The sequence below is a fragment of the Methylobacterium indicum genome, from assembly GCF_017347565.1.
Lineage (GTDB): Bacteria > Pseudomonadota > Alphaproteobacteria > Rhizobiales > Beijerinckiaceae > Methylobacterium > Methylobacterium indicum.
This window is the reverse complement of the sequence record NZ_AP024145.1, coordinates 3,229,883-3,285,120: the sequence shown is the minus strand read 5'-3', so window position 1 is coordinate 3,285,120 and position 55,238 is coordinate 3,229,883. Positions and strand designations below refer to the sequence as shown.

At 71.5% G+C, this 55,238-nt stretch carries 55 protein-coding genes and 1 pseudogene (2 of these 56 running past the window's edge); 21 read left to right on the top strand and 35 right to left on the bottom strand.

The window, feature by feature from the left end; translation table 11 throughout:
* Positions 1-212, top strand: the final stretch of a protein-coding gene (locus miv_RS15355; RefSeq protein ID WP_207177729.1) for a phytoene/squalene synthase family protein. Its footprint begins 655 nt before the window's first position; 212 of the gene's 867 nt are visible here — the last part of the coding sequence; the start codon falls outside the window, past its left edge; its stop codon occupies positions 210-212.
* Between the two features lie 218 nt (positions 213-430).
* Here miv_RS15355 and trmFO read toward each other — a convergent pair whose 3' ends face one another.
* The 6 genes from trmFO to miv_RS15325 all read right to left on the bottom strand — a co-directional run bounded on the left by trmFO (position 431) and on the right by miv_RS15325 (position 8,955).
* Positions 431-1,876 carry a methylenetetrahydrofolate--tRNA-(uracil(54)-C(5))-methyltransferase (FADH(2)-oxidizing) TrmFO gene (gene trmFO, locus miv_RS15350; RefSeq protein ID WP_207177728.1) on the bottom strand — a complete coding sequence of 482 codons (1,446 nt, stop codon included), beginning with the start codon at positions 1,874-1,876 and terminating at the stop codon, positions 431-433.
* Positions 1,877-2,070: 194 nt separating this feature from the next.
* Positions 2,071-2,220 (bottom strand): DUF1127 domain-containing protein, encoded by a 150-nt coding sequence (locus miv_RS15345; RefSeq protein ID WP_082172100.1) that lies wholly within the window; start codon positions 2,218-2,220, stop codon positions 2,071-2,073.
* Positions 2,221-2,703: 483 nt separating this feature from the next.
* On the bottom strand, positions 2,704-3,675 hold the full coding sequence (locus miv_RS15340) for a S1C family serine protease (protein ID WP_048425530.1): 972 nt from the start codon (positions 3,673-3,675) through the stop codon (positions 2,704-2,706).
* 210 nt (positions 3,676-3,885) lie between these two features.
* Positions 3,886-4,890: a transporter family protein gene (locus miv_RS15335; RefSeq protein WP_058617865.1), complete on the bottom strand. Its 1,005-nt coding sequence runs from the start codon at positions 4,888-4,890 to the stop codon at positions 3,886-3,888.
* A 356-nt stretch (positions 4,891-5,246) separates the two neighbouring features.
* Positions 5,247-8,273: an excinuclease ABC subunit UvrA gene (uvrA, locus tag miv_RS15330; protein ID WP_207183338.1), complete on the bottom strand. Its 3,027-nt coding sequence runs from the start codon at positions 8,271-8,273 to the stop codon at positions 5,247-5,249.
* Positions 8,274-8,490: 217 nt separating this feature from the next.
* A complete protein-coding gene (locus tag miv_RS15325; protein ID WP_207183337.1) occupies positions 8,491-8,955 on the bottom strand; it encodes an Lrp/AsnC family transcriptional regulator in 465 nt (154 codons plus the stop codon).
* Positions 8,956-9,122: 167 nt separating this feature from the next.
* On the opposite strand from miv_RS15325, the gene miv_RS15320 reads away from it, so the two are divergent.
* Positions 9,123-10,133 (top strand): 1-aminocyclopropane-1-carboxylate deaminase, encoded by a 1,011-nt coding sequence (locus tag miv_RS15320; protein WP_207183507.1) that lies wholly within the window; start codon positions 9,123-9,125, stop codon positions 10,131-10,133.
* 345 nt (positions 10,134-10,478) lie between these two features.
* Here the strand turns inward: miv_RS15320 and miv_RS15315 are convergent, their stop codons facing one another.
* Both miv_RS15315 and miv_RS15310 read right to left on the bottom strand, forming a co-directional pair.
* Positions 10,479-11,414 carry a LysR family transcriptional regulator gene (locus miv_RS15315; protein ID WP_207183336.1) on the bottom strand — a complete coding sequence of 312 codons (936 nt, stop codon included), beginning with the start codon at positions 11,412-11,414 and terminating at the stop codon, positions 10,479-10,481.
* 119 nt (positions 11,415-11,533) lie between these two features.
* Entirely contained in the window at positions 11,534-11,791 is a 258-nt protein-coding gene (locus miv_RS15310; RefSeq protein WP_207183335.1) for a hypothetical protein, read from the bottom strand.
* A 188-nt stretch (positions 11,792-11,979) separates the two neighbouring features.
* Here miv_RS15310 and aroQ point away from each other — a divergent pair, with 188 nt between their 5' ends.
* A complete protein-coding gene (gene aroQ / locus miv_RS15305; RefSeq protein WP_058617869.1) occupies positions 11,980-12,450 on the top strand; it encodes a type II 3-dehydroquinate dehydratase in 471 nt (156 codons plus the stop codon).
* A gap of 134 nt (positions 12,451-12,584) precedes the next feature.
* A complete protein-coding gene (locus miv_RS33820) occupies positions 12,585-12,968 on the top strand; it encodes a CsbD family protein (RefSeq protein WP_048425537.1) in 384 nt (127 codons plus the stop codon).
* Between the two features lie 89 nt (positions 12,969-13,057).
* On the opposite strand, the gene miv_RS15295 is transcribed toward miv_RS33820, so the two are convergent.
* The 3 genes from miv_RS15295 to miv_RS15285 all read right to left on the bottom strand — a co-directional run bounded on the left by miv_RS15295 (position 13,058) and on the right by miv_RS15285 (position 14,406).
* Positions 13,058-13,849, bottom strand: a complete 792-nt coding sequence (locus miv_RS15295; protein ID WP_207183334.1) for an outer membrane protein — start codon at positions 13,847-13,849, stop codon at positions 13,058-13,060.
* 115 nt (positions 13,850-13,964) lie between these two features.
* Positions 13,965-14,180: a hypothetical protein gene (locus miv_RS15290; RefSeq protein WP_207183333.1), complete on the bottom strand. Its 216-nt coding sequence runs from the start codon at positions 14,178-14,180 to the stop codon at positions 13,965-13,967.
* Positions 14,181-14,196: 16 nt separating this feature from the next.
* A complete protein-coding gene (locus miv_RS15285) occupies positions 14,197-14,406 on the bottom strand; it encodes a hypothetical protein (RefSeq protein ID WP_207183332.1) in 210 nt (69 codons plus the stop codon).
* A gap of 158 nt (positions 14,407-14,564) precedes the next feature.
* Here miv_RS15285 and miv_RS15280 point away from each other — a divergent pair, with 158 nt between their 5' ends.
* The 3 genes from miv_RS15280 (at position 14,565) to miv_RS15270 (ending at position 18,086) form a co-directional block, all read left to right on the top strand.
* Positions 14,565-15,422: a DUF6502 family protein gene (locus tag miv_RS15280; protein WP_048461554.1), complete on the top strand. Its 858-nt coding sequence runs from the start codon at positions 14,565-14,567 to the stop codon at positions 15,420-15,422.
* 11 nt (positions 15,423-15,433) lie between these two features.
* On the top strand, positions 15,434-16,771 hold the full coding sequence (locus miv_RS15275; protein WP_207183331.1) for a DUF5666 domain-containing protein: 1,338 nt from the start codon (positions 15,434-15,436) through the stop codon (positions 16,769-16,771).
* A gap of 235 nt (positions 16,772-17,006) precedes the next feature.
* Positions 17,007-18,086 (top strand): lytic transglycosylase domain-containing protein, encoded by a 1,080-nt coding sequence (locus miv_RS15270; RefSeq protein ID WP_207183330.1) that lies wholly within the window; start codon positions 17,007-17,009, stop codon positions 18,084-18,086.
* A gap of 42 nt (positions 18,087-18,128) precedes the next feature.
* Here the strand turns inward: miv_RS15270 and miv_RS15265 are convergent, their stop codons facing one another.
* Complete coding sequence (locus tag miv_RS15265; protein WP_207183329.1) at positions 18,129-18,962, bottom strand: beta-keto acid cleavage family enzyme; 834 nt, start codon at positions 18,960-18,962, stop codon at positions 18,129-18,131.
* 128 nt (positions 18,963-19,090) lie between these two features.
* Positions 19,091-19,909, bottom strand: a complete 819-nt coding sequence (locus miv_RS15260; protein WP_244749017.1) for a thioredoxin domain-containing protein — start codon at positions 19,907-19,909, stop codon at positions 19,091-19,093.
* Between the two features lie 260 nt (positions 19,910-20,169).
* Between miv_RS15260 and miv_RS15255 the strand changes: the two genes are divergently transcribed.
* The 5 genes from miv_RS15255 (at position 20,170) to miv_RS15235 (ending at position 27,248) form a co-directional block, all read left to right on the top strand.
* Complete coding sequence (locus miv_RS15255; RefSeq protein ID WP_207183328.1) at positions 20,170-20,799, top strand: pyridoxamine 5'-phosphate oxidase family protein; 630 nt, start codon at positions 20,170-20,172, stop codon at positions 20,797-20,799.
* A gap of 225 nt (positions 20,800-21,024) precedes the next feature.
* Positions 21,025-21,765, top strand: coding sequence for a YoaK family protein (locus miv_RS15250; RefSeq protein WP_048427277.1), 741 nt, complete (start codon positions 21,025-21,027; stop codon positions 21,763-21,765).
* A 400-nt stretch (positions 21,766-22,165) separates the two neighbouring features.
* Complete coding sequence (locus miv_RS15245; protein ID WP_048427280.1) at positions 22,166-22,855, top strand: response regulator transcription factor; 690 nt, start codon at positions 22,166-22,168, stop codon at positions 22,853-22,855.
* Between the two features lie 8 nt (positions 22,856-22,863).
* Complete coding sequence (locus miv_RS15240; protein ID WP_207183505.1) at positions 22,864-24,348, top strand: HAMP domain-containing sensor histidine kinase; 1,485 nt, start codon at positions 22,864-22,866, stop codon at positions 24,346-24,348.
* Positions 24,345-27,248 carry a bifunctional [glutamine synthetase] adenylyltransferase/[glutamine synthetase]-adenylyl-L-tyrosine phosphorylase gene (locus tag miv_RS15235; protein ID WP_207183327.1) on the top strand — a complete coding sequence of 968 codons (2,904 nt, stop codon included), beginning with the start codon at positions 24,345-24,347 and terminating at the stop codon, positions 27,246-27,248. The genes miv_RS15240 and miv_RS15235 overlap by 4 nt, the downstream gene beginning before the upstream one ends.
* A 30-nt stretch (positions 27,249-27,278) precedes the next feature.
* Here the strand turns inward: miv_RS15235 and obgE are convergent, their stop codons facing one another.
* From obgE to rplU, 4 genes are all read right to left on the bottom strand, one after another.
* Entirely contained in the window at positions 27,279-28,307 is a 1,029-nt protein-coding gene (obgE, locus tag miv_RS15230; protein WP_207183326.1) for a GTPase ObgE, read from the bottom strand.
* Positions 28,308-28,375: 68 nt separating this feature from the next.
* Entirely contained in the window at positions 28,376-29,011 is a 636-nt protein-coding gene (locus tag miv_RS15225) for a GNAT family N-acetyltransferase (RefSeq protein WP_091750843.1), read from the bottom strand.
* 193 nt (positions 29,012-29,204) lie between these two features.
* Positions 29,205-29,486, bottom strand: a complete 282-nt coding sequence (rpmA, locus tag miv_RS15220) for a 50S ribosomal protein L27 (protein WP_060846406.1) — start codon at positions 29,484-29,486, stop codon at positions 29,205-29,207.
* A 43-nt stretch (positions 29,487-29,529) separates the two neighbouring features.
* Positions 29,530-29,847, bottom strand: a complete 318-nt coding sequence (gene rplU / locus miv_RS15215) for a 50S ribosomal protein L21 (RefSeq protein WP_048436258.1) — start codon at positions 29,845-29,847, stop codon at positions 29,530-29,532.
* 289 nt (positions 29,848-30,136) lie between these two features.
* On the opposite strand from rplU, the gene miv_RS15210 reads away from it, so the two are divergent.
* Positions 30,137-30,523, top strand: a complete 387-nt coding sequence (locus tag miv_RS15210) for a DUF2267 domain-containing protein (RefSeq protein ID WP_048428415.1) — start codon at positions 30,137-30,139, stop codon at positions 30,521-30,523.
* Positions 30,524-30,691: 168 nt separating this feature from the next.
* Positions 30,692-31,693: a l-ornithine N(alpha)-acyltransferase gene (gene olsB / locus miv_RS15205; protein WP_207183325.1), complete on the top strand. Its 1,002-nt coding sequence runs from the start codon at positions 30,692-30,694 to the stop codon at positions 31,691-31,693.
* Positions 31,694-31,750: 57 nt separating this feature from the next.
* On the opposite strand, the gene miv_RS15200 is transcribed toward olsB, so the two are convergent.
* The 5 genes and pseudogenes from miv_RS15200 to miv_RS15180 form a co-directional block, all read right to left on the bottom strand.
* Positions 31,751-32,050, bottom strand: a complete 300-nt coding sequence (locus tag miv_RS15200) for a HigA family addiction module antitoxin (protein ID WP_207183504.1) — start codon at positions 32,048-32,050, stop codon at positions 31,751-31,753.
* Positions 32,051-32,071: 21 nt separating this feature from the next.
* Positions 32,072-32,350: pseudogene (locus miv_RS15195) on the bottom strand (type II toxin-antitoxin system RelE/ParE family toxin); the annotation flags it as partial.
* 108 nt (positions 32,351-32,458) lie between these two features.
* Positions 32,459-33,295, bottom strand: a complete 837-nt coding sequence (locus miv_RS15190) for an SDR family oxidoreductase (RefSeq protein WP_207183324.1) — start codon at positions 33,293-33,295, stop codon at positions 32,459-32,461.
* 31 nt (positions 33,296-33,326) lie between these two features.
* Positions 33,327-34,496 (bottom strand): tRNA epoxyqueuosine(34) reductase QueG, encoded by a 1,170-nt coding sequence (queG, locus tag miv_RS15185; protein ID WP_425312984.1) that lies wholly within the window; start codon positions 34,494-34,496, stop codon positions 33,327-33,329.
* Positions 34,493-35,185, bottom strand: coding sequence for a glutathione S-transferase family protein (locus tag miv_RS15180; protein WP_048428419.1), 693 nt, complete (start codon positions 35,183-35,185; stop codon positions 34,493-34,495). The genes queG and miv_RS15180 overlap by 4 nt, the downstream gene beginning before the upstream one ends.
* A 512-nt stretch (positions 35,186-35,697) precedes the next feature.
* On the opposite strand from miv_RS15180, the gene miv_RS15175 reads away from it, so the two are divergent.
* The 7 genes from miv_RS15175 (at position 35,698) to miv_RS15145 (ending at position 43,073) form a co-directional block, all read left to right on the top strand.
* Positions 35,698-36,501 carry an undecaprenyl-diphosphate phosphatase gene (locus tag miv_RS15175; protein WP_048428420.1) on the top strand — a complete coding sequence of 268 codons (804 nt, stop codon included), beginning with the start codon at positions 35,698-35,700 and terminating at the stop codon, positions 36,499-36,501.
* 114 nt (positions 36,502-36,615) lie between these two features.
* Positions 36,616-38,439, top strand: coding sequence for a methylmalonyl-CoA mutase family protein (locus tag miv_RS15170; RefSeq protein WP_207183323.1), 1,824 nt, complete (start codon positions 36,616-36,618; stop codon positions 38,437-38,439).
* A 54-nt stretch (positions 38,440-38,493) separates the two neighbouring features.
* Positions 38,494-38,946 (top strand): DNA polymerase III subunit chi, encoded by a 453-nt coding sequence (locus miv_RS15165; RefSeq protein WP_048428422.1) that lies wholly within the window; start codon positions 38,494-38,496, stop codon positions 38,944-38,946.
* Positions 38,947-39,085: 139 nt separating this feature from the next.
* A complete protein-coding gene (locus tag miv_RS15160; protein WP_207183322.1) occupies positions 39,086-40,636 on the top strand; it encodes a S10 family peptidase in 1,551 nt (516 codons plus the stop codon).
* Entirely contained in the window at positions 40,633-41,019 is a 387-nt protein-coding gene (locus miv_RS15155; protein ID WP_244749015.1) for a hypothetical protein, read from the top strand. Before miv_RS15160 ends, miv_RS15155 begins: the two co-directional genes overlap by 4 nt.
* A gap of 90 nt (positions 41,020-41,109) precedes the next feature.
* On the top strand, positions 41,110-42,207 hold the full coding sequence (locus miv_RS15150; protein WP_048428425.1) for an OpgC family protein: 1,098 nt from the start codon (positions 41,110-41,112) through the stop codon (positions 42,205-42,207).
* Positions 42,168-43,073: an SGNH/GDSL hydrolase family protein gene (locus miv_RS15145; protein ID WP_082171908.1), complete on the top strand. Its 906-nt coding sequence runs from the start codon at positions 42,168-42,170 to the stop codon at positions 43,071-43,073. Before miv_RS15150 ends, miv_RS15145 begins: the two co-directional genes overlap by 40 nt.
* A 16-nt stretch (positions 43,074-43,089) precedes the next feature.
* Here miv_RS15145 and miv_RS15140 read toward each other — a convergent pair whose 3' ends face one another.
* The 13 genes from miv_RS15140 to miv_RS15080 all read right to left on the bottom strand — a co-directional run.
* Positions 43,090-43,344, bottom strand: coding sequence for a hypothetical protein (locus miv_RS15140; protein ID WP_207183321.1), 255 nt, complete (start codon positions 43,342-43,344; stop codon positions 43,090-43,092).
* Between the two features lie 239 nt (positions 43,345-43,583).
* Positions 43,584-43,991, bottom strand: a complete 408-nt coding sequence (locus tag miv_RS15135) for a DUF1236 domain-containing protein (protein WP_048428427.1) — start codon at positions 43,989-43,991, stop codon at positions 43,584-43,586.
* A 172-nt stretch (positions 43,992-44,163) separates the two neighbouring features.
* Positions 44,164-44,901: a sigma-70 family RNA polymerase sigma factor gene (locus miv_RS15130; protein ID WP_048428428.1), complete on the bottom strand. Its 738-nt coding sequence runs from the start codon at positions 44,899-44,901 to the stop codon at positions 44,164-44,166.
* A 123-nt stretch (positions 44,902-45,024) separates the two neighbouring features.
* A complete protein-coding gene (locus miv_RS15125) occupies positions 45,025-45,816 on the bottom strand; it encodes a class II glutamine amidotransferase (RefSeq protein ID WP_058617140.1) in 792 nt (263 codons plus the stop codon).
* Positions 45,817-45,860: 44 nt separating this feature from the next.
* Entirely contained in the window at positions 45,861-46,160 is a 300-nt protein-coding gene (locus miv_RS15120; protein WP_244276482.1) for an oxidase, read from the bottom strand.
* 11 nt (positions 46,161-46,171) lie between these two features.
* Positions 46,172-46,834, bottom strand: coding sequence for a cytochrome c oxidase subunit 3 (locus tag miv_RS15115; protein ID WP_048428430.1), 663 nt, complete (start codon positions 46,832-46,834; stop codon positions 46,172-46,174).
* Positions 46,831-48,507, bottom strand: coding sequence for a cytochrome c oxidase subunit I (locus tag miv_RS15110; protein ID WP_048428431.1), 1,677 nt, complete (start codon positions 48,505-48,507; stop codon positions 46,831-46,833). Before miv_RS15110 ends, miv_RS15115 begins: the two co-directional genes overlap by 4 nt.
* Positions 48,504-49,472, bottom strand: coding sequence for a cytochrome c oxidase subunit II (gene coxB / locus miv_RS15105; RefSeq protein WP_207183320.1), 969 nt, complete (start codon positions 49,470-49,472; stop codon positions 48,504-48,506). Before coxB ends, miv_RS15110 begins: the two co-directional genes overlap by 4 nt.
* On the bottom strand, positions 49,469-49,969 hold the full coding sequence (locus tag miv_RS15100) for a hypothetical protein (protein ID WP_207183319.1): 501 nt from the start codon (positions 49,967-49,969) through the stop codon (positions 49,469-49,471). The genes coxB and miv_RS15100 overlap by 4 nt, the downstream gene beginning before the upstream one ends.
* A complete protein-coding gene (locus miv_RS15095) occupies positions 49,966-51,024 on the bottom strand; it encodes a hypothetical protein (protein WP_207183318.1) in 1,059 nt (352 codons plus the stop codon). The genes miv_RS15100 and miv_RS15095 overlap by 4 nt, the downstream gene beginning before the upstream one ends.
* A complete protein-coding gene (locus miv_RS15090) occupies positions 51,021-51,578 on the bottom strand; it encodes a c-type cytochrome (protein WP_058617144.1) in 558 nt (185 codons plus the stop codon). Before miv_RS15090 ends, miv_RS15095 begins: the two co-directional genes overlap by 4 nt.
* Complete coding sequence (locus tag miv_RS15085; RefSeq protein ID WP_207183317.1) at positions 51,578-53,572, bottom strand: quinol:electron acceptor oxidoreductase subunit ActD; 1,995 nt, start codon at positions 53,570-53,572, stop codon at positions 51,578-51,580. Before miv_RS15085 ends, miv_RS15090 begins: the two co-directional genes overlap by 1 nt.
* On the bottom strand, positions 53,569-55,238 hold the 3' portion of the coding sequence (locus miv_RS15080; RefSeq protein ID WP_207183316.1) for a TAT-variant-translocated molybdopterin oxidoreductase. It continues 1,318 nt past the right edge of the window; only the last 1,670 of its 2,988 coding nucleotides appear in the window; the start codon falls outside the window, past its right edge; the stop codon is at positions 53,569-53,571. Before miv_RS15080 ends, miv_RS15085 begins: the two co-directional genes overlap by 4 nt.

Here is a 55,238-nt window from a genome sequence, read left to right as displayed (position 1 = left end):
GGGCGCTGGCCCGCCGGCACCTCGCCGCCTACGCGGCCGAGCGGGCGACGATCGCCGCCGTCGCGGCTCCCGCCTTCCTGCCGGTCGCGATGGTCGAGACCTACCTCAAGGCGATGGAGCGGCCGGGCTACGACCCGCTCTCGACCGTGATCGAGATGCCGAACTGGCGCCGGATCTGGCGGCTGTGGCGGGCGGCGCGATCCGTGCGATAACGCCCGCGGCAGTGTCTGTCCCTCGTCATGGATTGTCCCACCCCCGACCTCGTCCTGAGGTGCGCGTGAAACGAGCCTCGAAGGAGAGCTCCAGAACTCTCTGCGTTGTCTGGAGCCCTCCTTCGAGGCCTCCGCTTCGCTCCGGCACCTCGGGATGAGGTTGCGAGTGGGACGGGAGACGCGAAGGACATCTTTCGAATTCCTCCGCGGCTCATTGCCTACTCCGCCGCCTCGGCCGGCAACGGGGCCGGCGCCTCGCCGAGCCATTCGCCGAGGGCGGCCCGGGCCCGGTCGGTCATCGCCCGCTTCTTGGCCTGGGCCTTCTCGGAGCCGCGCAGGCGCTTGCCGTCCGGCGCCTTCGGGGCCCGGTCGAGGGGCGGGAAGAGGCCGAAATTCACGTTCATCGGCTGGAACGACCGCGGCTTGCCGGGCTCCTCGACGGAGAGGCCGTCATCGGAGACATGCCCGCCGGTGATGTGGCCGATGAGCGCCCCGAGCGCCGTCGTGACGGGCAGGGGCTCCAGCGCCCGGCCCTGGCGCTCGGCGGCGGCGAAGCGGCCGGCCATCAGGCCGATCGCCGCGCTCTCGACGTAGCCCTCGCAGCCGGTGATCTGGCCGGCGAAACGCAGGCGCGGCTCGGCCTTGAGCCGCAAGGTCGCGTCGAGGAGGCGCGGGCTGTCGAGATAGGTGTTGCGGTGCAGGCCGCCGAGCCGGGCGAACTCGGCATTCTCCAGGCCGGGAATCGTGCGGAAGACCCGCACCTGCTCGGCGTGCCGCAGCTTCGTCTGGAAGCCGACCATGTTGTAGAGCGTGCCGAGCGCGTTGTCCTGGCGCAGCTGCACGATGGCGTAGGCCTTCACCGTCGGGTTGTGCGGGTTGGTCAGGCCGAAAGGCTTCATCGGCCCGTGGCGCAGGGTCTCGGGACCGCGCTCGGCCATCACCTCGATCGGCAGGCAGCCGTCGAAATACGGGGTCGAGGCCTCCCATTCCTTGAACGAGGTCTTCTCGCCCTCGACCAGCGCCTGGATGAAGGCGGCGTATTGCTCGCGGTCGAGGGGGCAGTTGATGTAGTCGGCGCCGGTGCCGCCCGGCCCGACCTTGTCGTAGCGGGACTGGAACCAGGCCTTGCCCATGTCGATCGAGTCGCGGTGCACGATCGGCGCGATGGCGTCGAAGAAGGCGAGCGACTCGGCGCCGGTCAGCCCGCGGATGCCCTCGGCGAGGCCGGCGCCGGTGAGCGGGCCGGTCGCCACGATCACGCTGTCCCAGGAGGCCGGCGGCAACCCGTCGATCTCCTCGCGGGCGATGGCGACGTTCGGGTGCGCCTCCAACGCCGCGGTGACCGCGCGGCTGAAGCCCTCGCGGTCGACGGCGAGCGCGCCGCCGGCCGGTACCTGGTGGGCGTCGCCGCAGCGCATGATCAGCGAGCCGAGGCGGCGCATCTCCTGGTGCAGCAGCCCGACGGCGTTGAGCGCCGCGTCGTCGGAGCGGAAGGAGTTGGAGCAGACGAGCTCGGCGAGGCCGTCGGTCTGGTGGGCCTCGGTGCCGCGCAGGGGCCGCATCTCGTGCAGCACCACGGACAGGCCGGCCTCGGCGATCTGCCAGGCGGCTTCCGAGCCGGCGAGGCCGCCGCCGACGACGTGAATGGGATGGGATCCGGACATGACGCGGCATATCGGATCGGGTGCCGGGGATGCAACACCGCCGGAGCGCGGCGGATGGCGGGGCCCGGACAAGCGAACGCCCGCCGGAGAGGGCGGGCGCGCGAGACGATGGGTGGCCGATTGGCCTTCGATCGACTTGGGGTACTCGGTACGCGACTTGGATACGCTACGCGACTGGTACGCTCGGCGGGCGCTTACGCGACCGAGCGGGCGATGCCCTGGATCTCGAAGCGGCTGATGCCGAGATCGTCGAGCTCGCGGTCGGACAGACGCGACAGCTCGTGAACGGTCTCGCGGTAGCGGAGGTAAGCGCGGATCTTGCTGAGGATGAGGGAGACGAACATCGGTTTTGACCTCTGAGCAGGCACCCGGTGCGAACCGTTTCGGCACTAGCCGCCTGCTTCTGTTGCAACGCACCATATGGGAGTTGGCTGCCGTGGTGTGAGACGGGACTGCGTAAGCCAGCCATGCACGATTCACATGCAGCGCGCAGGGAATCGTCAAGAAACCGCGCTGCCCTCCGATTTGGCAGCACTCTGGCGCATGAATCGCAGTCTTTGCCGGAGTTTAGGCACTATGCTGCACGCGCGAAGAATGGGGCCCGTCGAGCGGTCGGACGGGTGCCTGCCCGTGCGGCATGCTCACCGGGACGGCATGCCGTGCCGCCTGAGTGTGCAGTGCCACAGACGCCCATCGCGAGCGCTGGCGGAGGGGAGGGGGACGGGACGGCCCGATGTCGGAAGGTCGGCCCCCGGCCGACGCATGGCTCTCGGCGGCGCGCGCCCGACTTCCGGGGACGATCGGCGGCCGTTCGCGCCGATCGGAACTCAGTGCAGCCGCGGCGTGACCAGGAAGGTCGAGCGATCGGCCGAGACCACCGGGATGCTGAGGGTCCGGCCGTCGCGATGCACGGTCAGGGGCACGGTGATGCCGGCCGGCCCCAGCGCCCAGACCGCGCGCAGGAAGCTCGCGAGGTCGGTGACGTCCGACTGCCCCACCGCCATCAGGATGTCGCCGGCCCGCAGGTCGGCGATCTCGGCCGGGGCGCGGGGGGAGAGGCCCATCACCACGACCTGATCGTCGATCTCGGTGGCGTAGAGGCCGAGCCAGGGCCGGGGCGGGCCCGAGACCCGACCCAGCGTCGTCAGGTCGGCCAGGATCGGCTTCAGCAGGTCGATCGGCACCGACATGTTGATCGGCCGGCCGTCGCGCCCGCTCTGTTGCAGCTGGAGCGAGCCGATGCCGGTGAGTTCGCCCGCCGGGCCGATCAGCGCCGCGCCGCCCCAATGCGGATGGGCGGGCGAGGTGAAGATCGCGTCGTCGAGGAGATATTCCCAGTAGCCGGCGAATTCCTGGACGGCGACCACCTCGGCGGCCACGGACCGGGAGCGGCCGCCCGCCCCGGCCATCACCAGCTTGTCGCCGATGCGCAGCGAGGCGGCGCTGCCGATCGGCAGGTGCGGCAGGTCGAGGGAACCCAGGGCCTGCACCAGGCCGAGCCCGGTGGCGGCGTCGTAGCCGACGACGTGGCCGGGCAGGGTGCGGCCGTCATGGGCGGTGAGCCAGATGGTCTCGGCTTCGGTGATGAGGTAGCCGATGGTCAGCACCAAACCGTCCTCGCCGATGACGACGCCGTTGCCGGCCCGCTCGGTCCCGAGAATCTCGGCCGTGTAGGCGCCGTCCGGCACCCGCGAGGACAGGGCGACGATCGCCGTCAGGGTCTGGTCGAGGTCGTACGAATAGGCCGCCGGGCGGGGCTGCACCGCGGAGGGGATCTTCCAGTCGCCGGGCGCCGCCATCATGGTCTCCTGCCGGGGCTCGGCGCCCCGCGCGTCGTGTCGTAGTGCGTCTTGGACCGGACGGTCCCGCCCGCACGGTTCCGTTATAGGTCGCAGGGCCCGGCCCGACAGGCGCCCGCAACGCAGAACGCCCGGCTCGGGAAGAGCCGGGCGCCGGACGGGCCTCGCACCGGCGAGGCGGATCGATCGTCCCGATCGGTCGGTTTTCGATCAGTACTTGCGGATGAGCGGGACCGGAGCCGGCTCGGGCGCCGCCGCCACGGTGTAGAGCGGGGCGACGACGCGGAACCAGCCCTCGGTCGAGTAGGCTTCGCGGTTGGTCGCGAGACCGGTGACCGGCGAGATCTGGCGGGCCGAGGTGGCGACGTCGCGGGCGACCCAGGCCTGGACCGAGAACTTGCCGAAATCGTAGCCGACGAGGCCGCCCAGCGCGAAGCGCCCGCCGCCGCCGCCCACCACCGTGCCGCAGCTGGCGAAGTTGCCGGCGCAGGGCGCGCCGAAGGCCAGCGGGCCGCGGTTCGGCAGGTTGGCGGTGCCGTAGCCGATGGCGCCGATCTCGAACTTGCCGAACTTCTTGGTCGCGGTGAGGTCGAGGTTGAGGGCGTCGGTCGGGAACTGGCTGCCGTAGAAGCCCGGGATCCCGTTGCGGCCGCTGAAGCGGGCCGGCGTGTCGTAGAAGTTGTAGGTCAGGTTGGCGGTGACGTTCCAGCCGTCGCCGGTGTAGCTGATGGCGAAGCCCTGGCGATAGGTGTTCGAGGCCAGGATCGGCAGGCCGCCGCCGCGGCCGGCATTCAGCTCGTTGAGGTACACGCCGGCGAGGTAGCTGACGCCGATGTTGTTCCCGAGATCCCAGGCGAAGATGCCGCCGACGAAGGTGCCGACGTTGATGCTGGTGTCGCGGCCGCCCGGCGCGCGGGAAAAGGTGAACACGGTCGGCGGCGCGACGGCCAGCTCGACGCGGGCGCCCAGAACCTTCCACGGGGTCGACCAGACCAGGACCGGGATGTTGACCGCGGTGTCGGTCGAGGTGAGGTTCGGGCCGTCCGGGCTGCGATAGGTGAACGTGTTGATCGCGTAGACGCCCTCGGGCAGCGGCGCGCCGATCGCCAGGCCGACCTGCTCGCCGGGCACCGTCGTCGTCTGCGCGTAGGATGCCGTCGCCGACATGCTGAGGGACAGGGCAGCCGCCCCCGCGGCGAGCCAATGCTTGACCATGAGATTTCCTTCCCAACCGCTCGCGAAGCAGGGCCCGCCGCTCATGCGTCGACATCGTGCGCTATACTTTGCGCACTTGGATCGACACCTCGCTTCGTACGGCCCCCGCCGGGTTGCGCAGTCTGAACGGGATAATCTTCCAACAGCCACGCTCGGAGCGCCAGCCCTTTGCTCATCCGCGACGCAGCGGCTGCGCAGGCGTTGCGCAAATGACGCATTTCCGTCACATGCCGGGACGGCTGCATTGCGCCGTTACAGAGACGCTTTTCGGAACGAAAACACCCGCTTGGTGCAGTGCACAGGCCGTTTCGCGACCTCCGAAGCATCGCTTCGCGGGTGTTTTTCGTCTCGTTGCCTTACTCGGCGGCCTGCTTGCCGGGGGTCTTCTTGCCGGAAGTCGTCTTGCCGGGCGGGCGCTTGCCGGCCGCAGCCTTCTCGGCCGTCGGCTTCCGTGCGGGCAAGGCCGGGCGCCGGGCCAGGACCTCGCGCAAGAAGCGCCCGGTATGGCTCGCCGCCGATTCGGCGATCTCTTCCGGCGTACCCTGCGCGACGATGACCCCGCCGCCGTCGCCACCCTCGGGGCCCATGTCGATCACCCAGTCGGCGGTCTTGATGACCTCGAGGTTGTGCTCGATCACCACGACGCTGTTGCCCTGGTCGACGAGTTCGTGGAGCACCTCCATCAGCTTGGCGACGTCGTGGAAATGCAGGCCGGTGGTCGGCTCGTCGAGGATGTAGAGGGTGCGGCCGGTGGCGCGCTTCGACAGCTCCTTCGACAGCTTCACCCGTTGCGCCTCGCCGCCCGAGAGCGTGGTCGCCTGCTGGCCGACCCGGACATAGCCGAGGCCGACCCGGGCCAGGGTCTCGAGCTTTTCGCGGATCACCGGCACGGCTTTGAACAGCTCGGCCGCCTCCTCCACCGTCATGTCGAGCACGTCGGCGATCGAGCGCTCGCGGTACTTCACCTCCAGGGTCTCGCGGTCGTAGCGCTTGCCCTTGCAGACGTCGCAGGTGACGTAGACGTCGGGCAGGAAGTGCATCTCGATCTTGATGACGCCGTCGCCCGAGCAGGCCTCGCAGCGGCCGCCCTTGACGTTGAACGAGAACCGGCCGGGCTGGTAGCCGCGGGCCTTGGCCTCGGGCAGGCCGGCGAACCAGTCGCGGATCGGCGTGAAGGCGCCGATATAGGTGGCGGGGTTCGAGCGCGGGGTCCGGCCGATCGGCGACTGGTCGATGTCGATGACCTTGTCGAGATGCTCCAGCCCCTCGATCCGGTCGTGCGGCGCCGGATGCTCCAGGGCGCCGTTGAGCTTGCGCGCCACCGCCTTGTAGAGCGTGTCGACGACGAGCGTCGACTTGCCGCCGCCGGACACCCCGGTGATGCAGGTGAAGGTGCCGAGGGGGATCTCGGCGGTCACGTTCTTCAGGTTGTTGCCGCGTGCGCCGACGAGGCGCAGCATCTGCGGCGTGGGCGCCCCGCCCTTGGTCGCGGCGGGAACCGTCTTCGCCGTCCGGCGCGTCCTGGGCACCCGCACCGACAGGGCGCCGGTGAGGTACTTGGCGGTCAGCGAGTTCGGGTCGGCCAGCAGCTCGGGCGGCGTCCCCTGCGCCACGATCCGCCCGCCATGGATGCCGGCGCCGGGGCCGACATCGACGACGTAATCGGCCTGGAGGATCGCGTCCTCGTCGTGCTCGACCACGATGACCGAGTTGCCGAGATCGCGCAGGCGCTTGAGCGTGCCGAGCAGCCGCTCGTTGTCGCGCTGGTGCAGGCCGATCGAGGGTTCGTCGAGGACGTAGAGGACGCCGGTCAGACCCGAGCCGATCTGCGAGGCGAGCCGGATGCGCTGGCTCTCGCCGCCCGACAGCGAGCCCGAGCCGCGGGCGAGCGTGAGGTATTCGAGACCGACATCGACCAGGAAGGTCAGCCGGTCGCGGATCTCCTTCAGGATCCGGGCCGCGATCTCGTTCTGCTTCGCGCTCAGGTGCCCGGGCAATTCGCCGAACCACCGGTGGGCGTCCCGCACCGACAGCACCGTGGCGTCGCCGATGTCGAAGCCGGCGATCTTGACGGCCAGGGCCTCGGGCTTCAGGCGCTTGCCGCCGCAGGCCGAGCACGGCGTCTCGGACATGAACCGGCCGATCTCTTCCCGGGCGGTGTCGCTGTCGGTCTCCTTGTAGCGCCGCTCCAGGTTCGGGATCACGCCCTCGAACGGCTTCGAGACCTCGTAGGCGCGCAAGCCGTCATTGTAGGCGAAGCGGATCTCGTCGCCGTCCGAACCGTAGAGCACCACCTGTCGGGCGGCCTCGGTCAGCTTCGACCACGCCACGTCGGTGCGGAAGCGGTAGTGCCGCGCCAGGGCTTCCAGGGTCTGGCCGTAATAGGGCGAGGTCGACTTCGCCCAGGGTGCGACGGCGCCGCGCGACAGGCTCAGGGCCTCGTCGGAGATGACGAGCGTCGGGTCGATCCGCATCTCGTGGCCGATGCCGCCGCAGGTCGGGCAGGCGCCGAAGGGGTTGTTGAAGGAAAAGAGCCGGGGCTCGATCTCGGGAATCGTGAAGCCGGAGACCGGGCAGGCGAAGCGCGACGAGAAGGTGATCGGCTCGGGGGACGCGCCGTCCTCGGGCGCATCCGCGAACGACACGACCGCGATGCCGTCGGCGAGCTCCAGCGCGGTCTCGAACGAATCGGCGAGCCGCGAGGCCATGTCGGCCCTCACCACGATCCGGTCGACCACCACGTCGATGTCGTGCTTGAGCTTCTTGTCGAGCTTCGGCACGTCGTCGATGGCGTAGTACTCGCCGTCGATGCGCAGGCGCTGAAAGCCCTTCTTCTGGAACTCGGCGATCTCCTTGCGGTACTCGCCCTTGCGGCCGCGCACCACCGGGGCCAGCAGGTAGAGCCGGGTTTTTTCGGGGAGCGCCAGCACCCGGTCGACCATCTGGCTGACGGTCTGGCTCTCGATCGGCAGGCCGGTGGCCGGGGAGTACGGGATGCCGACCCGCGCCCAGAGCAGGCGCATGTAGTCGTAGATCTCCGTGACGGTGCCGACCGTCGAGCGCGGGTTCTTCGAGGTGGTCTTCTGCTCGATCGAGATCGCCGGCGACAGCCCGTCGATCTGGTCGACGTCGGGCTTCGACATCATCTCGAGGAACTGGCGCGCATAGGCCGAGAGCGATTCGACGTAGCGGCGCTGCCCCTCGGCATAGATGGTGTCGAAGGCGAGCGACGACTTGCCCGAGCCCGACAGGCCGGTGAACACCACCAGCTTGTCGCGGGGGATCGTCAGGTCGACGTTCTTGAGGTTGTGCTCGCGGGCGCCCCTCACCGAGATCACGCGGGTCTCCGCGGAACGGTCGAAGAGCTTGTCGAGAGAGGCCATGCGGGAGGGCTCCGGGCCGCCAGCGACGGAGCGCGGCCAGGCTTGATGGGACCGGGGACCGGCCGGGAGCCCGCGGGGACGAGAACCCTGACGACCGTGATGGTGACCAGATGGGGCCGCCCAGACGGATGACCAGATGGGGCTCCCGGGGCGGGGCTCCGGGCAAGTCTTCGTTGACGAATAGAACAAACTGCGTACAGCGGCAACCGCCGCGATCTCACAGGCTGAGCGGCGCGTTGTCGACCACCTCCTTCATGACGAAGAAGGTCCGGGTCTGGCGCACGCCCGGCAGGGCGATCAGGGTCTCGCTGTGCAGCCGGTTGAAGTCGGCCATGTCGGAGACGCGGATCTTGAGGAAGTAGTCGAAGTCGCCGGCGACGAGGTGGCAGTCGAGCACCGTCGGCATGGCGAGCGCCGCCGCCTCGAAGGCGGAAAAGCTCTCGGGCGTCGAGCGGTCGAGCACCACCCCGACGAGGACCAGGGAGCCGCGCCCGACCTTCTCGGGCGCCACCACGGCGCGGACACCCCGGAGATACCCTTCGTCGAACAGGCGCTGGGTGCGGCGGTGGCAGGTCGCCGGACTGGTGTTCACGCGCTTGGCGAGCTCGGCATTGCCGATGCGGCCATCCTCTTGCAGCAGACGGAGAATTTTCAGATCGATGCGGTCGAGGCCACCGGCCATGAAAGATCCTTCCGTCTCACGGCTCCTGCGTGATCGGCTCTAGCACAGGATGTCGGCTCTTGCCTCGTTTCGTTGCATCGACATGGGCAAGTTCGAGAGCACCTTTCACCGGATCACGGTTATGATTGGAGCGGCTTCCACACAGGACCCCGGCGATGATTCCTTCGATGCTGTCGCAGTTCGAGCGCTACCCCCTGACGTTCGGGCCGACCCCGATCGAGCACCTGCCGCGCCTGACCGCGCATCTGGGCGGCGACGTGCAGATCTACGCCAAGCGCGACGACTGCAATTCGGGTCTCGCCTATGGCGGCAACAAGCTGCGCAAGCTCGAATACATCGTGCCGGACGCGATCGCCTCGGGCGCCGACACCCTGGTGTCGATCGGCGGCGTGCAGTCGAACCACACCCGCATGGTGGCGGCGGTGGCGGCCAAGATCGGCATGAAGTGCCGGGTGATCCAGGAAGCCTGGGTTCCGCACGAGGATGCGGTCTACGACCGGGTCGGCAACATCATGCTGACGCGGATCATGGGCGCCGAATCGCAGCTCGTCGACGAGGGCTTCGACATCGGCATCCGCGACAGCTGGAAGCAGGCGATCGAGGACGTGAAGGCCAAGGGCGGCAAGCCCTACGCGATTCCCGCCGGCGCCTCGGTGCACAAGTTCGGCGGCCTCGGCTATGTCGGCTTCGCCGAGGAGGTGCGCCGCCAGGAGGCCGAGATGGGCCTCCACTTCGACTATATCGTCGTCTGCACCGTCACCGGCTCGACCCATGCCGGCATGCTGGTCGGCTTCTCGGCCGATGGCCGGGCCCGCAACGTCATCGGCATCGACGCCTCCTGCACCCCGGCCCAGACCAAGGCGCAGGTGCTGGAGATCGCCCGCAACACCGCGGCCCTCATCGGGGCCGGAGAGATCGTCGCCGACGACGTGGTGTTGAAGGAAGACTACGCCTACCCGGTCTACGGCGTGCCCTCGAAGGAGACCGTCGAGGCGATCCGCCTCGCCGCCCGGCTCGAGGCGATGATCACCGACCCGGTCTACGAGGGCAAGTCGATGCAGGGCATGATCGACCTCGTGCAGAAGGGCTTCTTCCCGAAGGGCTCGAAGGTGCTCTACGCCCATCTCGGCGGTGCGCCGGCACTCAACGGCTACAGCTACACGTTCCGCAACGGGTGAGGGGGTCGGGGTTCGTTCGACACGTCACCGGTCGTTTCGCGGACCCCGGATCGTCCCTCCTCGATATCATCCCGGGCTCGACGGCGAGAGCCCGGGATTCGGACCGGCGGATGCCTCAGGAGGGAGCGGACGGCCTGCCGCATCGTTCTCCCCGATCGGAGTCTTCGCGATTCCGCCTCCGCCGGGCAGCCTGGGATAGGCCCGGAGAACGACGTCTCGTCGTGGAACGCAGCGCGACCATCGCGAGATCATTCTCCGCTGGGGCAGGCACCGAGCCGCTCGAGAAAACTCAAAACACTCGGAGATCCAGCGCAGAATCCGGCTGCAACGCGATCGGGCGCTGTCCTACCGGTCGTCCGCCCAATCATCTCGCGCTCGCTCCGTCGCCAGCGCCGGCGCGCCGAACCACTGCGCCCGCATCGCCTCGCGCAGGAGCGCGCCGACCGCCGGGGCGTGCGGCCGGCCGCGGACGGTGACGAGGGCGACCTCGCGCCAGAAGTCCGGCTCGACCAGCGGCCGGGCGACCACGCCGGGATGCGTGACGCAGGAGCGCGGCATGAAGCCGAAGCCGAGCCCGGACGCGATCATCGCCAGGATCCAGTCGTCGCGCTCGCTCCGGTAGATCGTCTCGCAATCGGTGCACCCCTGCGCCTCCCAGACCGGGCCGACGGTGCCGCGGAACTCGCAGTTGAGGCGGTGGACGTAGTGCTGGCCGTTGAGGTCGCGGGGGCGGACCGCGTCGAGGGCGGCGAGCGGGTGGGCGGCTGCCACCGCGATCACCATCGGCTCGCGAAACAGGGGGAGGTGGTGCAGGCGGGCATCGGGCTCGCGGCCCGGCAGGCAGTAGAGCGCTACCTCCAGGCTGCCCGCCAGCAGGCGCTCCTCCAGTGCGCTCGCGCTCGCATCGACGATGTCGAGTTCGAGGTCCGGGTGCCGCGCCCGCAGGCCCCCGATCAGCCCGATCAGGGCATCGGGCTGGATCGTGCACATCACCCCCAGCGTCAGGCGGGTGCGGCGCTGGCGGCCGAAGGCGCGGGCCTCGGCCTGCGCCGCCTGCGCCTTGGCGTAGACCTCCTCGAGGTAGGGCCGCACGGTGCGGCCGAGCTCGGAGAGCCGCGTGCCGGTGCGCTCGCGGTGAAACAGCGCCCCGCCCAGCTCCTCTTCCAGGAAGTGGATCGCCCGGGTGAGGGAGGGCTGGGTGACGTGGCAGGCCTGGGCCGCGCGGGTGAAGTTATGCTCCTCGCACAGGGCCAGGAAGTAGCGGATCTGGTGCATTTCCATGGTCGCCCTCCGCAGCGAGCCTCCAGTCCGGGAGCCCCGGCACCGCGGGGACGGATGAAGCTAACACCGCGGGGGCGGAGCGGAAACGCGACCGTGACGGGCCGGTGCGGGCGCGCACGTCAGCACCACGGACACGAGCGCCAGGCCGGGGGATCGGAGGGCCGGGACGGCTCGAACGGACGGGCCGTCGCGCGGGGAGCCCGGATCGGCGCCGCGCGCAGGCCGAGGTCGTCGTAGCCGGTGTAGCGCGGCGGTGCGGGCATCGTGGTGACGATGGCGGCCCCACGGCTTTCCGGGTGCAGAAGCGACTGCGTCCAGGCCTGGGCGGAGGTCGAGAGGGCGGCGAGCACGGCGCCGGCGAGGAGAAGGTGGCGCATCGGAGGATGTCCCTTCGCGGGAGGGGGCGGGATGCCCCCGGTCGAAGAGGATCATCGTCCCGGCGGTCCCCCGCGGGCCAATGCCGTTCGCCTATCGTGGCGATGCCGTCCGGCTCTCGCGGCGGTTGACGCGGGGCGGCGGACCGGCGCCTAACGCCGTGTCCTCATGCCCCGCGAAGGAGCCCGCCATGAGCCTCGAATCGCGTCTTGAATCGAGCCGCCTCGTCTACGTGCTGAACGGCCCGAACCTGAACCTGCTCGGCAAGCGCCAGCCGCACATCTACGGCAGCGAGACGCTGGCCGACGTCGAGGCGTCGTGCCGGGCGCTCGCGACCGAGCTCGGCCTCGAGATCCGCTTCCACCAGTCGAACCGCGAATACGAGATCATCGACTGGATCCACGAGGCGCGCGAGACCGCCGGCGGCCTCGTCATCAACCCGGCCGCCTTCACCCACACCTCGGTGGCGATCCTCGACGCGCTGAACGCCTTCGACGCCCCGGTGATCGAGGTCCACATCTCGAACGTGCACAAGCGCGAGGCCTTCCGCCACCATTCCTACGTCTCGCTGCGGGCCGACGGGGTGATCGCGGGTCTCGGCACGCAGGGCTACGGGCTGGCCCTGCGCCGGCTCGCCCAGCTCATCGCCGCGAAGGCGTGAGCGATGGGCCGGGCCGGAACGGAGGTCGGGCCGCATACCGGTATCCGGCGGCCCGATCTGGTACCGGGGCACCATTGCCCGAACCGCGGCGGCCGGTATGACCGCGCTCCCCTGAAACAGACGGGATTTCCCGCATGAGCAGCATCCGCAAACCGACCCTCCTAAGCAGATTTCGCCGAAGTGGACACCGGTTCGGCGGCAAAAATCTGCGACAAGACAAGAGCCTAAGCGGGCGAAGCGTTGGCCTGCCAACGCAAGTCTGCTTAGGCGCCGTCCTGGGTCTTGCCCTCGCCGCTGCGGGCCCGGCCCTCGCCGACGACACGCCGACGACGGCGGGTGCCGTCGACCGACTGAAGGGGTTGGCGAACGAGGCGGTCGGCAGCGCCAAGCGCGGCGTCGGCAACCTGACCGAGGACGAGGCGCTGAAGGCCGAGGGGCGCGAGCAGAAGCTCCGGGGCCAGGCGCAGCAGGAGCGCGGCAAGGCCAAGGACACCATCGAGAACGCGCTCGACAAGTAGGGTCCGCACATACCCGGAGAGCTCCGGACGGCATCGGGGACGATGCTCCCGCATCGCCCCCGAGACTCCTCGACCGCTGCCTGCTGGGGTCAGTTGGTCGAGAACCGGTAGTTCAGGCCGGCCCGCACCACACCGAAATCCATCTTGGGCCGGCCCAGCCCGTAATAGGCCGTGGTGGCGGTGTCGTAGACGAGGCCGCCGCTGCCACCATTGCGGTCGAGGCTGACGTAGAGCGCCTCGATCCGGGCGCTCAGCCGCTCGGTGATGGCGTATTCGACGCCGCCGCCGGCGGTCCAGCCGGTGCGGAAGGTGCTCGGCAGCGTACCGGTATAATATGAGGCGGTGGACGGCGTGCTGCCCCCACCATAGGCGAAGCCGCCGGTGCCGTAGACGAGGAAGCGGTCGAAGGCGTAGCCGATCCGGCCGCGCACCGTGCCGAACCAGTCGAGGCTCGGACCGATATCGGTGAAGGTCGTCGTGCCGACGAGTCCGCTGCGGGGCCGCCCGAAGGTGGTGCCCTGGATGTCGGCCTCGGCGCCGATCACGAAGCCGGAGCCCGGCGTGAACTGGTAATTGTAGCCGATCTGGCCGCCGCCGACGAAGGCGGCGTCGCGGCTGCCGGGCGTCACCGTGCCGTAGGTCGCGTCCGTGAAGGTGCCGCCCTCTCCGCCGAAGCCGGCGCCGGCATTCACACCGGCATAGAACCCGGTCCAGGTGAAGACCGGGACGGGGGTGAAGGCCGGCGGCGGGGCCGCCCGGCGCGGCAGGTCCGCCGCGAGGGCCGGCGCGGCGAGTGCCAGGGGGCCTGCAACGGCGGCCGCGAGCCCGGCCGCGAGGGCGAGCGCGCCGGGAAGGCCGAGCGCTTCGGTCGATCTGATCATGGAGTGAGCCGTCTGTGAATCGTCGGCGGGATGCCGGGGAGTCGAGCCGGGGCGACGGGGCCGTCCGGGCTTGCTGGTCGTCGGCCGGCGAGAAGGCCGGCGGGTCCGAACCCGATCAGAGGTTCTGGACGATGCAGATCGCCTGGAGGGCGACCATCAGGATCGCGCCGCCGATGACGAGGCAGAGGGCGGCGAGGATCACGGCGTCGCCGCCATCGGCCGGCTCGCGCCGGGAGCGGAGGGCGGGGGACACCTCCTCGATCTCCGGGGCCGGAAAGGCGCGACCGAGGGGAGGGGAGCGACTCTGGTCGCCGCGCAGGGCTTCGAGCATGGGAGGCGGTCCTTCGTCAGCGGGGCCGGGAGAGGGCGGGCGCCGGGTGGGCGAGGTCGGCGAGCGTCGCGGCGGCGACCGGCAGGCCGAGGCCGGCGATGAGCACGAGGCTGCGCACCAGCATCGCCACCGGCAACCGCGGCGCGGGCCGGCGGCGCCGGGCGACGTCGATCCGGATCGCCTCGGGAGCGGCGGCGCGGCACAGGAGAGGGAGGGGGTGGGCCATCGGGGTTCCCTGCAGCTGATCCTGTGGCCGCTCCCGGCGTGGGAAATCCGACCACGACGGCTTTTTATGTGGGCAAATTTCCCACGTCAACGGCGAATCGCGAGTTGCCGGAGTCTCGTGGGATTGTGTCCCACGACAGCTTCGCTACAACGACCGTGATGTCAGAGCCGATTCAGAGAGTGCCGCCGGATGCCGGCGCGTTGCAGGCCCCGCTCGCCCGCCTGCTGCGCCCGCTGGTGCGGCTGTTCGTGCGCAGCGGGATCACCTTCCCGGCGCTGACGGACCTGTTGCGCGAGCTCTACGTGAACGTCGCCGAGTACGATTTCGCGCTGCCCGGCAAGGACCAGACCGACAGCCGGGTGAGCCTGCTCACCGGCATCCACCGCAAGGAGGTGCGCCGCCTGCGCGGGGCCGGCGCGCCGGTGAGCGCGGTGCCGGCCGCGGTCTCGCGCACCAGCCGCATCATCGCCCGCTGGATCGCCGCCCCCGAATTCACCGAGGCCGACGGCCGCCCGCGCCCGCTGCCGCGGGCGGCCGAGACCGGGCCGTCCTTCGAGAGCCTGGTCGCCTCGGTGACCCGGGACCTGCGCCCCCGCGCGGTGCTCGACGAGTGGCTCGACCGCGGCCTCGTCACCCTGGATGCCGAGGAGCGCATCGTGCTCGCCGAGGCCGCCTTCGTGCCGAGCGGCGGCGGCAGCCAGCAGCTCTACTATTTCGGCCGCAACCTGCACGACCACATCGCCGCGTCGGTCGCCAACATCCTGGACGAGAAGCCGCGCTTCCTCGAGCGTGCCGTGCACTACGACGGGCTCTCGCCGGCCCTGGCGCGGCGGCTCGAGCTGCGGGCGCGGGAGATCGCCATGGAGGCGCTGCAGCAGGCCAACCGCGAGGCGCATGCGGCCTGCGAGACCGATCCGGGCGGCGAGGCGCGCTGGAACTTCGGCATCTACATCTACGCCGAGGATGCGCCACGGCCCGTCCCGGCGGCCGTTCCGCCGGAGAAGGGCGCGCCGTGAGGACCCGGCCCGTGCGACACCCGTCCCGCTCCGCGTCCCTGTCCCGGCGCGGCCTGCTGCGTCTGCTCTCGGGAATCGGCTGGCTCGCCGCCGCCGGGCCGGCGGGGGCGGCGGGCGACAAGATCCTCGACCAGGGCATCGGCGGCACCGGCATCCGTCCGGGCCCCGACGACGAGGGCGACCGCGGCATCGGCGGCACCGGCGTCGTCGGCACCATCCGGGGCTTCGGCAGCATCATCGTCAACGACCTGCGCATCGCCTACCCGCCCGAGGTGCGGGTGACGATCGACGGGCGCCCGGCCCGGGTCGACGACCTGCGGGTCGGCCAGGTGGTGCGGACCCTCGCGGTCGGGGGAGAAGGCGCCCTGTCCACCGCCGGCATCGCGGTGATCCACGAGGTGGTCGGCCCGGTCCAGCGCGCCGCGCCCGACCGGCTGACGGTGCTCGGCCAGTCGGTCGTCACCGCGGGCCTGCCGCCCGAGATGCCGCGGCCGCGGGTCGGCGAGCGGGTGGCGGTGAGCGGCCTGAGGCGGCCGGACGGCAGCATCGCGGCGAGCCGGATCGACCCGGCGGGGAGCGCGCCCGATCTCGTCGCCGGCCCGGTGCGGCGCGGCCCCGCCGGAGCCTTGCGCATCGGCAACCTGCCGCTCGCCGGCCTCGATCCGGCGCTCGCCGGCGGGCGGGCGGTGGCGGAGGGCAGCCTGACCGGCGGCCGGCTCGCCGTGGCGCGGGCGGTGCCGGCGAGCGAGCCGTTCGGCGCCGAGGCGCGGCGCCTCTCGATCGAGGCCTACGTCACCCGGGAGGGCGGGGGCTTCCGCACCGGCGCCGGCTACGCGGTGACCGGAGGGGGCGGCCTCGTCCCGGCCGGGGGCGGGCTCGCCATCCTCGACGGCCGCACCGGGCGGGGCGGCCGGATCGACCTCGACGGCCTGCGGCTCCGTCCCGACCCGGCCGGACGGGAGACGGGACGGGATGGAAGCCCCGGCCGGGCCGGCCCGGGTCGGGCCGGTCCCAAGGGCTCGCCCGGCCAGCGCCCCGGCGGCGGGCACGGGAGCCCGGGCGGGCGGCCCGGCGGCCCCGGCGGCGAGCGGCCCTTCGGCGGTCGCGAGGGCGGACGCCCCGGCCGCGGCGAGATCGACATGCGGATGCCGGGTACCGAAGGACCGGGCCGCTTCGGCGGCCAGGGCGGCGTCGGGGGGCCGGGCGGACCCGGCGGGTTCGGTCGTCCGGGTGGCGAAGGGCCCAGTGGGGGCTTCGGCGGGGGAGGCTTGGGAGGAGGAGGCTTCGGTGGCGGCGGTTTCGGGGGAGGAGGCCCGGGAGGGGGCTTCGGCGGCGGCGGGCGGCGCTGAGGCCGAATCGGCCGCCCGGCCGCTGTCGGTCCGGCGTTCCACGGGCGCGCAAAAGACGCCGTTCCTGTGCCTGCCGCGCCACACCGCACCGCGAAACTCCGCCGTTTTCCGGTGGAGTTAACGGCCAAGTTCGGCCTCGGAACGGCCAAGTCTCTTTCCCGCCGCATTTGAAACGGAGCAGGATGAGCCTTCCCGTCGGTGCGGCAGCGCACCGGCTCCCTCCAGCAGGTCCTGCATGCGCAAGCACCTCTTCGTCGCCGTCGCCGTCGCGACGCCGCTCCCGGCTTTGGCCCAGGTGAGCCCCGTTCGCGACAACATCGACGCGCTGATCGAGGCGCATGCCAAGGCCAACGGTGTTCCGGCGAGCTTCATCCACCGGGTGGTGAAGCGGGAGAGCGGCTACAATCCCCGCGCGGTCGGCCGCGGCGGCGCGATGGGCCTGATGCAGATCAAGCACGGCACCGCGCGGGCGCTGGGCTATAGCGGCCCGGCCTCCGGCCTGCTCGACGCCAAGATCAACCTGACCTACGGCGTCGCCTACCTCGCCGGTGCCTACAAGACCGCCCACGGCAACGAGGCCCAGGCCTACAGCTACTACGCCCGCGGCTACTACTACGCCGCCAAGCGCGCCGGCATCCGCACCGACGTGGCCGAGCTCGAGGCGCCGCCGGTCCGCGAGGTCTCCGCGCCGGCCAATCCCCTCGGAAAGTTCCTCTCGAACGTGTTCGGCGGCCGGCCGGCGGCCACGACCGCCACCGCCTCCGCCGACCCGTCGGTCGCCGCCCTCTCGACGGCGCTCGCCCCGACCGGCTCGACGACGCAATACGTCCTGCCGCCGCCCACCACCGCCCCGCAGCAGGTCGCCTCGGCGGCGTTCCAGCCGACGACGGCCCAGGCGCAGGCGCCCTCGCAATACCAGCTGCCGGACCTGCCCGAGCCGGTCGTCAAGGTGCCGCTGCCGCCGGTCCGCCCCGCCTCCCTGGCCTTCCACGCCGCCCCCGAGCCGGTCCAGGGCGCCGCCCTGGCCTATGCCGGCAACGCCGCCGCCACCCCGCCCTTCCCGACCTCCGGCCAGACGATCAGCCTCGCGGCCGCCGCCCCCGGCCAGTCGGCGCCGGTCCCGGCGCCCGCGACGACCACGGTGGCCGCCCTCGAGCCGGCGGCGGCCCCGGCGGAGGACGCCAAGCCCGCGACGCCGATGCCGCCGCGTCGCCCGGTGGAGTTCCGCCACTTCGTCCTGCGCAAGCCCGCGCCCCCGGTGCCGCAGACCGCCGCCGCGACCCCCGAGCCGGCGGCGACCGCCGTCAGCCAGTAATCCGGCGGCCCGGCGCCGGGCCGCCGGAAGGCGCCCGGACGGTCACGCCTCGCCGGAGAACAGCGCCCGGGCCTGCGCCCCCGTCGCGACCCCGATCCCGAGGGCGCGGGCGAGGCCGGCGAGATCCGCCACCTGCGCGGCGTTGCTCGTGGCCGGGCGGCCGTCGGGACGCCAGAGGTTGTTCTCGAACCCGACCCGGGCATGCCCGCCGAGCGTCGCCGCCGCGACGAGGCAGGCCGCTTCCCGGGGACCGAAGGCGCAGAGCGCCCAGGGCAGGTCGAGGCGGTGCTCGGAGGTCCAGGCGGCGAGGAACGGCAGCAGGTCGGCGGGGTCCGAGCGCTGGCCCACCGCGTACCGGCCGAGCACGAACAGGGCGCTCGCCCGCTCGAGCGGAATCAGCCCCCGGGCGGCCAGCCCCTGGAAGCGGGTGACGTCGCCGGCATCGTACAGGATGTGCTGGACCAGCACGCCGGCCCGGGCCTGCTCGGCCAGAAAGGCCGCCGCCGCCGCCTCGTCCTCCGGCTCGGCGAAGAGCTCGCGCAGGGCGACCGAGAACGCCTCGGGCTTGAGCGCCCGCATCGCCGCCATCTGCTCGGCCGGGCTGTAGAGGCCGACCGCCTCGGTGGTGACCTGGCAGATCATCTCCGGCCCCGCCTCGCGGCGCACCGCCGCCAGCGCCGCCCGGTAGCGGTCGAGATCGAGGGTGTGGCGGTTCTCGGCGTCGCGGACGTGCAGATGGATCATCGCCGCGCCGGCCTCGCGGCAGCGCGCCGCCTCCAGGGCGATCTCCCGCGGCTCGATCGGCAGGGCGGGGTGGTCGGCCTTGGTGCGGCGGGCGCCGTTGGGCGCCACCGTGATCACGAGGGGGGCTGTCATCCTGTCGCTCGGTTCCGTTCGCTCGCGGCCCCGCGGGCCGCGTCCTCGCCTCGTCCGGGCGATTCGGTGCCCGGCGCCGCACTCTGCACCGCCGGCGGCCCGCCGCACAGCCGGACCGCCGCCCCTTTTCAGAGGGGACGGGCCCGCCCGGCGCGGCGTTGCAGCCACAGGATCAGCCCGGCGATCGCCAGCACGGTCGCGAGACCCGCCACCGTGAGGATGCGGCGGATCAGCGGCGTGTAGATGCCGGTCTGAGGATCGTAGCCGTAGCAGAGCAGCACCAGCCGGTCGGAGAGGCTCCCGACCCGTCCCTCGCCGGCCTCGACCAGGGCGAGGCGCAGGTCGCGCGCGGTCATCGCCAGGGGCGAGAGGGCGCGGGCGACCCGGCCGTCCCCGGCCAGCACCAGGGCGCCGGCCGGGTGGGCGTAGGAATCGGTGTCCCGGTCATACGCGTAGGCATAGCCCAGGGCCCGCGTCACCGCGGCGACCGGGCCGGGCGCGCCGACCAGCACCACGGCCCGATCCAGGACGGGACCGCTTCCGAGCTGCTCGGCCACCATCGTCCGGGCCTTGTCCGCCTCGGCCCGCGGATTGAAGCCGAGGGTTACCAGCCGGTAATCCGTGCCGGGCTCGAGGCCGGTGGCGGCGAGCGCCGCGCCGGCGACCGCCAGCATCGGGTCGCAGACGTTGCGGCAGGCATAGTCGAGGGGCATCAGCAGGGTGGGGCGGCCATTCATCGCCTCGTCGAGGCTCAGGCGCCGCCCGTCGGCGGCACTCGTGAAGGCGGCATCGAGGGGCGCGCGCGCGTCGGGCGGCGGCGCGAGGGCGACGCCCGAGAGGTCCTTCGGGGTCAGACCGGCGGCGGCCGGGTGGGCGAGGGCGGCGAGGCACGCCGCGACGGCGAGGCGGGCAGCGCCTTTCAACGGCGGATGGCCGGGACGTCTCATGGCTTCCCCGATCCTCGCCTCGAACCGTGCGGACATCCTTGCCGTGCAGACATCCTCGCCCTGCCGGCATCCTTGCCTCGATCGCCCGCAGGCCGCACGCTGGACGAGATAGGGCGGCGCCGAAGCGCGCGGACGAGCCGGACAACGGGACGCAGGGTCGGCTTCAATTCAGGCTGGCCCGGTTCAGGCTTGACCCGGTTCAGGCTTGGCCCGGTTCAGGCTTGGCGGGCCGCGAACACGATCGCGAGCGGGAGGACCGGATGGACGAGAGTCAGGCCGAGATGCGGATCCGCAACGCGGACGAGCTGCGCGACCACATGGGCCCGGTCAGCCGCCTCGCCGAGGGCAAGGTGCTGGCCCGGCTCGATCCGCATGCCCGCGCCTTCATCGCGCTCTCGCCGTTCCTGGTGGTCGCCACCGCCGATGCCGAGGGCCGCGCCGATGCCAGTCCGCGCGGCGATGCCCCGGGCTTCGTCCAGGTCCTCGACGACGCCACTTTGCTGATCCCGGACCGGCGCGGCAACAACCGCGCCGACAGCTTCGGCAACCTGCTGGCGGCGCCGGGCATCGGCCTGATCTTCCTCGTGCCCGGCGTCACCGAGACCCTGCGGGTGAACGGCACCGCCCGCATCACCACCGACGCCGCCCTGCTGGCGCCGCTCGCCGCCCAGGGCAAGGTGCCGACCACCGGGCTCCTCGTCGCGGTGCGCGAGGCGTTCTTCCATTGCGGCAAGGCGGTGATGCGCGCCCGGCTCTGGGATCCGGCGGCGCAGGTGCCCCGCGGCACGGTCCCGAGCCTCGGCCGCATCCTCGCCGAGCAGACCGGCGCCCTCGGCGTCACCGAGGCCGAGCGACTGATGGAGGAATCCTACCGGACCCGGCTCTACTGAGCGGGCGTCGCCCGCCGCCGCGCCCCTGGTCTGGCTCCGATCGTGCGAAAAAGCCGCCTGTCCCAGCCGGTTGGACGCGGGCGGGCGCGGCATCCGATGTGAGAATCCGCACACCCCGACTGTCTCGCGCTCCGTTTGATGCGGTGCAACGGAACCGTTCCGCTCCGGCACGGTTCCGCATCGGCAATAGGTCTGCCCCGAGGGCAGCACAGGGAGAAGGGGTGAATGGCAGAGAAGGAAACCAAGGCCTTTCCGGCCGCCGCGAGCACGCGGGTACCGTTCGCGCTGGCCCTGTCGGCCCTGGCCGGCTGCGCGGACGCGATCGGGTTCCTCGAATTCTCGCAGCTGTTCATGTCCTTCATGAGCGGCAACACCACCCGCTTCGGCGTCGCGGTCAGCCTGGGCGACTGGGGCAACGTCACCCGGGTCGGCAGCACCATCGCGCTGTTCTGCTTCGGGGCGTTCATCGGCACGCTGCTCGCCGCCGCGGTCGGCTACTGGCGCCTCGCGGTGCTCCTGACGCTGCAGGCGCTCCTCCTCGCCGCCGGCCTGCTGATGCCGCGCGGGCCGTTCGAGTTCCCGCTCCACGCCTACCCGATCGTGCTGGCCCTCGGCATGCAGAACGCCGTGCTGCAGGACGAGGAGGGACGCAGCCTGGCGCTCACCTACGTCACCGGCGCGGTGGTGCGCTTCGGGACCGGGCTTGCCAACCTGCTGCTCGGCCATCCCTCGCCGTCGTTCTGGATCCAGGCGCCGCTCTGGGCCGCGCTGACGCTGGGGGCGATCTCCGGCGGCCTGCTGCACGCCGCCTTCGGCGAGAACGCCTTCCTGGTGCCGGCGGTGGTGGCGGCCGTGCTCGCCGTCGTCGCCCTGGTGATGACCCTGATCCACGGCGACGGGCCGCTCGTCTCGGGCACCAAGTCCCCGGCCCCCGACGCCGCCGCGACCGCGCCGCCGGTGGTCTGACGCGCTCCCGTCGCGGGCGGGGCCACGGCCCCGCCCGCGACCGAGATTACGCAGAGTTCATGGGGCGGAGACACGGGCGTAAGACGGGGAGGCCTAGAACGGCATGGTCGCCGGACGCGGCGGCGCCTCCCACCCCCGGGGCGCCGACGCGCCGCAGGCCCCGAGGGCCGAGGCGCCGGGTCACCATCATCGCCCCCCAGACGACCCGGCGTTTTGCGCCACGGCAGGCCGAGTCCCCCGGCTCGGCCTGCCGACTCCCAGCGGCGACGCCCGACGTGCCGTACCGGCCTCCTCCCCCGGTGCGGCGCGTCGGGACGGGGACCGCCTCGGGTCCAAGGCGCCAGGATCCCGGCGCGGGACGCTCTCCCGCGCGCCCGGGAACTGCCCTAGAATGTCCGACATGCGCCTCCTGATCATCGAGGACGACCGCGAGGCGTCCAGCTACCTCTCCAAGGCTTTTCGCGAGGCCGGGCACGTCGCCGACACCGCCGATGACGGGCTCGACGGCTACGCGCTCGCCCGCGAGGGCGCCTACGACGTGCTGGTGGTCGACCGGATGCTGCCGAAGCTCGACGGCCTGTCGCTGATCCGCTCCCTGCGCGAGCAGGGCGTCGAGACCCCGGTGCTGATCCTCTCGGCGCTCGGCCAGGTCGACGACCGGGTGAAGGGCCTCAAGGCCGGCGGCGACGACTACCTGCCCAAGCCCTACGCCTTCTCCGAGCTGATGGCCCGGATCGAGGTCCTGGCCCGCCGCCGCGGCGGCAATGCGGGCGCCGAGGCGACGAGCTACCGCGTCGGCGACCTCGAACTCGACCGGCTGTCGCACCGGGTGACCCGGGCCGGCCAGGAGATCCCGCTCCAGCCGCGGGAATTCCGCCTGCTCGAATACCTGATGCGCCATGCCGGCCAGGTCGTCACCCGCACGATGCTGCTCGAGCACGTCTGGGACTACCATTTCGACCCGCAGACCAACGTCATCGACGTCCACGTCTCGCGCCTGCGCGCCAAGGTCGACAAGGGCTTCGAGCGGCCGATGATCCACACCGTGCGGGGGGCGGGCTACATGGTCCGCGCCGGCGGTGAGGCGTGAGCGCCCGGATCGCGACCCCGTCGGGGCCCGCAGGCCACCCGGGCGCCGCGGCGCCGGACAGCGTGCTGGCGCGCCTCGGCACGCTGTTTCGCACCACGGCCTTCAAGCTGTCGCTCGCCTACCTCCTGGTCTTCGCCGCCTTCGCGTTCTTCGCCCTCGGCTACGTCGCCTGGAACGCGCGGCGCGTCCTCGACGACCAGATCGTCTCGACCATCGAGGCCGAGATCAACGGCCTGTCCGACCAATACGCCGCGGGCGGCATCCGCCGCCTCGTCAGCGTGGTCGAGCGCCGCTCGCGCGAGCCCGGCGCCTCGCTCTACCTCGTGACCACGCCGGCGGGCGAGCACGTCGTCGGCAACGTCGAGACCCTGCCGCCCGGGGTGCTCGCCGAACCCGGCCAGACCGAGACCGCCTATAGCCGCGTCGGCGACGGCGACCGCCTCGACCACCGGGCGATCGTGCGCATCTTCACGCTGCCGGGAGGCTTCCGCCTCCTCGTCGGCCGCGACGTCGAGGAGCGCGACCGCCTGAGGGCGGTGATCGGGCGGGCCTTCGCCTGGTCGCTGATGCTGGTGGTGGGCCTCGGCTTCCTCGGCAGCTGGTTCATCGCGCAACGCGTCCTCAAGCGCGTCGACCACATGACCGAGATCACCCGGAGCATCATGGCGGGCGACCTCGACGGGCGGCTGACGCTGGCCGGCACCGGCGACGAGCTCGACCGGCTGGCGAGCAACCTCAACGCCATGCTCGACCGCATCGGCGAGCTGATGCGAGGCATGCGCGAGGTCTCGGACAACATCGCCCACGACCTCAAGACCCCGCTCACCCGCCTGCGCAACAAGGCCGACGCGGCCCTGCGCGAGGGCGACGACCCGGAATCCCTGCGCGCGGCGCTGGAGGCCAACATCGAGGAGAGCGACAACCTGATCCGGGTGTTCAACGCGCTCCTGATGATCGCTCGCCTCGAGGCCGGCAACGCCCGCGAGGGGCTGGCGGATTTCGACGCCGGCGCAGTCGCGCTCGAGGTCGGCGAGTTGTACGAAGCTGTGGCGGAGGAACGCGGCGTCGGGTTGCGGACGGAGATCGAGGACGGTCTCCTGCTGCACGGCAGCCGCGAGCTGATCGGACAGGCGATGGCGAACCTGATCGACAATGCGCTCAAGTACGGGCAGAGGCCGGCCGATCCGGCGGTCCCGCCGGTGGTCTGCGTCACCGCCCGGCGCGAGGACGGGGCCGTGCTGCTCGCGGTCGCCGACCAGGGCGAGGGGATCCCCGAATCCGATCGCGGCCGGGTGCTGGAGCGCTTCGTGCGACTCGAGACCGCCCGCACCCGTCCGGGCTTCGGGCTCGGCCTCAGCCTCGTCAACGCGGTGGCGCGGCTGCACCAGGGCACCTTCGCGCTGGAGGACAACGCGCCGGGCCTGCGCGCCGTGCTGCGCCTGCCGGCGCCGGCCGCACGGGAGGTTCAGGCCCCGCGGGAGACGACGGCGTGACCGGGTCCCTCGCCGCACGTCTCGCCCTGGCGCCCCGCCTCGCCGACCCGGAGCGCGCCCATTCTCGCGTCGCCGACCTGCTTGCCGAGGCGCCCGGGCTCGCGCCGCTCATCGGCGAGGGCGGCCCGGCCCGCGACCTTCTCCTCGGGCTCGCCGACCATTCGCCGTTCCTGTGGGGGCTCGCCGCCCGCGACCCCGTCCGGCTCGCCGGACTGCTGGAGCGCGCGCCGGAGGAGTCCAACGCCGCGATCCTGTCCGATCAGCGGGCGGCGGGACTTGCCGGCGGCGACGTCGCCGCCCGGCTTCGGCGCAACCGCGCCGCCCATGCGCTCCTGGTGGCGCTCGCCGATATCGGCGGGGTGTGGTCGCTGGAAGAGGTGACCGCGGCGCTCTCGGACTTCGCCGACGCCTCGGTCGGCGCGGCGGTCGACGCGGCCCTGGTCCAGGCCGCCGGCACCGGCCGGTTCCTGCCGCCCGATCCGTCGAAGCCCCAGGAGAGGTCGGGGCTGATCGTGCTCGGTATGGGCAAGCTCGGGGCCGGCGAGCTGAACTATTCGAGCGACGTCGACCTGATCGTGCTGTTCGATCCCGACACCGCGCCGTTGCGCGCCGGCGTCGAGGCGACGCCGTTCTTCAGCCGGATCGCGCAAGCGGTCGCCAAGTTCCTGCAGGAGCGCACCGCCGACGGCTACGTCCACCGGGTCGATTACCGCCTGCGGCCCGATCCCGGCTCGACTCCGACCGCCCTGTCGCTGCCGTCGGCCTACACCTACTACGAGACGGTGGGGCAGAACTGGGAGCGCGCCGCCTTCATCAAGGCGCGTCCGGTCGCGGGCGACCGGACCCTGGCGGACAAATTCCTCGCCGAGCTGCGGCCGTTCATCTGGCGCAAGTACTTCGACTTCGCCTCGATCGCCGACGTCCACGCGATGAAGCGGCAGATCCACGCCGTGCGCGGCCACGGCGCCATCGCGGTGGCGGGCCACGACATCAAGCTCGGGCGCGGCGGCATCCGCGAGGTCGAGTTCTTCGTCCAGACCCAGCAGCTCGTCTTCGGTGGGCGCCGCCCGTCCCTGCGCGGCCGTCGCACGCTCGAGATGCTGGGCGCGCTGCACGACGAGGGCTGGATCACCCCGGAGGCCCGCGACGAATTGGGGGAGGCCTACCGCTTCCTGCGCACCGTCGAGCACCGGCTGCAGATGGTGGCCGACGAGCAGACCCAGCGCCTCCCCGAGGATCCGGGCAAGCTCGCGCGTTTCGCCCGCTTCCTCGGCTACGCCGACGAGACCGCATTCGGCGACGCGCTGACCGCCGAGGCGCGCCGGGTTCAGGGCCATTACGCCCTGTTGTTCGAGGCCGAGCCCGACCTCGCCGCGGAGGTCGGCGACCTCGTCTTCACCGGGGTCGAGGACGATCCCGGCACGCTGGCCACCCTGCGCAGCCTCGGCTTTCGGGCGCCGGAGCGGGCGACCGAGACGGTGCGCGGCTGGCATTTCGGCCGCCGCCCGGCGGTGACGAGCCCGCGTGCCCGCGAGGTGCTGACCGACCTGGTCCCGCCCCTGATCCAGGCGCTGTCCGGCACCGCCGACCCGGACGGGGCGCTCGCCGCCCTCGACCGCGCCTTCGGGCGGATGCCGGCGGCGGTCGAGCTTCTCACCATCCTGCGCTCGCACGAGCGGCTGCGGCTGCTCTTCGCCGACCTTCTCGGCACCGTGCCGCGGCTCGCCGACACTGTGGCGTTCAGCCCGCACGTCCTCGACGCGGTGATCGACCCGGCCTTCGTCGCCCCGGTGACCGAGGCCGGGGCGCTGGCCGAGCAGCTCCGTACCGGCCTCGGCCAGCCCCGCGACTACGAGGATTTCCTCGACCGCAGCCGCGACGCCGCCCGCCAGTTGCGCTTCGTCACCGGCGCGCGCCTCCTCTCCGGCATCCTGCCGCCTGCGGGCGCCGGCCGGGCCTATGCGGGCATCGCCGAGGCGGTGGTGGCCTCGGCGCTCCGGGCGGTCGAATCGGTCTTTGCCGCCGATCACGGGCGGGTGCCGGGCGGGCGCTTCGCGGTGCTCGGCCTCGGTCGCCTCGGCTCGCGCCAGCTCACCGCCGATTCCGACCTCGACCTTGTGGTCCTGTACGATTTCGATCCCGACGCCCGCGAGAGCGACGGCAAGCGTCCGCTCGATGCCGCGGTCTACTACAACCGCCTGACCCAGCGCCTCGTCGCCGCGCTCACCGTGCCGACCCGGCGCGGGCGGCTCTACGAGGTCGACCTGCGCCTGCGCCCGAGCGGCGGCCAGGGCCCGATCGCCAACCAGTGGCAGCGCTTCGCCGCCTATTGGCGCGAGGAGGCGGAGCCGTGGGAGCACATGGCCCTGACCCGGGCCCGGGCCATCGCGGGCGATCCCGGCCTGATGGCGGAGGCCGACGCCACCGCCGCCGCGATCCTGTGCCAGTCCCGCGACCCCGAGACGGTCGCCCGCGAGGTGCGGACGATGCGGGCCCTCGTGGCGAAGGAGAAGGGCGACCACGGGCCCCTCGACCTCAAGCTCGCCCCGGGCGGGCTCCTCGACCTCGACTTCCTGGCGCAGGCCCTGATCCTGTCGCAGGCCGCGGCCCATCCCGATCTCGTCGGCCTCGACGCGCCGGGGGTCCTGGAGCGCGCCGGCGACCGCGGGCTGATCGAGCCCGGCCTCGCCGGCCGCCTCGTCACGGCCTACCGGCTCCTCGACGACGTGCATCACTGGCAGCGCCTGATGGTCGAGGGCGAGTTCGGCCGCACCGCACCGGCGGCAGCTCGCGCCCGCCTCGCCGCGGCCTCGGGCCAGCCCGACGAGGCGGCCCTCGTCGCGCAGCTCGCCGAGACGCGGGCCGGAGTGCGGGCCGCGTTCGAGGAGATCCTGGGATAGTCGGGGAGCTTGGCGGCGTCCCGGGCTACGTCACGGCTGCCAGGCCGGCCGTTCTACCGGCGTTTCGGCGGCGGCCGCGTCCATGCGGGCCATGAGCGTCCGCAGGGCCTCGGTCACGCCCTGGCGGGTCGCCGAGGACAGGATCAGCGGCTTCTGGCCGGTCTCATCCTCGATCCGGGCGACCTGGAGCTCCAGCGTCTCGGGATCGAGGGTGTCGGCCTTCGACAGCGCGACCACCTCGGGCTTGTCCTCGAGCCCGTGACCGTAAGCTTCGAGCTCGGTGCGCACCAGCCGGTAGGCGGCGCCGGCATCCTCGCTCGTGCCCTCGACGAGATGGAGCAGCACCCGGCAGCGCTCGACATGGGCCAGGAACTTGTCGCCCAGGCCCACGCCCTCGTGCGCGCCCTCGATGAGGCCCGGGATGTCGGCGAGCACGAACTCGCGGGTGTCGACCCGCACGACGCCGAGCCCCGGATGCAGGGTGGTGAAGGGATAGTCGGCGATCTTGGGCTTGGCCGCCGTCACGGTGGCCAGGAAGGTCGACTTGCCGGCGTTGGGAAGCCCGACGAGGCCGGCATCGGCGATCAGCTTCAGGCGCAGCCACAGCCAGTGCTCCTGGCCTTCGAGGCCCGGATTGGCGTGTTTCGGGGCGCGGTTGGTCGAGGTGGTGAAGTAGGCGTTGCCGAAGCCGCCGTTGCCGCCCTTGGCGAGGCGGAAGCGCTGACCGACCGTGGTCATGTCGGCGATCAGGGTCTCGCGGTCCTCCGACAGGATCTCGGTGCCGGCCGGCACCTTGAGGATCACGTCCTCGCCCTTGCCGCCGGCACGGTTGCGGCCCGAGCCGTGCTCGCCCTTGCGGGCCTTGAAATGCTGCTGGTAGCGGTAGTCGATCAGGGTGTTGAGCCCCTCGACGCACTCGATCCAGACGTCGCCGCCGCGGCCGCCGTCGCCGCCATCCGGCCCGCCGAACTCGATGAACTTTTCGCGTCGGAACGAGACGCAGCCGGCGCCGCCGTCTCCCGAGCGGACGTAGACCTTGGCCTCGTCGAGGAACTTCACGGGACGAACTCCTGAATGGGGAAAGGCGGCCGGGGAGGGGACCCCGGCCGCCGGATCTTATCGAACGATCAGGCGCCGACGCGGCATTCCGCCCCGTCGTGGCGCGCGAAGACGAGACCGGCGGCGTGCCAGGTCTTCAGGCTGTCCCAGGCGCGCCGGTCGAGCCGGAACCGGTCGACCGGGAAGACGCCGCCCCGGGCCGGAAAGGCCTGGAGGCCCGAGCCGACCGAGGCGAAGCCGCACTTCTCCAGGACCCGCCGCGACGCCGGGTTGACCACCCGGGCCGAGGAGGACAGCTCCTCGCCCTCGGTATAGGCGAAGAACGCGTCGATCATCGCCCGCGCGGCTTCCGTGGCGAGGCCCTGGCCCCAGTGCGGCGTGCCGAGCCAGTAGCCGAGATGCGGCGCGTGGCCGTCTGGGTCGGGCTCGATGCTGACGATGCCGATCGCCTGGGTCGGGTGCCGCCGCGGCGTGATCGCCATGACCAGCGCGCGGCCCTCCGCGTTGGCCCGCCGCGACTCCAGGATGAAATTGTCCACGGAGGGCGGATCGAGCGGATGCGGAATTCGGGCGGTCATCCCGGCTACGGCTTTCTCACCGGCGAATCGAACGAGGGCTTGCGCATCGGCCTGACGGGCCCAGCGCAGCCACAGCCTCCGGGTCTCGAGCCGGAAGACATCGTCGCGGGTGAGGTCGGGAAACATCGCCTGACTCCGATCCGAACCCAGAGCCTCCCGCTCGGGCACGGTTACGAGAACGACGAAAGGGAAGGTGGTTCCCCACCTTCCCCTCGTGATCTCGCTCGGAGCTTGGCCGTTTCGGGGCCTAAGGTGAGCAGGAGTCGCCGGGTCGGTGTGGGGACACCGGCGGAGCTCCCTCGTCACTGGCTCCGTCGGGTTATTCTGCGGCCTCCAGGGCCGGGCCGGCGTCGTTGGCGACGACCGTTACGAAGGCGCGACCGCGTTTCGTAATAAATTGCACCTTGCCGGCGGTAAGGGCGAACAGGGTGTGGTCGGTGCCCATGCCGACGTTGACGCCGGGATGCCACTTGGTGCCGCGCTGACGCACGATGATGTTGCCGGCGATCACGGCCTCGCTGCCGAACTTCTTCACGCCGAGACGACGACCAGCCGAATCGCGACCGTTGCGGGACGAACCGCCTGCCTTCTTGTGAGCCATGGGGCTAACTCCTGAATTCTGGGAAAAGGGCTCGCGGCCAGCTTTAAGCGGCGCTGATGCCCGTGACGCGGACCACGGTGAGGTCCTGGCGGTGACCGCGCTTGCGGCGCGAGTTCTGACGGCGGCGCTTCTTGAAGGCGATGACCTTCGGGCCGCGGGCCTGCTTGACGATCTCGCCGGCGACGCTGACGCCGGAGACCAGCGGGGCGCCGACCTGGGTCGCGCCGGCGCCGTCGGTGAACAGCAGCACCTCGCCGAAGGTGACCGCGGTGCCGGCCTCGCCCTCGAGCTTCTCGATCGTGATGACGTCGTTGGCGGCGACGCGGTACTGCTTGCCGCCGGTCTTGATCACTGCGAACATCGTTCTCGTCCGTGTTCCATCCGACCTCCGGCTTTTCGCCGGGATCGTCTTTTTGGCAATTGACGCTCGGGCGCCCGAAGGGCGGTCCGCGAACGCGACGGCACACGGTCCCTCACGGTCCGCGCGCCAGATGTCTCCGTTACGGGTCCGCATCCCGTCTGTCAACGCCGCGGCCGCCGGGATTCGGCTCCCCGCCTTGATTTCGCGGCGGCCTTCGCCGAAGACCGCCCGGTCGCAGGCCGCATGTCACCCCACCGACATGGGCGGTGCCGACGCGCGGGAGACCACGATGGAAGAGCTTGTTGCCCGGGTGACGCAGGCCACGGGACTGGACGCGACCACGGCCCAGACGGCGATCGGCCACATCCTGGCCTTCCTGCAGAAGGAGGGCCCGGCGACGGAGGTCAACCAGCTCATCGCCGCCATGCCGGGCTCCGAGGCGGCGATCGCCCAGGCCGGCGCCGGCGAGGGCGGCGGCGGCCTGATGGGCATGCTCGGCGGCATGATGGGCGGCGGCGTGATGGCGCTCGGCCAGAAGCTGATGTCGGCCGGCGTGCCGATGAACCAGATGCAGCCGCTCGGCCGCGAGCTGTTCGCCTATGGCCGCGAGAAGGCCGGCGAGGACGTGATGGGGCCGATCGTCGGCTCGATCCCGGGCCTGAGCCAGTTCGTCTGAACGGCGCGCGGGCGGGGCAGGGCTGCCCCGCCAACCCTCTGATCGATCTCAACAACCCTTGTCATATTCCCGTGCCGGCTTCGTGGTGTTGTGTCGGCACGCGGGGACGGTCGCGGCGACCGCTCCACGGGCGCCGGATCGGTCGGCGCCGCACGGGATGCCTCGACCATGGTTCCGTTCCTCACCCGCGGCCCCTCCGGCGACGGCCGCGACGCCCCGCCCGGCATCCCCCTCGCGCGCCTCCTCGGCCGCGCCGCCGAGGGCGGCATCCACCTCAAGGACATCGGCCAGAAGGGGTTCGGCCAGACCGCGCGGCTCTTCCCGCGCCTGAGGCATTTCGAGACCCCCGGCCTCGACCCGGTGCTCGGCCGCATCGGCTCGCTGGAGGTGCGCCTCGCGACGACGCCCAAGGAGATCAAGCGGGCCCAGCGCCTGCGCTACCGCGTCTTCTACGAGGAGATGGCGGCGATCCCGACCGGCATGGCCCTGCTCAAGCGCCGCGACGCCGACGAGTACGACGCGGTCTGCGACCACCTCCTGGTGATCGACCACGACGCAAAGGAGCAGACGCCGTTCCGCAAGCCCAAGCCCCGGGTGGTCGGCACCTACCGGCTGCTGCGCCAGGAGCAGGCCGACCGGCATTTCGGCTTCTACACCGCGGGCGAGTACGATCTCGGCCCGGTGCTGGAGGCCAATGCGGGCAAGCGGCTGCTGGAGCTCGGCCGCTCCTGCGTGCTCAAGCCCTACCGCACCAAGCGCACCGTCGAGCTCCTGTGGCACGGCATCTGGACCTACGTCCTGCACCACCGCATCGACGCGATGCTCGGCTGCGCCAGCCTCGAGGGCACCGACCCCGACCGCCTGGCGCTGCCCCTGAGCTTCCTGCACCATTTCGCCCGCGCCCCCGAGGGCTGGCGCGCCCGCGCACTGCCCGGCCGCCACGTCGCCATGGACCGCCTCAGCCGCGAGGCGATCGACCCGAAGGCCGCCCTCCATGCCCTGCCGCCCTTGATCAAGGGGTATCTGCGGGTCGGCGCCACCTTCGGCGACGGGGCGGTGGTCGATTACCAGTTCGGCACGACCGACGTGTTCGTGGTGCTGCCCGTCGAGGCGATCGCCAAGCGGTATATCGGGCATTTCGGCGCGGAAGCGGGGCGGCACGCGGCGTGAGGACCGGCCGCGCGGCGGCGCTGTTTCTGCGCCGCCAGCAGATATGACTGCTCTCAGTCAAACCGGCAGGACCTCGGACGGTGCCCTGGGGATAATCCGGGACAGATCGATCGATCGCTGCGCATTGGCGAGGTCGTAGGCTGTCTGGAGGTTGATCCAAAACTGCGCAGTAGTCCCGAAGTAACGTCCAAGCCTCAATGCCGTGTCGGCGGTGACGCTGCGGCGCCCGCGGACGATGTCGCTGACCCGATTATGAGGAATGTCGAGCGCTTCCGCGAGCCGGCGGGCGCTGAGATGCAGCGGCTTGAGGTATTCTTCGAGCAGATACTCGCCGGGATGCGTACGGCTCCGAGCCATGCCGAAACTCCGCCCCTCATGATGGTAGTCGACGATTTCTACGTCGTGCGGTCCACTCTCGCACCACACAAAACAGAGTCGCCATTGGTCGTTGATGCGGATGCTATGTTGCCCCGCTCGATCGCCCTTCAGCGCTTCTAGCCTGTTGCCCGGAGGGCTGCGCAAGTCGTCCAGCGCCACGGCGGCATCCAGAGCATCGAGCTTCCGCGCAGCAAGTCTCTCGAAACTGCGCCATGATGGATGGCACGAGCCATCCTCATGAAATGCACGGGTTCGCTTGTCCGCAAAGCTCTGGATCACAGGATCTGTTATGCGATGCGTAACGCATAACATCATCACTGGTGCGAAACGAGCTGCAGACCGGACGACAGAAGGGGCGGGGAGGTGGCCGACGGATATCGAGTGCCCCTACACCAACCCCCGCAACCCCTCCCGATACGTCGGGTAGGCCAGTTCCACCCCCAGTTCCTCCCGGATCCGCCGGTTCCGCACCCGCTTGTTCTCGCCGTAGAAGCTGCGCGCCATCGGACTGAGGCTGGCGGTGTCGAAATCGACCGCCGGCGGCAGCGGCAGTCCGGCGAGGTCCGCCGCGAAGGCCGTCACGTCCTGGGGCGGGGCGGGCTCGTCGTCGGTGACGTTGTAGACCGCGCCCGGGCGCGGGCGGTCGAGGGAGGCGGCGAGCGTGGTCGCGATGTCGTCGACATGGATCCGATTGAACACCTGACCCGGCTTGACGATGCGCTGCGCCTTGCCCTGGCGCAGCTTCTCGAAGGCGTTGCGGCCCGGCCCGTAGATGCCCGACAGCCGGAAGACCTGCACCGCCTTGCCGGTCCGCGCGCCGAGCGCCAGCCAGGCCTCTTCCGCCGCCACCCGGTCGCGGGTGCGCTGGTGGGTGGGGGTGGGCGGCGTCGCCTCGTCGATCCAGGCGCCGCCCTGGTCGCCGTAGACCCCGATCGTCGAGAGGTAGCCGATCCAGCGGGCCGGGCTTTTCGCGATGGCGTCCGCGAAGGCGTGGAGCGCCGGGTCGTGCCCGGAATCCGGCGGGATCGACACCAGGATCGCGTCGGCCCGGGCGAGGTCGTCGGCGATCCGCGGGTCGGCGTCCTCCAGCGAGAAGACCCGCAGCGTCGCCCCGTCGACCGCGGCGGGCGCCTGGCGGGTCGCGGTGACGGAGGCGAAGCGGGCGCGCTCGCGCGCCGCGAAGTGGCCGGCCGTGTAGCCGAGCCCGAAGACGAACAGGTTCATAGACCGAGCCCTGCCTGAAGGATGTGCGGTCTTATGCAGGGCGCCGCCCTGCACCCGCCAGAGGGCTCGCCCTCTGGACGCCCGGATTTTTCGCCAGATCCCACTCGGCCAGCACGTCGCGATCGGTCTCGTCCGGCGGCGGGCCGGGGGGCAGGCGGCCGAGGCGGGCGAGCGCCCACACCGCCATGCCGCGCACGAGCGGCGCCGCATCGTCGAGGAGCCGCAGCGCTTCGCCGGCCAAGTCCTGCCGTCCTGAATTGCCCACCGCGATGAGGACGTTGCGCAGGAAGCGGTCGCGCCCCGTCCGCTTGATCGGCGTGCCGGCGAAACGCTGGCGGAAGCGCGCCTCGTCGAGCCGGGCCAGCTCGGCCAGGGGAGGGGCGGCGAGGTCCGTGCGGGCCGAGAGCCGCGCCTCCCGGGCGGCGGCCGCGAACTTGTTCCACGGGCAGACCGCCAGGCAATCGTCGCAGCCGAAGACCCGGTTGCCCATCGGCTCCCGGAACTCCGCCGGGATCGGTCCCTCGTGCTCGATCGTCAGGTAGGCGAGGCAGCGCCGGGCATCGAGCCGGTAGGGGGCCGGAAAGGCGTTCGTCGGGCAGGCGTCGAGGCAGCGCCGGCAGCGGCCGCAATGGTCGCTCTCGGGCGCGTCGACGGACAGTTCGGCCGTGGTGTAGATCGCTCCGAGCAGGAGCCAGTTGCCGAACTTGCGCGACACCAGCACGCTGTGCTTGCCCTGCCAGCCGAGGCCCGCGGCTTCGGCGAGCGGCTTCTCCATCACCGGCGCGGTGTCGACGAAGACCTTGACCTTGGCCCCCGCCTTGGCCGCGAAGGCGCCGCCGAGCTCCTTGAGCTTGCCCTTGATCACGTCGTGATAGTCGCGCCGGCGCGCATAGACGGCGATCGACCCCCGCGCCGGATCGGCGAGGGCCGCCAGCGGATCGCCCTCCGGCCCGGCATTCATCCCGAGCATCACGATGCTGCGCAGGTCCGGCCACAGCCGCGCCGGGTCGGCGCGCTCGGCCGTGCGCTCCTCCATCCAGGTCATCTCGCCGTGATGGCCGGCGGCGAGCCAGGCGGAGAGCCGCCCGGGCAGGGCCGGCACCGCGTCGGGCCGGGTGACCGCGAGCGCGTCGAAGCCGAGCGTCCGGGCGCGGGTCTCGAGGAAGTGCCGCAGCTTGTCCGGGGTCGGGGCCGCCGTCAGAAGTCGAGATCCGCGTAATGCTCGGCCGGCGCCATGCCGGCCACCCGGTCGGCGAGCAGGCTGCGGAAGGACGGGCGCGACTTCACCCGGGCGTACCAGTGGCGCGCCATCTCGTCCTCGTCCCACGGCACGTCGCCGAGATAGTCGACGCAGGACAGGTGCGCGGCGGCCGCGAGGTCGGCATAGGTCAGCTGGCTGCCCGCCAGCCAGTTCCGCCGCGAGATCAGGTAGCCGATGTATTTCAGGTGGTAGCGCACGTTGCTGCGCGCCGCCCGGATCGCGTTCATGTCCGGCGGGCCCCCGCCGTGCTGCGAGGTCATGAAGCGCTTGTGGATCTTCTCGGTGACGAGGTAGGCGGTCACCTCCTGGTCGAACTTCTGCAGGAACCAGTCGAGGAGGCGCCGCACCTCGACGCGGGCGGCGGGCGCCTCCGGCAGGAGCCGGATGCCGCTCAGCCCGAGGCCCCGGGTCTCGTCGAGATACTCGGCGATGACGCTGCCGCCCGGCACGGCGAGGCCGCCTTCCTCCACCAGCACCGGCGTGGTGCCGGCGGGGTTGAGCATCAGGAAGTCCTCCCGACGCTCCCAGGGGCGCTCTTCGACGAGCAGGGGCTCCATGCCCATCTCGGCCATCACCAGGCGCACGAAGCGGGAATGCGGGCAGAACGAGGAGTGATGGAGCGTCGCCATGCGGGGCCGTTTCGCGCTTCGTCTGTTGGCTGGCCTTGAAAGTCGGCTCGCGGTGGGTCGTGCGGGGGTCGCGTCTGTGTCAGGCTTGGCCCGCGCGTGATTAACGCCCGGTCACCACCATGGCTATGTCTTTCGGCATCCTTAACACGACGATGCCGGGCTGGTAACCGAGCCTCAACCATGCCGGTGCGAGGCTGCGCCGGTCGGACGAGCCATCCGGTCGGACGAGCCATCCGGTCGGACGAGCCATGTGGCCGGAGCGGTCCGGCCCCCCGGGCATGCCGGCCCCGCCACCACAGACTTGCCATAGAGGTCTTGCCACAGAGGCCCCGCCGGGCCGGTGCGCCGTACGGGCCGGGCCCGGGGCGATCCGATGTCCTTCCCCATCCCCGCCGGGCGCGGTCGCGACCGCCCGCGGCGCGACCACGAGAGCAGGCGACGATGACGACGGCGACACGCAGGAGGGCGGGCGGCCCCGCGCGCGGCACGACGATGGTTCGGGGAGCGCGGTGATGGATCTCGCCAGCATCGGCAAGGCCGTGGTGCTCGCCCTCGTCGAGGGCGCGACCGAGTTCATCCCGGTCTCCTCGACCGGCCACCAGCTCCTCGTCGGCCACTTCATCGGGTTCGAATCGCCGAACAACACCTTCGAGGTGCTGATCCAGCTCGGCGCCATCCTGGCGATCGTCGGCGTCTATTTCCGCCAGCTCCTCGACCTGCTGCGGCGCGCGCCCCGCGACCCGAGCGCCCGCCGGTTCATCCTGGCGATCCTGGTCGCGTTCCTGCCCGCCGCGATCATCGGCGGCCTGTTTTCGAAGTACATCAAGTTCTACCTGTTCAATCCCTGGATCATCTGCTCGACGCTCGTCGCCGGCGGCCTCGTGCTGCTCGTCATCGACGAGACCGAGATTGAGCAGAAATACGACGACGTGCACCAGTACTCGCTGCCGATGGCCTTGAAGATCGGCTTCTTCCAGTGCCTGGCGATGATCCCCGGCGTGTCGCGTTCGGGCGCCACCATCGTGGGGGCGATGCTGATGGGCTCGGGCAAGCGGGCCGCCACCGAGTTCTCGTTCTACCTCGCTATGCCCACCATGGCGGGCGCCTTCGCCAAGGACCTGCTCGACAACTACAAGAACCTGTCGAAGGACGATGTCGGGCTGATCGCCATCGGCTTCGTGGTGGCGTTCCTGTCGGCCCTGTTCGTGGTCCGCAAGCTCCTCGACTACGTCTCGCGGCACGGCTTCGCGCTGTTCGCCTGGTGGCGCATCCTGGTCGGCGCGGCCGGCTTCGCCGGGCTGATCATCTTCGGCTGAGCGTCGCGGCGGGGGTGCGCGCACCTCCGCCGCCGCGACGGACCTCGACCAATGGCGTGTGGCGCGGCTATGTGCTGGCGTTAGGGAGAGATCCGCGCCACGAGGACCCGCGACATGGACGATACGACGCTCGCCGCCGCCTTTCCGGCCGCCACCGAGGCGCAGTGGCGTGCCCTGGTCGACGGGGTGCTGAAAGGCGCCGATTTCGAGAAGCGGCTGGTGCGCCGCACCCCGGACGGCATCGAGGTCGCCCCGCTCTATCCCGCGGCCGAGGCCGCCCCCCAGCCGGGCCGCGCGGCGCCCGGCCGCTGGCGCGTCAGCCAGCGGGTCGACCATCCCGATCCGGCCGAGGCCAACGCCCTGGCGCTCACCGACCTCGAAGGCGGCGCCGACGCCCTGACCCTGGTGCTGGCGAAGAGCCCCGCCGCACGCGGCTTCGGCCTCCCCGGCCCGCAGGCGATCGAGGCGGCGCTCTCGGGCGTGATGCTGCCGCTGATCGGCCTGCGGCTCGATGCCGGCGCCGCGGGCCCGGACGCCGCCACGGCGCTCGTCGCCCTCGCCAGGGCCCGGGGCGACGATCTCGGCACCCTCGACATCGATCTCGGCCTCGATCCCGTGGCGGTCGAGGCCGCGACCGGCGCGGCCCCGCCCTGGCCGGCGCTGCCTGAGATCCTGCGCGACCTCGACGCCGCCGGTTTCACCGGCCGCGCCTTCCTGGCCGATGCCCGCCCGTTCCACGAGGCCGGGGCCGGCGAGGCGCTGGAACTCGCCGCGCTCCTCTCCGGCGCGCTCGCGACGCTGCGGGCGCTCGAGGCCGGCGGCATCCCGCTGGAGCGCGCCCGTGACGCCCTGGCCTTCCTGCTGGTCGCCGATTCCGACGAGTTCCTGACGGTCGCCAAGACCCGGGCCCTGCGCCGGCTGTGGGCGCGGGTGGAGGAGGCCTGCGGGCTCGACCCCGCGCCGCTCCGCCTCCATGCCGAGACCGCCTGGCGCAGCACGACGAAGCGCGACCCCTGGGTCAACCTGCTGCGCGCCACCGCCGCCGCCTTCTCGGCCGGCCTCGGCGGAGCGGACGCGATCACGGTCCTGCCCTTCACCGCGGCGCTCGGCCTGCCCGACGCCTTCGCGCGCCGCTGCGCCCGCAACACCCAGCACGTCCTCCTCGACGAGGCCAACCTCTGGCGCGTCGCCGACCCGGCCGCCGGCGCGGGCGGCTTCGAGACCCTGACCGAGGCGCTCTGCACCGAGGCCTGGGCGCAGTTCCAGGCGATCGAGCGGGACGGGGGGATCGCCGCCAGCCTGCGCTCCGGCGCCCTGGCGGCCCGCCTCGCGGCGCTCCGCCAAGCCCGCGACGCCGAACTCGCCACCCGCCGCCAGCCGATCACCGGCACCAGCGAGTTCCCGGACCTGCACGAGGCCCCGGTGGCGGTGCTGGCGCCGGCCCCGGCGGCCGATCCCGTGCCGGAAGGGGCGCTGCCCTCGCGACGCCTCGCCGAGCCCTACGAGGCCCTGCGCGACGCCTCCGACGCGGCGCTCGCCCGGACCGGGCGGCGCCCGCGGGTCTTCCTCGCCAATCTCGGGCCGTTGAGCGCCTTCAACACCCGCGCCACCTTCGCCCGCAACGCCTTCGAGGCCGGCGGCATCGAGGCGGTGACGAACGAGGGCTTTGCGGATCACGCCGCCATGGCGGAGGCCTTCCGGGCCTCGGGAACGCGCGTCGCCTGCCTGTGCTCGTCGGATGCGGTCTATGCCGAAGAGGCGGTCGCCGCCGCCGAGGCGCTGCGGGCGGCCGGCGCCACCACGCTCTACCTCGCCGGCAAGCCGGGCGAGCTGGAAGCTGCCTTGCGGGCGGCCGGCGTCGCCCACGATCTCTATGCCGGCTGCGACCTCGTGAAGCTGCTCGGTCAAGCCCAGAGCCACGCCCAGGCCGCGGCCTGACCCTCGCACCCCGGGCCGGTGCCGCCGGCCCCGGGCGCCCTATCTTCCACGACCGTGACCGAGATCCTGTTCTACCACATGCAGCGCCAGCCCCTCGAGGCGGTGCTGCCGAGCCTCCTGGAGAAATCCCTGGAGCGGCAATGGCGCGTCGCCATCCAGGCGACGAGCGAGGAGCGGCTGCAGGCCCTCGACGACCACCTCTGGGTCTTCTCGGAGGAGAGTTTTCTGCCCCATGGCACCGACCGCGATCCCGACTGCGCGACGCAGCCGGTGGTGCTGACCCTGCGCGACGCCAACCCCAACGCCGCCTCGATCCGCTTCCTGGTCGAGGGGGCGTCCCTGCCCGACGACGCGGGCGACTACCAGCGCATCTGCATCCTGTTCGACGGCACCGACCAGGACGCACTGTTGCGCGCCCGCGAGCAGTGGCGCGGTGCCAAGGAGGCCGGCCATAGCGTCGCCTACTGGCAGCAGGACGAGAGCGGCCGCTGGCAGAAGAAGGCGTGATGCCGCCTCCGCTCGAACGATGCGGATCGAGATCGAGCCCATCTCCCTTCTCCAGGGTGGGGGAGGGGGATCCCGCGCCCCATCCCTCCGCGATCCGGAGGCGGAACCCTACAACGAACCGGCCTCGCGAGGAGACGTCATGACCCGCATCACGACCCGGATCCTCGCGCTCGCGGCGGTCCTGTGCCTCGGACCCGCCCCGGCCGTCCTGGCGCAGCAGGCCCGCCAGGACAACCGGCAGGAGGCGCGCCAGCCCGAGGGGCGGCGCCTGCCGCCCGACGCGACGACCCAGCACAGCCTCACCCTGTCGGGCGGGCGAAGCTTGAGCTTCACGGCGACGGCCGGCAGCCTGCCGCTGGTCGACGAATCGGGCAAGCTCCAGGCCGAGATCGCCGTCACGGCCTTCACCCTGGCGGGCAAGGACGCGACGACGCGGCCCGTCACCTTCGCGGTCAATGGCGGACCGGGAGCGTCCTCGGCCTATCTCAACCTCGCGGCGGTCGGGCCCTGGCGCCTGCCCCTCGACGGCACCAGCATCAGCCCCTCGATGGCGCCGGTGCCGGCACCCAACGACGAGACCTGGCTCGACTTCACCGACCTCGTCTTCATCGATCCCGTCGGCACCGGCTACAGCCGCGCGACCGGCGACGACGCGAAGCGCTATTACGGGGTCGAGAGCGACGCCTCCGTGCTGTCGGCGGTGATCGCCCGCTGGCTGCGCACCAACGACCGGCTCGCCTCGCCAAAATTCTTCCTCGGCGAGAGCTACGGGGGCTTCCGCGGGCCGCTCGTCGCCCGCAAGCTCCAGGACGACGTCGGGGTCGGTCTGTCGGGGCTGGTGCTGCTCTCGCCGGTGCTCGATTTCGGCTACCTCCAGCCGCCGCGGCACAACCCGCTCGGCGCCGTGACGCGGCTGCCCTCGCTCGCCGCCGCCGGGCTGGAGCGGCGCGGCGAGACGCCCGGTCCCGCGCGGATGCGCGAGATCGAGACCTACGCCACCGGTCCCTACCTGTCGGATCTCCTGCGCGGGCCGACCGATTCCGCCGCCCTCGACCGCCTCACCGAGCGGGTCGCGAGCCTGACCGGGCTCGACCCGGCCCTGGTCCGCCGCCAGGCCGGCCGGGTCTCCGGGGCGAGCTACCAGCGCGAGGCCGACCGCGACGCGGGCCGGGTGGCGAGCGCCTACGATACCGGCGTGACCGGATGGGACCCCGATCCGAGCGCCGCCTTCGGCCGGTTCCAGGACCCGATCCTCACCGCCATGCAGGCGCCGCTGACCAGCGCGATGATCGACCTCACCGCCCGCACCCTGAACTGGCGGGTGCCGAACCTGCGCTACGAGCTTCTGAGCAACGCGGTCAACGGCGCCTGGAACTGGGGCGGGGGCCGCTCCGCTCCGGAGGTGGTGGGGGAACTGCGCCAGGCGCTCGCCCTCGACGGCAACCTGCGGGTCCTCGTCGCCCACGGCTACACCGACCTCGTCACCCCGTACTTCGCCTCGAAGCTGATTCTCGACCAGATGCCGTCCTACGGCACGCCGGCTCGCCTCGCCCTGTCGGTCTATCCCGGCGGGCACATGTTCTATTTCCGCCAGGCGTCGCGGGCGGCCTTGCGCGGGGATGCGCTCCGCCTCTACGAGACGGCCCTGGCCGCGCGGGGAAGCGGCCCGAGGACGGACGAGGCACGATGACCGGCCAGACGACGATGCGGCGCATAGTGGCGGCCCTCATGGGCGTCGGTACGCTGGCGCTCGCGGGCTGCGGCGGCAGCACCGACCGGGCCGCCCCGCCGCCGGTGATCGCCGCGCCCAAGCCCCCGCCGCCGGTTCCGGCCTGGGGCCCGGTCCTGGCGCAGGACGGCACCTGCACCGGGCCGGTCCCGGCGACCGCCACCGAGATCGCCCCCGGCATCCCCGAATGCGAGCTGGTGCGGCTCAAGGGCCACCCGCCGACCGACGTGCTGGTCGGCGAGAGCGGGCGGGGCCAGCGCGAGGTGCAGGTGCTCTACACCGAGCCCGGCGCCAAGGAGCTGTACTTCTTCGTCAACAACCGCCTCGACCGGATCGTGAAGTAGCGCGACGGCACCCGACTTGCGTCGCGCCGACAGGCCGCGCGGCGCTCCGCGATTCGCCGAGCGAGACCCGCAACAGGGACCACGGGCATCATGCGTGAACCGAATGCGGTCGATTTCTGGCGCGGCATCGCCCTGATCACGATCTTCATCAACCACATCCCGGGCAATTTCTTCCAGAACTATACCTACTCCCAGTACGGCATCTCGGACGCCGCCGAGCTGTTCGTCTTCCTGGCCGGCTGGTCGATCGGCATCGCCACCCGCGGGCGCGACGGCACGCCCGAGCCGGCGCTCCGCACGGTGCTGCGGCTCCTCTCGCGCATGGTCGAGGTCTACCGCGCGCAGCTCGTCATCACGGCGCTGGCGCTGGCGATGCTGGCGGGCGCCGCCCTCTACCTTGACAACCCGCTGCTGGTGGAATGGCACAATGCCGGGCCGATCTTCAGCGACCCGATCCAGGCCACCGTCGGCTGGGTGACGCTGCTGCACCAGCTCGGCTTCTTCAACATCCTGCCGCTCTACGTGGTGCTGCTCGGCCTCGCCCCGGCCTTCGTGCTGCTCGCGCGGGTGCATCTCGGGTTGTCGATCGGGATCTCGGTGCTGCTCTACGCCGTCAGCCTGGTCTTCGAGATCAATATCCCGAGCTGGCCGATGGAGGGCCACTGGTTCTTCAACCCGTTCTGCTGGCAGCTGCTGCTGGTGCTGGGCTTCGCCGCGCATGAGTGGCGGCGCGGCTCCGGGCGCTTCGTGGTCTGGCGGCGCCGGCTGATGCCGCTCGGCATCGTCATCGTCATCGTCGGCGCGATCCTGTCCTGGTTCAACCTGCGGCCCGATCCGCTGGCGGTGCCGGAGCCGCGCCTGCTCTTCATCTTCGACAAGTCCTACCTGTCGCCGGCGCGCCTGGTGCACTTCCTCGGCGTGCTGCTCGCCTTCCAGGCCGTGTTCGGGCTGGTCCAGCCGCGGGCGCGCTGGCTCACGGAGCAGCTCGCCGGCCTCGGGCGCAACTCGCTCGCGGTCTTCTCGGTCGGTTCGGTCGCGAGCCTCGGTGCACAACTGATTCGGTTCTGGACCGGGGGAGGTTTCGCAACCGACGTCTTTGTCGTAGGATGCGGCTTAGCCTCACTCTCCTTCACGGCATGGTTCGTCGAATGGCGCTCTCGCTCTCCCCGTCCCTCCTCGGCGGCGTGAGCTTCGCCTTGGTCGCAAGCCTCGGCTTCGCCGTGCAGGCGCAGTCGACGACGCCGCCGGCGGCCCAGGTGCAACCGGCACAGGCGCCGTCCCAGCCCGCCCTGGCCGAGATCCCGGCGCTCCAGGCCACCGCGCCGAGCGCGGACGCGCCCGATCCGAGCCTGTCGCCGGAATGCCGGGTGCCGGGCTCGAAGCTCTACACCCTGGCCAAGCTCAAGGCGGTCAAGAAGGCCCTGCGCGAGCACCGTGCCGTCCAGGTCCTGACCATCGGCTCCAACTCGGGAGGGCTCGGCACCGCCGCGACCTATCCGGTGCGGCTTGAGGACGCCCTGACCCGCTCGCTTCCCGACATCGAGGTGACGGTGGAGAGCCGGGGCGTCTCCGGCGAGATCGCCTTCGGGGCGGCGGAGCGACTGCGCAATCAGGTGGCGGAGATCGAGCCCGACCTCGTGGTCTGGCAGGTCGGCGGCAACGACGCGCTCGCCCGCGTCGACATCGAGGAATTCTCGCAGTCGCTCGCCGAGACGGTGGCCTGGATCAAGTCGCACGGCATCGACGTGGTGCTGGTCGATCCCCAATACACCGCGAGCCTCGCCAAGGACGACTATTACCGCCAGTTCGTGCTCGCGATCCAGAAGGTCGCCGAGCGCGAGCAGGTGCCCCTGGTGCAGCGCTACGAGGCGATGCGCTACCTCGCCACCCGGGCGATCAGCGCCCTGAAGGGCGCTCCGGCCCAATCCGGCGCCGGCTTCCGCCTCGCCGATCTCGGCTATCGCTGCATGGCCGAGCACGTCACCCGGGCGATCACCGTCTCGCTGCTGCAGCCCGACATCGCCGGCCCGGCGATTCCACCTCCGGCGCATTGACGGGGCCGTCCGGGCGTCACGGTCTCCGCGGCAGCTCGCGCAGGATGTTGTTGACCACGTCCTCGACCGCCTCGCGGCCGGTGTCGTGCGCCTTCAACCGGCTCTCGAGCCGGCGCAGCTGTGGGGTGAACTCCGCGGGCAGGACGGGGTCGCCGAGATAGTCCGGCTTCCCGGCCTCGGCGTTGTAGGTCGAGCGGAGCTGCTTCCCGAGGTGTTCGCGCACCGGCTCCGGCAGCGCGGCATCGTGATTCTCGTAGGGATCGGAGGGCATGGGGAATCCGTATCGCTCTGGATCTCGCTCAAGCGGATCTTGTCGATCCGCGCAGTCCTCATGCAGAACGACGCGCGAGGGTGTTTCGTTGCAGGCTGTGCCGCAACAACACTAGGGACTTTTCTGACCGACAACGCAGAAAGCCCCGGCGCAATGGCCAGGGCTTTGCTGTCGGAGTGTGCGCCACCGTAAGGCGGCGCACCCAAAGACGGGGTAGTCGAGCGACCTCGTCGATGAACTTAGTCGATGACCTGCACGATGCGGCGGGTGCCCGGGTCGACCAGCACGACGCGGTCGTTGACCACGGTGTAACGGCGGCCGCGGATGCCGTACTCGGACGGGACCTCGTAGTAGCTCACGCCCGACGAGGGCAGCACGCCGCCGACGGCCACGTCGCCGTCCCAGTCGTAGGAGCGGTGCTGGCGCACGGCATAGGAGCGGAAGCGCGGACGCTCGTCGACGCCGAGAAGGCCGCCGACCGCACCGGTCGCGGCGCCGACGGCACCGCCCACGATCGCGCCGACCGGACCGGCCGCGGCAGCACCATCCTCGGCGCCGCGCTGCGCGCCGGGCAGCAGGCCCTGGGCCTGGGCGGCCATCGGCAGGGTGAGGGCGAGGGCGGCGGCGGCCAGAAGGGTCTTCTTCATCGGATGGGTCTCCGTTTCGTCCAGTCCACCCCGGTCGAGCGGGGCGGCTCTCGGGGGATGTAACGTCGCTGTTGGCGAAACGGTTCAATCGACGCGGTCAGATTTATCGTGCCCGGCACGACGAGAATCACGGGAACCCGGCAGGTGTACTCCGCCGGGGCAGGGGACCCGATCAGGCGTCCTTCGGCATCGCCGACTGGATCAGACGATCGGTGCCGAGATCTTCCTCGTCGTAGCCCAGGAGTTCCGCCAGGCGGCCGCGGGCGCGGCTGACACGGCTCTTCACCGTGCCCACCTTGCAGCCCATGATCGCCGCCGCCTCCTCGTAGGACACGCCCTCGGCCCCGACGAGGACCAGGGCCTCGCGCTGGTCCGGCGGCAGCTTGGCGAGCGCGCTCTGCAGATCCTCGACGTCGAGCCGGTCGCCCTGATGCGGCGCGGTGGCGAGCCGCGCGGCGTAGGAGCCGTCCTGGTCCTCGACCTCGCGCACCCGCTTGCGGTGGTCGGAGTAGAAGATGTTGCGCAGGATCGTGAACAGCCAGGCGTTCAGGTTGGTGCCGGGCTGGAAGCGGGCCCGGTGCTGCCAGCCCTTCAGGAGCGTGTCTTGCACCAGGTCGTCGGCCCGGGCCGGGTTGCTGGTGAGCGACAGGGCGAAGGCCCGCAGGGAGGGCACGGCCTGCAGGAGCCCGTTGCGGAATTCCGGCAACACGGCCTCGCCCTGGACCTTGAGCGCCGCTTCCAGGCGGGCGATCAGGTCGGCGAACCGGTTGTCCGGGTCGGTGTCGCCCAGGGCCTCGTAGGTCGCCCGGAGCTGGCCGCCGAGATGCGACCGGATGGTGGCCGAGAGGCCGGGACGGTCCTCCCCCGACGGAATCGGGGCTGACGGATTCGGGGCTATGTCTCGCGTCATGGCTCTCGCGTCTGCCTGCCTAAGGGAAGATGGGCCCGGGGGCCGCGACCGGAAAGGGCAACCTTAGCGAGAAACAGGCTTGGCGAGAAACGGGCCGCGACCGAGAGGGCGGGCCGGCGCCGCTCAGCCGCCGACCCCGGCCCCCGTCTCGTCCCCGTCCGGCACGCCGAGGCGGAACGCCAGCACCTCGCCGGGGGCGAGGTCGGTCCAGTTCTCGTCACGAGTCAGGGGACGGGTCGCCACCACGGTCACGATGTCGTCGGGCGTGGTTTCTTCGGCGAAATCGACCCGCCAATCCTCGTCGATCAGCGTGGCGGTACCGAACGGGGCCCGGCGGGTCAGGGTGCAGAGACGCTTGCCGCAATGGGCGTAGAGGGTGCGGCTGTCGGAGAGCAGCATGTTGAACACCCCGAGCCCGTGCAATTCGGCGCAGAGCTCCCGCACCGCCCCGTCGAGGCGGGTAGGCTTCGGCAGGCTGCCCCAGCGCTCCTCGAGCCGGCCCAGCATCCAGCAGAAGGCGTGCTCGCTGTCGGTGGTGCCGACCGGCCGGAAGCGGCCGAGCGTCAGGCGCTTCACCCCCTTGAGCTGGCCGTTATGCGCGAAGGTGAAGGTGCGGCCCCACAATTCGCGGCTGAAGGGATGGGTGTTCTCCAGCGTGACCCGGCCGCGATTGGCCCGGCGCACATGCGCGATCACGATCCGGCTCTTGATCGGGTATTGCCTGAGCAGCCGGGCGATCTCCGAGCGGGCGCTCGGCTCCGGGTCGTGGAAGCTGCGGCTCCCGCGGCCTTCGTAGAACGAGATGCCCCAGCCGTCCTGATGCGGCCCGGTCTCGCCGCCGCGGCGCGCCAAGCCCGCGAAGCTGAAACGGATATCGGTCGGGACGTTGGCGCTCATGCCGAGCAATTCGCACATGCGACGGTTATAGGGCCGTGGTGGTGAGCGGGGAGTGAACGGCGCTACCCCCGCGACAGGTAATCCACCAGCGTCATCGTGAACAGGATCCCGACCCAGAAGAACCCAATGCCGGCAAACAGCTTCACCAGCGGCGGCTCGTGGCGGACCTCCATCGAGAACCACAGGATCGTCGCCACCATCACGGCGGCGACCAGCAGCTCGACGATCCAGACATGCGGGACGGGGAGGGTAGCGCCCAAGCCGACGTTGATACCGAGCATGACGAGGAGCGCGCCGGCCGTCAGGACCGGCTCGCGCATGTGCCGCCAGAGGGTGCGGCGCTCGTCGCTTGTGCCGAACACGGGGCTCTCTCCTACCGGTTGAGCACGTACAGGGTCGGGAAGGCGAGGATCCAGATCAGGTCGATGAAGTGCCAGTAGAGGCCGAAGATCTCGATCCGGTTCTGGTGCTGCCCCAAAAAGCCCGGGCGGCTCGCCTGCCAGGTCATCACCAGCAGGATGGTGATGCCGGTCATCAGGTGGAGGCCGTGCAGCGAGGTCGCGACGTAGTACAGGTTCACGAACAGCCGCGAGGGCGGAGAATCCTTCAGCTCGTAGGGCCGGTCGGACAGGAACGGCATCATGTGTTCCTGGTAGTCGGCGTAGTACTCGTAGCCCTTGAGGAGCAGGAACAGCGTGCCGAGCGCCGCGGTCGCGAGCATGAACCGCACCATGCCGCGCTGCCAGCCCAGCCGCGAGAGCTGGATCGCCCCCGACATGGTCAGGCTCGAACCGATCAGCACCACGGTGTTGATGGCGCCGATCCAGAACTTGAGATGGCGCGCCGCCTCCTGCACCGCCTCGGGGTGGAGCAGGCGCAGGATCAGCGCGGTCAGGAACAGGCCGGCGAAGAGCAGGAGCTCGGTCAGCAGCCAGGCCCACATCCCGAGCACGGCGGCGCGTTTCTGCTGCTCGACGGTCGCGAAGTGCGAGACGAGCTTGACGCCTACGGCTGAGTCGGAGGCTCCGGCGCTCACGAGTGCTGCCTCCCGGTCTCCTGGGCCTGGAGCGGGTAGTCGTAGGGCACTTTCGGCGCCACCGGCTCGGTCAGGAAGTTGTGGGCCGGCGGCGGTGACGGCACCGTCCATTCGAGGCCCTTGGCGTCCCAGGGGTTGGCGGGCGCCCGCTTCCCGAACCAGATCGAGTAGACGAGATAGACCATCGGGAAGAGGTAACCGACCGCCAGGATGGTCGAGCCCGCCGAGGACAGGATATTGAGGAACTGGAATTCCGGCGGGTAGACGTGGTAGCGCCGCGGCATCCCGAGATAGCCGAGGATGAATTGCGGGAAGAAGGTGACGTTGAAGCCGATGAAGATCAGGAAGGCGGAGATCCGGCCCCAGGCCTCGATGTACATCCGTCCGGTGATCTTCGGCCACCAGAAGTGCAGGCCGCCGAGAAAGGCCAGGACCGTGCCGCCGACCATGATGTAGTGGAAGTGGGCGACGACGAAATAGGTGGCGTGGACGTGCTGGTTGATGGCGAGCGTCGCCAGGTAGAGGCCGGTGAGCCCGCCGAGCACGAACAGCCCGATATAGCCCATGGCGTAGAGCATCGGCGTGTCGAGCTTGAGCGAGCCCTTATGGATCGTCGCGGTCCAGTTGTAGACCTTGACCGCGGACGGCACCGCCACCGCGAAGCTGAGCACCGAGAACGCGACGCTGGCAAAGTCGCTCTGTCCGTTGACGAACATGTGGTGGCCCCAGACGAAGAAGGTCACCGAGGCGAGCCCGATCGCCGCATAGGCGACGAACTTGTAGCCAAAGAGCTTCTTCTGCGCGAAGGCCGGGACGATCTCCGAGATCACCCCCATGCCCGGCAGCACCATGATGTAGACCGCCGGGTGGGAGTAGAACCAGAATAGGTGCTGGAACAGCACCGGGTCGCCGCCATAGGCCGGATCGAACACCCCGATATGGAAGGCGCGCTCGGCGATGAGCAGGATCAGCGCCACGGTGATGACCGGAGTGGCGAGCAAAAAGATCAGGCTGGTGGCGTAGTGGGTCCAGACGAAGATCGGCAGCCGGAACCAGGTCATGCCCGGCGCCCGCATGGTGTGGATCGTCACCACGAAGTTGAGCCCGGTCAGGATCGACGAGAACCCAACGATCGTCACGCCGATGAGTGCGGGCACCACCCAGGTGTTCGAGAAGGCGGTGGAGAGCGGCGTGTAGAACGTCCAGCCGGTGTCGACGCCCCCCAGCACCACGCTCGCCAGCGTGAACAGGGCGCCGGTCATGAACACGTACCAGGAGGCGAGGTTCAGCTTCGGGAAGGCGAGGTCCCGCGCCCCGATCATCAGCGGGATCAGGAAGTTGCCGAAGGTGGCGGGGATCGAGGGGATCAGGAAGAACCACACCATCACGACCCCGTGGATCGTAAACAGCTTGTTGTAGGTGTCGTTGGTGAAGACCTGCCCATCGGGGACGACGAGGGCCAGGCGCACGAGCCCCGCGGTCACCGCGCCGATGACGAAGAAGGCGGTGATGCTGGCGAGATACAGAAGTGCGATGCGCTTGTGGTCGGTGGTGAAGAACCACGAGCGCAGGGTGTGCTCGGCATGCAGGTAGTCGGCCCCGTGGCCGAGGCGGGAATCCGGCGTGTGGGGCTCGCGCAGGGCCGGCCCGTCGGTGATGGTGCCGCTGGTCATGGCTTCGCTTCCTGCTGCGCCGTCGCCCCCGTGCTCTTCAGGTACGAGACGAGACGGTCGAGGTCGTCGGGCGGGATCACGTTGCGGAAGGCCGGCATCACCTGCTTGTAGTCGGCGGCAAGCTTCTGCCGGTTCGGGTTCAGGATCTTGTCGCGGAGATACGTCTCGTCGGCCGTGACGGTGCGCCCGTCGGCGAGCTTGACCTCGCGGCCGTAGAGTCCGGCGAGCGCGGGCGCCCGCACCTTGGCGCCGGGATCGTGGCAGGCGCCGCAGCCGTAGGATTCGTAGACGACCCGGCCGGCCCCGGCCTGGCCGCCCTGCTGGGCGCCGGCATTCTGCAGCCAGGCGGCGTAGTCGGCCTGGGTCATCAGGGTCAGGTTCCCGTCCATCTTCGAGTGGTCGGTGCCGCAATATTCCGAGCAGTAGAGCCGGTAGCTGCCGGTGCGGTCGGCCTTGAACCATAGTTCGGTGTAGCGGTCGGGCAAGGTCGCCATCTGCATCCGCAGAGCCGGCAGATAGAGGTTGTGGATCACGTCCTGGCTGATCATCCGGATCTTGATCGGCTGGCCGATCGGCAGGTGCAGGTCGTTGATCTCGGATTGCCCGGTCGGGTGCTGGAACTTCCACATCCATTGCCGGCCGATCGCCTCGATCACCATGGCGTCGCCCGGCACCTGCTTCGAGATGAAGAACAGCCGGGCGCCCCAGACGAAGAAGATCAGGGTGAGCAGGAACGGGATCAGCATCCAGCTGATCTCGATGAGCACGCTGCGGACGTTGCCGTGGCTGCGGTCGGCCTCCTCGCCCTGGCGGTAGCGGATCGCGAACCAGGTGATGGCGACGAAGACCGGCACCGTGAGGAGCAGGGTCAGGACCGTGAAGGCGAGGATCAGCCAATCGGTCTCGACCGCGGTGGCGGAGGCCGCGGCCGGCCAGAGCTGGAGCGCGAGGTCGGTCGGGTTCATCGGGCGGGGACTCCGCCGGCCGCGGGCGGGACGGGATCGAGAGACTGTCCGGCGACGAGCCGCATCGCGCGGTCGATCGGGATGCGGGCGCGCCCGTCGGGCAGGGGGGCGTAGCCGGTGAGCCGCGCGCTCTCCCGTGCCTCGTAGCGGGCGAGGTCCTCGTAGGGCGCGCCCTGGAGGTTCGGTGGTGGCGGCTGCACGCGGGCGGTCTGCTGCGGCGTCAGCGGCAGGGTCCCGGCGACGTTCCAGGCGCCGAACAGGTGCATCATCAACCCCACCGCACCGATCGCGGCGGCGACGGAGGCGGCGAGGCCCGCCACCACGAAGGCGGTGCGGCGGACATCGACATCCTCCTCCTCGAACCCTTCCGGGTTGTGGGGCCCGGGATCGGGCTCGGGCTGGCGCGACGCGGGCCTGAAGCCGGAGAGGCGCAGGAGCCCCGCCGCCGCGATGGCGGGGAGGAGCGAGAGCGGGCCGGGCCGGGTCTGGTCGCTCACGAGACGCGCCCCCGCAGGCGGCGATCGACCGGGCCGTAGAGACCGCCGGCGACGCCCACCACGCCGACGAGGGCGAGCGCGTCGGCCCAGGTGAACCGGAAGGCGCCGCGGAAGCCCGGCGTCACGAGCCAGAAGATCTCGGCCCCGTGGAGCAGCAGGATCAAGAGCGCGATCCCGGCGAGCAGCGCCGGCCGGCCCGCATTGCGGCGCGGCACGAGGACCAGGGTGGCGAGCACCATCACGCCGACACCGGCCCAGACCCCGAGGCGGCCGAGCGCCCCGTCGCGGGCGAGGTACCAGCGCGCCTCGTCGGGGAGGTTGGCCGACCACACGATCAGGTACTGCGCCGCGTGGACGAAGCCCCAGATCGCCAGCAGGACCAGGATCGGGTCGGCGAAGGCCGCCGCCGTACGCTGATCGCGGCCGGGCCGGCCCGACGAATCGCGGGCCGCGATCAGGGCGGCGGCCGACAGGGCGAGGCCGGCCTGAATCGTCATCACGAGGAGGCCGAAGGCCGTGGAGGCGAGGCCGGGATCGGCCGACTGCACCCAATCCTCCGCCGCCAGCGTGCCGGTGACGGCGTAGAGACAAAGGCCGAGCACCGCCCTCGACCGGCGCCTCGCCGCCGCCGGGCTGCCGGGCTCGGCGGCCGGGCGCCGGAAGGTGTCGGCGAGCCACAGCCAGATCGCCAGATAGGCGAGGCTGCGCAGGATGAAGAAGACGGGGGTGAACCACACCCCGGCAAGCGGCGTGCGGGGCGCGACGCCCCGGTCCCACGGATAGAGGCCGCCGAGGCTGAGCAGCACCGGCAGCAGCAGCAGGCCGGCGATCGGCAGGAGCCCGAGCAGGCGGCGCAGGGACGCGGCCATCGGCCCGGCGGAGAAGCCCGTCAGTTCGAGCCCCATCAGCAGCGGCAGGGCGCCGGCGGGCAGCGCCACCAGCACCAGCCAGGCGGCGAGGTAGGACGGCATCACCGGGCTGCCGGAGGCACCGGCGAGCGCGCAGGCGGCCAGCGCCGCGGCACCGAGAGCGAGGGAGATCGGGCGGCGGCTCATCGCGCGCCTCCGGGGGTGGGTTCGCCGCCCGCGGCCGCGACCTTCGCCTGGTCCTCCGCCGGGAGGCTCGCCAGGGTCGCGCCCTGGCTCAGCTGCAGCGCGCGGATATAGGCGACGATGGCCCAGCGGTCGGCCGGCGGCACCTGCGCGGCGTAGGGGAGCATGTTGCCTTTGCCGTTGCTGATCACGTCGTAGAAATGCTGCGCGGGCGCCGCCCGCAGGCGTGCCTCGTCGAAGGCCGGCGGGCGCGGGTAGCCGCGCTGCACGATCATGCCGTCGCCGAGCCCGGCCGCGCCGTGGCAGGGCGTGCAGAAGACGTCGTAGCGCTCCTGGCCCCGGGCGAGCAGGGCCGGGCTCGCGGCGGCCGGCTGCGGCACCGGGCGGTCGGGCGCCGCGCGGGCCACCGTGCCGGGCGGCGGCAGGCGCATGGTCTGGCCCTGGGGGAAGAACGGGTTGCGGTCCCAGGTCTTGGCTTTCGGCTGGCTCACCATGTTCGCCTGGTCGCAGGCCGCGAGCCCGAGGGGCAGGAGAAGAGCCAGGAGGCACGGGCGCATCACAGCGGCACCCTCCGCACCATCAGGGGGCGCCCGTTCGGCAGGCGGGCCAGGGCCTGCTCGATGCGGGCCGGATCGAAGCGCGGGCCGGCGGCCTCGAAGGCGAGGAAGAAGCGGTCCTCGCTCGCCCGGGCAAAGCCGGGAATCGCGAAGGCCGGGTGGTTCAGGCGCGGCAGGCGGTTCTGGAACAGCAGCGCCAGCACCGTGACGAGGCCGCCGCACAGCGTGCCGAAGGACACGCTCGGCACCATGAAGGACTGCCACGAGAAAAGCGGCCGGCCGCCGACGTCGAACACGTAATCGAAGCCGGTGGCGTAGAGGCACATCGCCATGAAGGCACACCCGCCCGCCAGCGCCGCCCCGAGGGCGACGAGGGGCAGGATGCCGGCCGGCTGCTGGAGGGCGCGCGTGACCCCGCCCATCGGCACGGGGCCGTAGGTCTCGATCCGCGCACCGAGGTCGCGGTCCTTCAGGGCCTCGACGGCCGCCGCGAGATCGCCGGAACGGTCGAACTCGGCGCTGATGCCCCAGAGCGGCGCGTCCTGCGTCTCGGCCGGGGTCGGCGCCCGCTCGCCGCTCGGGCGCCCGTCGGCGTGCCGGTCGGCGAAGCGCCGCGTCTCGGTGATCGAGACCATCGGCAGGGTGCGCAGTCCGAGGAGCAGCAGGGCGAGGAAGAGGCCGACGGTGCCCAGAAGCGTCGCGATCCCCCACAACCCCATCGTGTAGGGATGGGCGGAGGAAGGCAGGAAATCGTGGCTGAGCGTCACGATCAGCAGCATGAAATGGTCGCCGAAGCTGCCGATGGCGGCGGCGAGGCCGACCAGCGCCACGACGAGGCCGGAGCGCCGGAAGGCGGCGCGCCAGAACAGCTGCACCGGCAGAAGGGCGAAGACCACGATGAGCCAGAACGCCCAGGCATGCGAGCCGGACAGGCGGCGCACCAGCACCGACCGGTCGTAGGCGTCGCCGTGCAGCAGGCTCGAAAAGATCTCGGTGCCGTAGCAATAGGCCGAGACGAGGCCGAGCCCCAGCATCAGCCGCGCCATCAGGGCGATGTGGCGCTCGGTGATCAGCGTCTCGAGGTGGAGGGCGCGGCGTACCAGCACCGCGAGCGCCGCGGTGACGCCGACGCCGGAGAGGAGCGAGGCAGAGAGGAACGTCACCGGGAGCAGCGTGTCGTGCCAGCCCGGCAGCACCGTGCCGGCGAGCATCACCGAGGCTCCGGTCTGGAGCGCGACGACGAGGACGAGGGCGAGGGCCGAGAGGGTGCGGGTCGCGAGCACCCAGCGCTCCCAGTGGGTCGCCGCCCCGCGCCAGCCGAGCGCCAGGATGCCGTAGACCTGGGCGCGCAGCAGCGTCAGGCGCCGCCGGCGCCCTCGCCCCTCGTCGGCGGCCCGCGCCTCGTCCCGGACCGCCTCGAAGGCCCGGTCGCGCAGGGCCGCGAAGTCGGGCAGGAGCCCGACATACCACAGGCCGAGGCAGACCCCGAGGAAGCTGATGATGTCGATCGCGTCCCAGACGAGCGGCGAGCGGAATTGCGGCCAGAGCGCCAGGGTGTTGGGGTAGGGCAGGGTCCAGTAGAACACCCAGGGACGCCCGAGATGGATGATCGGGTAGAGGGCGGCCGCGGCCGCCGCCAGCACCGCGGTCGTCTCGGCGATCCGGTCGATGCCGGAGCGCCAGGCGGCGCCGGTGAGCCGCAGGGTGGCGGAGGTGAGCAGAGCCCCGCAGGCGATGCCGATCCACCAGTCGTAGGCGACGATGTCGAGCGCCCAGACGACCGGGTTGTTGTTGTGCCAGATCCCGACGCCGTTGAGGAGCAGCCAGGCCAGGGCCGCCGCGAAGACGCCGAGGAGCCCGCAGGCCCCCGCGAAGGCGATCCACCACGCCCGCGAGCGGGCCCGCGCCGGAGCGCCGGTGACGGCGCGGCCGATCGAGGACAGGTCCTCCTTCGCGCCCAGCAATCCGGCCCGGGGGGAGAGGGTGCCGCTCATCGCGTAGTCCCGGGTGTCGCGGCGGGTTCGCCGGCGGCGGCCTCGACCAGCCGGGCGAGGTAGGTCGTGCGGGGCTTGGTGTTGAGCTCGGCCAAGAGGCCGTAATTGCGCGGATCGGCCGCCGCCGCGGCGACGCGGCTGCCGGAATCGCGCAGGTCCCCGAAGGTGATGGCCCGGGTCGGGCAGGCGCCCTGGCAGGCGGTCACGACGGCGCCGTCGGGGATCGGCGCGTGGTCGCCCTTCGTCGCGTCGATGCGGGCGGCGGCGATGCGCTGGACGCAGTAGGTGCATTTCTCCATCACGCCGCGGGCCCGGACCGTCACCTCCGGATTGCGCTGCTGCTGCTGCACCGGCGCCATGTCGCCGGAATAGTCGAGGTAGTTGAAGCGCCGGACCTTGTAGGGGCAGTAGCTGGAGCAGGCCCGCGTGCCGACGCAGCGGTTGTAGACCATGAGGTTCAGGCCCTCGCGGTCGTGGACGGTCGCCTCCACCGGGCAGCCGACCTCGCAGGGCGCCTGCTCGCAATGCATGCAGGGCACCGGCATGAAATGGGTCTTGGGGGCGTCGAGCCCGCCCTCGTAGTAGCGGTCGACCCGCAGCCAGTGCAGCCAGCGGCCGAGAGCCACCTCCTCCTTGCCGACGACCGGGATGTTGTTCTCGGACTGGCAGGCGGTGACGCAGGCGTTGCAGCCGATGCAGGCGTCGAGGTCGATCGCCATGCCCCAGGCGCGTTCCTGGTCGTAGCGCCCGCCGGGCGAGGTCGGGGCCGGAGGGTAGAGCGAGGGCAGGGCCGCGCGGGAGGCGACCGGCGCGGTGCTGCCGACCGGCTGCACCCGCACGAAATCGTGCCCCTCCATCGTGCCGTGGTCCTGCGTCGTCACCGGCGGCGCCTTGCGGCCGGTCTTCGCCAGGGTCGCCTCGGCGAGGCACCAGGGCGTGGCCCCGGCGCGCAGACGATAGGCGTCGTAGCCGAGCCCGTCGGCGAGCTGCTCGGGGATGCGTCGGCCGTAGCCGAGGGAGACCGTGACGGAATCCTCGGCCTGGCCGGGCTGGATCCAGACCGGCCCCTCGATCCGCCGGCCTTCCGCCTCGAGCGTCACGACGTCGCCCTGTCGGAGTTCCTCGCGCTCGGCGAGGCCGGGGCTCACCGCGATCACGTTGCCCCACACCACCTTCGTGAGGGGTTTCGGCAATTCCTGCAGCCAGGCGAGGTTGGCAAGGCTCCCGTCCCAGACGGTCGCATCGGGCCGAAAGACGACCTCGACCCGCCGGGCCGGACCGGCCGGCGAGGGCGCGGGCCGGGCGGACGTCACGGTGGCGGGCAGAGGGGCGCCGACGGGCTCGGGAGCGAATGCGGTCCCCTCGAAGAAGCCGGCCTGGAGCACGGCGTCGCGCCGGGCCGTCCAGGCGGCGTCCGGCTCGCCCGGGGAGCGCCAATGGGCGTCGAACAGGGCGGCCCCGTCCTTGGCCTCCGCATCGGTCAGGATCGACAGGATCTCGGGCACCGACCGGCCGTCGTAGAGCGGGCGGATCGTCGGCTGGATCGGCGTCACGGTCCCATCGAGGGAGCGCGCGTCGCCCCAGGATTCGAGGGGGTGGGCGAGCGGCAGATTCCAGTCGCAGTGGAAGGCGGTCTCGTCCTGGTAGAGCCCGGCATGGACCTTCA

What these genes read in the sequence shown, in the direction of transcription:
- trmFO (WP_207177728.1), bottom strand. Translation starts at nt 1,876, where the DNA reads ATGTCCGGATCCCATCCCATTCACGTCGTCGGCGGCGGCCTCGCCGGC.
- miv_RS15345 (WP_082172100.1), bottom strand. Translation starts at nt 2,220, where the DNA reads ATGTTCGTCTCCCTCATCCTCAGCAAGATCCGCGCTTACCTCCGCTAC.
- miv_RS15340 (WP_048425530.1), bottom strand. Translation starts at nt 3,675, where the DNA reads ATGGCGGCGCCCGGCGACTGGAAGATCCCCTCCGCGGTGCAGCCCCGC.
- miv_RS15335 (WP_058617865.1), bottom strand. Translation starts at nt 4,890, where the DNA reads ATGGTCAAGCATTGGCTCGCCGCGGGGGCGGCTGCCCTGTCCCTCAGC.
- uvrA (WP_207183338.1), bottom strand. Translation starts at nt 8,273, where the DNA reads ATGGCCTCTCTCGACAAGCTCTTCGACCGTTCCGCGGAGACCCGCGTG.
- miv_RS15325 (WP_207183337.1), bottom strand. Translation starts at nt 8,955, where the DNA reads ATGGCCGGTGGCCTCGACCGCATCGATCTGAAAATTCTCCGTCTGCTG.
- miv_RS15320 (WP_207183507.1), top strand. Translation starts at nt 9,123, where the DNA reads ATGCTGTCGCAGTTCGAGCGCTACCCCCTGACGTTCGGGCCGACCCCG.
- miv_RS15315 (WP_207183336.1), bottom strand. Translation starts at nt 11,414, where the DNA reads ATGGAAATGCACCAGATCCGCTACTTCCTGGCCCTGTGCGAGGAGCAT.
- miv_RS15310 (WP_207183335.1), bottom strand. Translation starts at nt 11,791, where the DNA reads ATGCGCCACCTTCTCCTCGCCGGCGCCGTGCTCGCCGCCCTCTCGACC.
- aroQ (WP_058617869.1), top strand. Translation starts at nt 11,980, where the DNA reads ATGAGCCTCGAATCGCGTCTTGAATCGAGCCGCCTCGTCTACGTGCTG.
- miv_RS33820 (WP_048425537.1), top strand. Translation starts at nt 12,585, where the DNA reads ATGAGCAGCATCCGCAAACCGACCCTCCTAAGCAGATTTCGCCGAAGT.
- miv_RS15295 (WP_207183334.1), bottom strand. Translation starts at nt 13,849, where the DNA reads ATGATCAGATCGACCGAAGCGCTCGGCCTTCCCGGCGCGCTCGCCCTC.
- miv_RS15290 (WP_207183333.1), bottom strand. Translation starts at nt 14,180, where the DNA reads ATGCTCGAAGCCCTGCGCGGCGACCAGAGTCGCTCCCCTCCCCTCGGT.
- miv_RS15285 (WP_207183332.1), bottom strand. Translation starts at nt 14,406, where the DNA reads ATGGCCCACCCCCTCCCTCTCCTGTGCCGCGCCGCCGCTCCCGAGGCG.
- miv_RS15280 (WP_048461554.1), top strand. Translation starts at nt 14,565, where the DNA reads ATGTCAGAGCCGATTCAGAGAGTGCCGCCGGATGCCGGCGCGTTGCAG.
- miv_RS15270 (WP_207183330.1), top strand. Translation starts at nt 17,007, where the DNA reads ATGCGCAAGCACCTCTTCGTCGCCGTCGCCGTCGCGACGCCGCTCCCG.
- miv_RS15265 (WP_207183329.1), bottom strand. Translation starts at nt 18,962, where the DNA reads ATGACAGCCCCCCTCGTGATCACGGTGGCGCCCAACGGCGCCCGCCGC.
- miv_RS15260 (WP_244749017.1), bottom strand. Translation starts at nt 19,909, where the DNA reads ATGAGACGTCCCGGCCATCCGCCGTTGAAAGGCGCTGCCCGCCTCGCC.
- miv_RS15255 (WP_207183328.1), top strand. Translation starts at nt 20,170, where the DNA reads ATGGACGAGAGTCAGGCCGAGATGCGGATCCGCAACGCGGACGAGCTG.
- miv_RS15250 (WP_048427277.1), top strand. Translation starts at nt 21,025, where the DNA reads ATGGCAGAGAAGGAAACCAAGGCCTTTCCGGCCGCCGCGAGCACGCGG.
- miv_RS15245 (WP_048427280.1), top strand. Translation starts at nt 22,166, where the DNA reads ATGCGCCTCCTGATCATCGAGGACGACCGCGAGGCGTCCAGCTACCTC.
- miv_RS15225 (WP_091750843.1), bottom strand. Translation starts at nt 29,011, where the DNA reads ATGTTTCCCGACCTCACCCGCGACGATGTCTTCCGGCTCGAGACCCGG.
- rpmA (WP_060846406.1), bottom strand. Translation starts at nt 29,486, where the DNA reads ATGGCTCACAAGAAGGCAGGCGGTTCGTCCCGCAACGGTCGCGATTCG.
- rplU (WP_048436258.1), bottom strand. Translation starts at nt 29,847, where the DNA reads ATGTTCGCAGTGATCAAGACCGGCGGCAAGCAGTACCGCGTCGCCGCC.
- miv_RS15210 (WP_048428415.1), top strand. Translation starts at nt 30,137, where the DNA reads ATGGAAGAGCTTGTTGCCCGGGTGACGCAGGCCACGGGACTGGACGCG.
- olsB (WP_207183325.1), top strand. Translation starts at nt 30,692, where the DNA reads ATGGTTCCGTTCCTCACCCGCGGCCCCTCCGGCGACGGCCGCGACGCC.
- miv_RS15200 (WP_207183504.1), bottom strand. Translation starts at nt 32,050, where the DNA reads ATGGCTCGGAGCCGTACGCATCCCGGCGAGTATCTGCTCGAAGAATAC.
- miv_RS15190 (WP_207183324.1), bottom strand. Translation starts at nt 33,295, where the DNA reads ATGAACCTGTTCGTCTTCGGGCTCGGCTACACGGCCGGCCACTTCGCG.
- miv_RS15180 (WP_048428419.1), bottom strand. Translation starts at nt 35,185, where the DNA reads ATGGCGACGCTCCATCACTCCTCGTTCTGCCCGCATTCCCGCTTCGTG.
- miv_RS15175 (WP_048428420.1), top strand. Translation starts at nt 35,698, where the DNA reads ATGGATCTCGCCAGCATCGGCAAGGCCGTGGTGCTCGCCCTCGTCGAG.
- miv_RS15170 (WP_207183323.1), top strand. Translation starts at nt 36,616, where the DNA reads ATGGACGATACGACGCTCGCCGCCGCCTTTCCGGCCGCCACCGAGGCG.
- miv_RS15160 (WP_207183322.1), top strand. Translation starts at nt 39,086, where the DNA reads ATGACCCGCATCACGACCCGGATCCTCGCGCTCGCGGCGGTCCTGTGC.
- miv_RS15155 (WP_244749015.1), top strand. Translation starts at nt 40,633, where the DNA reads ATGACCGGCCAGACGACGATGCGGCGCATAGTGGCGGCCCTCATGGGC.
- miv_RS15150 (WP_048428425.1), top strand. Translation starts at nt 41,110, where the DNA reads ATGCGTGAACCGAATGCGGTCGATTTCTGGCGCGGCATCGCCCTGATC.
- miv_RS15145 (WP_082171908.1), top strand. Translation starts at nt 42,168, where the DNA reads ATGGCGCTCTCGCTCTCCCCGTCCCTCCTCGGCGGCGTGAGCTTCGCC.
- miv_RS15140 (WP_207183321.1), bottom strand. Translation starts at nt 43,344, where the DNA reads ATGCCCTCCGATCCCTACGAGAATCACGATGCCGCGCTGCCGGAGCCG.
- miv_RS15135 (WP_048428427.1), bottom strand. Translation starts at nt 43,991, where the DNA reads ATGAAGAAGACCCTTCTGGCCGCCGCCGCCCTCGCCCTCACCCTGCCG.
- miv_RS15130 (WP_048428428.1), bottom strand. Translation starts at nt 44,901, where the DNA reads ATGACGCGAGACATAGCCCCGAATCCGTCAGCCCCGATTCCGTCGGGG.
- miv_RS15125 (WP_058617140.1), bottom strand. Translation starts at nt 45,816, where the DNA reads ATGTGCGAATTGCTCGGCATGAGCGCCAACGTCCCGACCGATATCCGT.
- miv_RS15110 (WP_048428431.1), bottom strand. Translation starts at nt 48,507, where the DNA reads ATGACCAGCGGCACCATCACCGACGGGCCGGCCCTGCGCGAGCCCCAC.
- coxB (WP_207183320.1), bottom strand. Translation starts at nt 49,472, where the DNA reads ATGAACCCGACCGACCTCGCGCTCCAGCTCTGGCCGGCCGCGGCCTCC.
- miv_RS15095 (WP_207183318.1), bottom strand. Translation starts at nt 51,024, where the DNA reads ATGAGCCGCCGCCCGATCTCCCTCGCTCTCGGTGCCGCGGCGCTGGCC.
- miv_RS15090 (WP_058617144.1), bottom strand. Translation starts at nt 51,578, where the DNA reads ATGCGCCCGTGCCTCCTGGCTCTTCTCCTGCCCCTCGGGCTCGCGGCC.
- miv_RS15085 (WP_207183317.1), bottom strand. Translation starts at nt 53,572, where the DNA reads ATGAGCGGCACCCTCTCCCCCCGGGCCGGATTGCTGGGCGCGAAGGAG.